Origin of the sequence: Micrococcus antarcticus (assembly GCF_044872765.1) — a bacterium.
GTDB lineage: Bacteria > Actinomycetota > Actinomycetes > Actinomycetales > Micrococcaceae > Micrococcus.
Window position 1 is genome coordinate 628,667 of record NZ_CP085253.1, and the last position, 57,671, is coordinate 686,337.

A 57,671-nucleotide genomic window follows, 5' to 3' on the forward strand; every position below is an offset into this window, starting at 1 on the left:
ACGCCGAGAGGATGTTCACGTGGTTCTCCGCGAGCACGCGCGTGACGTCCGAGAGCAGGGACGTGCGGTCGAGCGCCTCCACCTGGATCTCCACGAGGTAGACGGTGTCCCGCGAAGGCGCCCACTCCACGGGCACGCGGCGCTCGGGCTCCTGCCCCAGCATGGTCGCCAGGTTGCGGCAGTCGGCCCGGTGCACGGAGACACCAGAGCCGCGCGTGACGAATCCGTCCACCTCGTCCGGGGGAACGGGGTTGCAGCACCGCGCCAGCTTCGCCAGCACCCCGCCGTCGCCGGCCACGAGCACGCCGGCGTCGTTGGTGGCACGCTGCGGGGTGCGGCGCGTCTGCGCGGGGACGAGCGCTGCGAGGTCGACCTCGCCCACGGGGAGCTCCGCGGTCGGCTCCGCGGCGGGGGGCGCGGGCGGGGCCAGGCGCTCCTCGAGCCGCTCGCACACGGCCTGTGCGGAGACATGCCCGTCGCCCACCGCGGCGAAGAGGCCGTCCAGGTCGGCGTAGCCCATCTCCTCCGCGACCCCGACGATCTCCTCGCCGCCGAGCACCTTCTGCACGGCAAGGCCGGCCCGGCGCATGCGTCGGGTGAGGGCCTCGCGGCCGCGCTCGGCCTGCTCGTCGCGGCGCTGGGTGGCGAAGTGGTGGCGGATCTTGGACCTGGCCCGCGGCGAGACCACGAACCCCATCCAATCCCGGCTCGGGCCGGCGTCCTCGGCCTTGGAGGTGAACACCTCCACGGTGTCCCCGTGGCTGAGCGGGGTGGAGAGCGGCACGAGCTTGCCGTTCACGCGCGCGCCGATGGTGCGGTGGCCGACGTCGGTGTGGATGGCGTACGCGAAGTCCACCGGCGTGGACCCGGCCGGGAGGGAGCGGATCTCGCCCTTGGGCGTGAACACGTAGACCTCGTCGGCGCCGATCTGGGTGCGCAGCGCGGAGAGGAACTCGTCCGGGTCCCGCGTGTCCTTCTGCCAGTCCATGACGGAGCGCAGCCACGCGGGCGTGGCCTGCGCGGGGGCCTGGGCAGCCGCAGCCGCCCCGGCCTTGTACCGCCAGTGCGCGGCCACGCCGTACTCGGCCTGGCGATGCATCTCCAGCGTGCGGATCTGGATCTCCACGGGCTTGCCGTCGGGACCGATGACGGTGGTGTGGAGGGAGCGGTACATGTTGAGCTTCGGGACGGCGATGTAGTCCTTGAACCGACCCGGGATCGGGTTCCACCGCGCATGGATCACGCCCAGCACCGCGTAGCAGTCCCGCACGGTGTCCACGATGATGCGGATGCCCGTGAGGTCGTGGATCTGGTCGAAGTCCTTCCCGCGCGTGATCATCTTCTGGTAGATCGAGTAGTAGTGCTTGGGGCGCCCGGTGACGGTGGCCCGGATGCGCTGCTCGCGCAGCTGCTCCTCGATCACGCCGCGCAGGGACTGGAGATGCTTCTCCCGCTCCGGATTGCGGTCGCCCACGAGGCGCACGAGCTCCGCGTAGACCTTGGGCTTCAGAGCCGCGAACGCGAGGTCCTCGAGCTCCCACTTCACCGTGTTCATGCCGAGCCGGTGCGCGAGCGGGGCGTAGATGTCCAGGGTCTCCCGCGCCTTCTTGGCACTCGAGGCGGGTGAGACGTAGCGCCACGTGCGGGCGTTGTGCAGGCGGTCCGCGAGCTTGATGAGCAGCACGTTCACGTCCTGCGCCATGGCGATGACCATCTTGCGGACGGTCTCGGCCTGTGCGGCGGCCCCGTAGGTCACCTTGTCCAGCTTCGTGACGCCGTCCACGAGCAGCGCGACCTCGGGGCCGAAGTCTCGGCGCAGCTGCTCGAGCGAGTAGTCGGTGTCCTCCACGGTGTCGTGCAGCAGGGCCGCCAGGAGCGTGGGGCCGGTGACGCCGATCTCGGCGAGGATGGTGGCCACGGCCACGGGGTGCGTGATGTAGGGGTCCCCCGAACGGCGCATCTGCCCCGCATGGCAGCGCTGCGCGACCTCGAAGGCGCGCACGATCTCCATGAGCTCGGCGCGGGTGGCACGCTGGCGCACGGTGCGCATGAGCGGCTCGAGCAGCGGCGAGTACTCGGTGGCGTGGCGGCCGGTGAGGCGGGCCATGCGGCCGCGGGGCCGCGCCGCGGCGGGCGGTGTCTGCGGCGCCGGGGGCGGGCCGGCCGGGGCGGGGTGCTGGTGCTGCTCGCTCATGGCGGCGACTCCTTCGGATACCGGGCCCGGCCCGCGGATGATGGGCGAGTCTACCCCGGGCAGAGGGACGGGGGCGGGCGGGCACGTCGCCGTGCCCGCCCGCCCCCGCCCGGGTCGTCGTCAGCGGATCAGACCGCCGGGACGCGCCCCTCGCCGTCCTCGCCGTCCGCGCCGCGGGCGGCGGAGAGCTCGCCCACCCGCGCGTCGTGCGCCCGCACGTCCGCGTCGCCGCGGCGCAGGAGCGCGTACAGCGGGGCCTGGATGAAGAGCGTGGAGAGCGTGCCCACGATGATGCCCACGAACAGGGCCAGGGCGATGTCCCGCAACGTGCCGGCCCCGAGCAGTCCGGCGCCGATGAACAGGATGGAGCCCACGGGCAGGATGCCGACGATCGAGGTGGTGATCGAGCGGACGAGCGTCTGGTTCACGGCCAGGTTCACGTTCTGCGCGAACGTGCGGCGGGGGTCCTCGTGGTCCGTGGCCGTGTTCTCGCGGATCTTGTCGAAGACCACCACGGTGTCGTAGAGCGCGTAGGAGAGGATCGTGAGGAAGCCGATGATCGCCGAGGGCGTCACCTCGAACCCCGTCGCCCCGTAGATCCCGGCGGTCAGGGCCACCACGTACAGCATGCCCAGCACGGCGGCGAGCGACATCTTCCACGTGCGGAAGTACAGGGCCATGAACAGGGTCACCAGCACCACGAACACGATCAGGCCGATGAGCGCCTGCTGGGAGACCGCCTGGCCCCAAGTCGGGCCGACGAACGTGGAGGTGACCTGGTCCTGTCCCACCCCGTAGGCGCCCTGGAGGTTCTCGGCCACCTGGCGGGTCTGCGCGTCGTCGAGCTGTTCGGTCTGCACGCGCACGGTGCCGGGCGCGATGTCGGTGACCGTGGGGTCCGAGTCCGGCACCACGTCGGCGACGGCCTGCCGTCCCGGCTCCACGTCCGTGGACTGGGCGGAGGAGACGGTGAACTCCGAGCCGCCCTTGAACTCGATGCCGAGGTTGTACCCGCCGCGCAGCGCGGTCAGGCCCGCGGCGAGGGCCAGGAGGATCCCGGCGAGGGCGAACCAGCGTACCCAGCGCTGGACGAAGGGGTAGGAGGTCCGCCCCGAGTAGAGGTCGTTGCCCCAGGCTGCGAAGCGGTTCACGGCGTGTCCTCCTGTGCGGCGGCGCGCTCGGCGCGCCGGCGTTCGGCGATGGTCATGGGGGCCGCCCCGCGGCGCCCGCGGGACGGGCCGGCGAGGACGGACGCGGCGGCGTGCGCGCCCGAGGCGGGGGCGCCGTCCTCCTCGGCGGAGGTTCCCGGCGCGGCGACCCGGGGCTCCCGGAGGCGGCCCGCGCCCTGGTACAGCGCCGGCTCCTCCCCCAGCAGCGAGGGGTCCAGCCCGGACATGCGGTGCCCGCCGCCGACGAAGCGGGTCTGCGCGAGCAGCTGCATGATCGGGTGGGTGAACCAGAAGACCACGATGAGGTCGGCGATCGCGGTGAGGCCCAGGGTGAAGGCGAAGCCGCGGACGTTGCCCACGGCCACGAAGTAGAGCACGACGGCGGCGAGCAGGTTCACGGCCTTCGACGCGGCGATGGTGCGCTTCGCGCGCTTCCAGCCCTCGTGGACGGCGACGTCCACGGTGCGGCCCGCGCGCAGCTCGTCCTTGATGCGCTCGAAGTAGACGATGAACGAGTCGGCCGTGAGGCCGATCGCCACGATCAGGCCCGCGATGCCGGCCAGGGAGAGGCGGTAGTTGTCCGTCCAGCCGAGGATGGCGATGGCGAGGTAGGTCAGGAGTCCGGCCACCACGATCGAGGCGAACGTCAGCAGGCCGAGGGCGCGGTACTGGAAGAGCTGGTAGACGGCCACCAGGGCGAGGCCGATGAGGCCCGCGATCAGGCCCCAGAACAGCTGGTCCTGGCCGAGGGTGGCAGAGATCTGCTGTTCGGACTCGATGGAGAAGGAGATGGGCAGCGAGCCGTAGCTGAGCTGCTCGGCGAGCTGAGCGGTGGACTCCTCCGTCATGCTGCCGCCGCTGATCTGCGCGCTGCCGTTGGTGATGACGCCGTTGGACTGCGGCGCGGAGATGACCTCGCCGTCCAGGACCATGGCGAACTGCTTGCGCGGGTCGCCCTCCGGGTACGGGGTCAGGCGTTGCGTGACCTCGGCGAAGGTCTTGGCGCCCTCGGCGTCGAAGTCGATGTTCACGACCCACTGGTTCGTGGACACGCCGCCCGTCGCCTGGGCCATGCCGTTGGTGGCGCCGTCGATCTGGGTTCCGGGGATGACCACGGGGCCCAGGAGGTACTTCACGGACGGGGAGACGATGCCGCCGTCCGTCTCCTCCGCCGGCTGGCACGCCACGATCGCCTGGTCCGCGGGCTGGGCCGGGGCGGAGGGATCGCGGGGCACGGTGCAGTCCGCGCGCTGGAACTCGTCGGCGAGCTCGGGCGTCAGCCGGTTCGGGTCGTAGGCGTCCGTCGGCTCCGCGGTGGGCTTCGGGAACTGGTCGGCAGGAATGAGCTGGTCCTCGGGGGTGGCCTCGCCGGGGGCGGCCTGCAGCACGGGGCGGAACACCATGTCCGCAGAGGCCTGGATGAGGCGGCGCGTCTCGTCGTCGGGCACGCCGGGGAGGGAGACCACGACGTTCTCGGCGCCCTGGGTGGCCACCTCGGCCTCGGCCACGCCGGAGCCGTCCACGCGCTGGCGGATGATCTCCACTGCCTGCTGGAGCTGCTCGGGGGTGGCCTCCTCACCGGAGGCGGTCTGCGGGGCCAGCACCATCTGCGTGCCGCCCTCGAGGTCCAGGGCCAGCTTCGGGGCCCAGCTCGCCTGGCCGGAGGCCACGCCGAAGCCGAGGATCGCCGTGAGCGCCACGACCAGGGCGGCCAGCCAGGCCAGGGTGCGCGCGGCTGAGCCGGTGGGGGATGTCTTCGCCATGCTTCAGGTGCCTCCGTCCGCGTCGGGGGCGGCCCGTGACCGGGCCGCCGGGTGGGTCTCAGGGGCGGTCGGTCCGCGGGGCGGTGCCCTCGTGGCCGGGGTCCACGACGTCGGCCGCCGTGGAGCCGGACGCGGCACTCTCCGGAGCGACGCGCGGGTCGGTGGTCGGCGCGGCGGTCGGCTCGGCGAGGACGGGACCGTCGGCCGCGGCATCGACGCCGGTGGGCTCCACGACGCTGGCGATGCCCTGGAGGTGGAAGTCCATGCGGATCCCGGGAGCGACCTCGAGGGTCGCGCGCTGCTCGGACTCGTCGAGGCGCACCACGCGGCCGAAGATGCCGGAGGTGGTCATGACCTCCTGGCCCGGGGTGAGGCCGCGGCGCATCTCCGCCTGCTGCGTCTGCACCTTCTTCGCGCGGCGCATGGAGATGAACATGAGCACGGCCAGGGCCGCGAACATGAGCAGAATGAACATGCTGGAGCCGCCGCCGGCGGGCTGTGCGGCCGCCGCGGGGGCCAGGGCGGGGAGGGCGTGGTCGAGCGAGGACATGCGTCGGGCTCCGTCAGTCGAGGTCGGGGTCCGGGCCAGTCTAGGGGCCGTCCCCGCCCGGGCCGCTCAGGCGGAGCCGGGGGCTGCCGGCGCCGTCAGCCCCAGGTGCTCCCACGCTCCAGCCAGCGCGACGCGGCCACGCGGCGTGCGGGCCACCATCCCCTCGCGGATGAGGAAGGGCTCGGCCACCGTCTCCACGGTCTCCATCTCCTCGCCCACCGCGGTGGCCAGGGTGGACAGGCCCACCGGCCCCCCGCCGAACGTGGTGCACAGCGCGGTGAGCACCGCGCGGTCGAGGCGGTCCAGCCCGCGGGCGTCCACCTCGTACATGGTGAGGGCGGCCGAGGCGGCCTCGGCGTCCACGGACTCCAGGCCCTTCACGAGCGCCCAGTCCCGCACGCGGCGCAGCAGCCGGTTGGCGATGCGCGGGGTGCCGCGCGAGCGGGAGGCGATCTGCCGGTAGCCGTCCGTGTCCACGCGCATGTCCAGCAGCAGGGCGGAGCGGCGCAGCACGCGCTCCAGCTCCTCCTCCGCGTAGAACTCGAGGTGGCCGGTGAAGCCGAACCGGTCCCGCAGGGGGCTGGGCAGCAGGCCCGCGCGGGTGGTGGCGCCCACGAGCGTGAAGGGCGGCAGCTCGAGCGGGATCGAGGTGGCGCCGGCGCCCTTGCCCACCACGATGTCCACGCGGAAGTCCTCCATGGCCATGTAGAGCATCTCCTCGGCCGGCCGGGACATCCGATGGATCTCATCGAGAAAGAGCACCTCCCCCTCGGTGAGCGAGGAGAGGATGGCCGCGAGGTCGCCGGCGTGCTGGATGGCCGGGCCGGAGGACAGGCGCAGCGGGGCGTTCATCTCCGCCGCCACGATCATGGCCAGCGTGGTCTTGCCGAGGCCGGGCGGGCCGGAGAGGAGCACGTGGTCCGCCGCGCGGTCCCGCAGCCGGGCCGAGGCCAGCATGAGGTCCAGCTGCTCGCGCACGCGCATCTGCCCCACGAACTCGTCGAGGTGCTTCGGCCGCAGCGCCGCCTCGAGCCGGCGCTCCTCCGCGTCCGCCTCGGGGGCGGTCATGGGCCGCTCGGCCATGCTCACCGGCCCCCGCGTGCGGCGCCGGCGGTGCCGACGTCGCGCAGGGTGGCGCGCAGCAGCGCGGCGACGTCGCGGGAGTCCTCGAGCTCCGGCCGGGCGGCGACGGTGGCGGCCACGGCCTTCTCGGCCTCCTTCTCGGACCAGCCCAGGCCCGCCATGGCCGCGACGACGTCGGCGTGCCACGCGGTCGCGGCGGCCTCCTCGGCGACGGGGGCGTCCTCCTCCGGGACCTGCTCCCCCGTGGGGGCCAGCCGACCGGAGAGCTCCACGATGATCTTGCGCGCCATCTTCGGGCCGATGCCCGGCACGCGCGTGAGGGCCTTCTCGTCCTCCTCTGTGACGGCGCGACGCACGGCCTCCGGGTGGTGCACCGCGAGGATGGCCAGGGCCAGGCGCGGGCCCACCCCGTTGGCGCCGATCAGCACCTCGAACACCTCGCGCTCGTGGCGGTCGGCGAAGCCGTAGAGGGTCAGCGCGTCCTCCTTGACCACGAGGTGCGTCTGGACGTGGCCGGGGCGGCCCTCGTGCAGGGTGGCGAGGGTCTGCGGGGTGGAGTGGAAGAGCACGCCCACGCCGCCGGTCGCGATGACGGCGCGATCCAGCGCCACGTGCTCCACGGTGCCGCTCAGGGACGCGATCATGCTGGGCCTTCCGACGTCGAGGGGGACGCATTCGAACATATCATCGAACGTCCCGCGATCCCGGCATCCGCCCGGCCCCCGGCGAGGGCGCGGGGTCAGCGGCGCCTGCCGCCCGTCGAGCGCTCCGCGGCGAGCCACGCCCGCTGCGCCGCCGTCATCTCCCCGGCCCGCGTCGGCAGGGGGACCCGGGCCGCGGAGTGCGATCGTCCCGCCCGCGAGGCCATGTCGGCCGTGTCCATGCCGGTCTGCCCGGCCGCGTGGCCGAGGGCGGTGCCGCGCCAGCCGTGGGCGATGGCCAGCGCGAGGGCGTCGGCGGCGTCGGCCGGCCGCGGCGGGGCGTCGAGCCGGAGGATGCGGGTGACCATCGTGGTGACCTGCTCCTTGCCCGCGTCGCCGTGGCCGGTCACCGCCGCCTTCACCTCCGAGGGGGTGTGCAGCCCCACCGGGATCCCGGCGCGCGCCGCCGCCGCGATCGCCACGCCGGCCGCCTGGGCCGTGCCGAGCACGGTGGGCGTGTTGTTGTTGGCGAACATGCGCTCCACGGCGGCGCGGTCGGGCCGGTGGCACGCCAGGATGCGGGTCACGGCCTCGTCGATCCGCAGCAGCCGCTGGTCGAGGGAGGTCCCGGGCGGGGTGCCCACGACCTCCACGTGCACGAGCGCGGCCCGACGACGGGCGTCCACGTCCACGACGGCGATCCCGCAGCGGGTGAGCCCGGGGTCCACCCCCAGGATCCGGACGACGTCGGCGGGCCGCGTCACGGCGGTGCTGCTCAGTCCTCGTCCAGCTGGGCGAGGATCTCGGGGGCGATGTCCACGTTCGAGTAGACGTTCTGCACGTCGTCGAGCTCCTCGAGCGCGTCCACGAGCCGCAGGAAGGTGCCGGCGCCCTTGGCGTCCTCCAGCTGCACCTTCATGGTGGGGATGAACTCGACCTCGTCGGTCTCGTACTCGACCGAGGCGGCGTCGAGCGCCTCGGCCACCGCGCGCAGGTCAGAGGGCTCGGAGACGATCTCGAAGTCCTCCCCGGCCTCCACGACCTCCTCGGCGTCCGCGCCGCCCTCGAGGATGGCCTCGAGGAGCGAGTCCTCGGTGTTGCCCTCGGCCGGCAGGCGCACGACGCCCTTGCGCGTGAAGAGGAACGAGACGGAGCCGGAGTCGGCCATCGTGCCGCCATTGCGGGTCACGGCCACGCGCACCTCGGAGGCGGCGCGGTTCTTGTTGTCCGTGAGGCACTCCACGAGCAGGGCGGAGCCCTGGGGGCCGCGCACCTCGTACATGATCTCGACGTAGTCGATGACCTCGCCGGTCAGGCCCGCGCCGCGCTTGATGGCGCGGTCGATGTTGTCGTTGGGGACCGAGTTCTTCTTGGCCTTGCTGACGGCCAGGTCCAGGGCCGGGTTGCCGGACATGTCCGCGCCGCCGGCGCGGGCGGCGACCTCGATGCCCTTGATGTACTTGGCGAAGGCCTTGGCGCGACGCTGGTCGATCACGGCCTTCTTGTGCTTGGTGGTGGCCCACTTGGAATGTCCGGACATGCACGCCTCCTGGCTTCGACTGCTGGCTCGACGGCCCAGTCTAGCCAGCGGGCCCGCACCCGCCGACGTCGGCCGCCGTCGTAGGGTGCCCGTATGACCTCCCCCACCGACGCCCTCCCCGAGGGCCACCCCCTGCTGAGCCCCTCGGCCCTCCCCCACGAGCTGCCCGACTTCGCCGCGTGCTCCGACGCCGATCTCGCCGCCGGCATCCGCCAGGGCATGGCGGAGCAGCGCGCCGAGGTGGAGGCGATCCTCTCCTCCCCCGATGCCCCGACCTTCGAGAACACCGTGCGGGCGCTCGAGCTCTCCGGGGCCCTGCTGCGCCGCGTCGCCGCCGTGTTCTTCACGCTCGTCAGCGCGGACGGCACAGAGGCCCGCCAGGCCCTGGCCCAGGAGCTCTCCCCCGAGCTCGCCGCGCACGAGGACGCCCTGCTGCTGGATCCGCGGCTGGCCGAGCGGGTCGCCGCGATCGACGCCGGCTCCCTCTCGGGCGAGGACGCCCGCCTGCTCGAGGTGCTCCGCCAGCGGCTCGACGTCGCCGGCGCCCACCTGGGCGGCGCGGAGCGGGAGGAGCTGCAGCGCATCAACGGCGAGCTCGCCTCCACGTCCTCCGCCTTCACGCGCCGCCTCGTCGCGGACACCGCCGCCCGTGCCGTGCTCGTCACGGACCGCGAGCGCCTCGCGGGCCTCGGCCAGGACGACGTCGACGCCGCCGCGGCCGCCGCGGTGGAGGCCGGGCACCGCGCGGCGGACGCCCCCGCGGGCGAGGGCCCGTGGCTGCTGACCCTCTCCCTGTTCACCTCCCAGCCCTGGCTGGCGGACCTCGAGGACGAGGCGCTGCGCCGGGAGGTGTTCGAGGCCTCTGTGGGCCGCGGCGCGTCGGGGGAGAACGAGACCCTGACGCTGGCGATGGAGATCGTGCGGCTGCGGCTGCGCAAGGCCCGCCTGCTGGGCGCCTCGTGCTGGGCGGAGCAGGCCCTCAAGGACCGCTCGGCGCCGTCCGTGGCTGCGGTGGAGGAGCTGCTCTCCGCCATGGCTCCGCGGGCCATGGCCAACGCCCGCCGGGACGCCGCCGTCGTCGCGGGCACGGGTGACGGCGCGGCCGAGGTGGCCCCGTGGAACTGGCCGCACCTGTCCGCGCGGCACGCGCGGGAGGCGTTCGCGGTGGACACCGCGGCCCTGCGCCCGTACTTCGAGCTGGACCGCGTGCTCACGCAGGGCGTGTTCGCCGCGGCGGGGGCGCTGTACGGGCTCACGTTCACCGAGCGCCCGGAGCTGGCGCGGCACCTGTACCGCCCCGGCATGCGGGTCTGGGAGGTCGCCCGCGAGGGCGGCGAGTCCGTCGGCCTGTTCGTGGGCGACTTCTTCGCCCGGGCCACGAAGTCGGGCGGCGCGTGGATGCACACGGTGCGGGACAAGTCCGAGGCCCTCGGCGAGAAGCCGGTGGTGTTCACCACCATGAATGTGCCCGCCCCGGCGGAGGGCCGCCCGGCGCTGCTGACCCTGGACGAGACCACCACCCTGTTCCACGAGTTCGGCCACGCCCTGCACGGCCTGCTGGCTGAGGGCGAGTACCCCTCGCTGACCGGCACGGCCGTGCCGCGGGACGTCGTGGAGTTCCCGAGCCAGGTGAACGAGATGTGGATCCGCGAGCCGCAGATCCTGGCCGCGTACGCGCGCCACGTGGAGACCGGCGAGGAGCTGCCCGCCGGCACCCTGGAGAAGCTCGAGGCCGCGGACCTGTGGGGCGAGGGCTACCGCACGGTGGAGTACCTGGGCGCCACGCTGATCGACTGGGCGTGGCACACCCTCACGGAGGAGACCGTGGACGCGGCCACCGCGGATCCGGCGGCGTTCGAGCGCAGGGTCCTCACGGAGGCGGGCATCGACCCGGACCTCGTGCCCCCGCGCTACGGCACCGGCTACTTCAAGCACATCTTCGGCTCGGGCTACGCGGCGGGGTACTACTCGTACGTGTGGGCCGAGGTGCTGGACGCGGACGCCGTGGAGTGGTTCCGGGAGAACGGCGGCCTCACGCGGGAGAACGGCGAGCGCTTCGCAGCGGAGCTGCTCGCGCGCGGCAACACGCGGGACCTGCTCGAGTCCTACCGCGCCTTCCGCGGGCGGGACGCGGAGCTGGAACCGCTGCTGCGGCGCCGGGGGCTCACCGAGGGCTGAGCGCGACTCCGTGACCGGGGACGAGCAGTCATGAGGATGGCCGGAACCGGCCCGGTTCCGGCCCGGTCTCCGGCCATCTGCAGGACACCTCCGCCGTGACACGAACGCAGGTGGAGGGTGTCGCCTGGCGGGCCGGTCTCACCGGTAGGGCGCACACTCCCGGACATCGGCACGGCTCCTCCATCCTGGACGCGGAACCAGCCCGCCGTCGGGCAGCGACCACCCGCGGGACATGACAGTCGATCCGTCACGCAGTGTCAGCGTGGTCTCCGACCGCCCGGGCGCCTCCCTGATCCGCACCCGGCCGTCGACGACGGCGTCGATCACCTGCCGTGCGAAGTCCAGGTCGTCGTCGTCCACGCCGATCTCGAAGCGTGCACACCCGTCCACGGAGATCGTCAGTCCCATCACAGCGGCCCCCCGGCTCGGCGAGGTCACCGCAGACCTGCATCTCCGCCGCGTCCCTCCGGTGGGGCACAAGGTCCAGCACGATCATGTCCGCGCCGGCGAGTTCAGCGAGTGAGATCCGCGCCGACCCACGACACACCTCCCGAGCGTGGCCGTACAGCTCCTCCGTCCCCCCTCGTGACACCTCGAGCGGGACCTCGACTCGCTCCCGGCGCCTCCACCACGACGTCATACGCGGCGGGTGCCGGGCCGGCTCGCGCCGAGCACCGCGCGCAGCCAGCCGCGCACGGTGGTGTCCCACTTCTTGGGGTCCACGTTCTGCTCGCGCGTGTGGCGGGCGCGCTGGAACCGCACGAACCGCACGAGCTCGGGGTTGCGCTCGGCCAGGTCCATGGACGGGCCCACGGGCACGTACTCGTCGTCCTCGGAGTGCAGGATCAAGGTGGGCACCCGCACCTGCTCGGCGCGGGTCACCCAGTCCATCGCCTTCAGGTCCACGGGGGCCGCGAGGCCGGTGACGAACCGGCCGGCCCGATTGGAGAGCAGCCACTGGCCCAGCAGGCCGATCGCCTCCGGGATGCGGTTGAGCTTGGCCTGGTGCTCGAGCACGTCCATCCAGTCGACCACCGGGCCGGTGAGCACCACGGCCCGCACATGAGGGGCCAGCGCGGAGCGGTCCACACACTGCAGCGCCACCGCCCCGCCCATCGACCAGCCGAACAGCACGACGTCCTCGGCCCCCTGCTCCATCGCGTACCGGATGGCGGCCTCCACGTCCTCCCACTCCGTGGTGCCGAGCCCGTAGCGCGCGTCCGGGGCGTCGGGGGCGTCGCCGTCGTTGCGGTAGGAGATCAGCAGGGATGTCATGCCGAGTCGCTGCGCCGTGGGCACCGCGCGGATGCCCTCGTTGCGGCGGGCGCCCCGGCCGTGCACCATCACGGCCCACAGCCCCTCGCCGGACCGGGCGTCCTGATCCGCCTCCGGGTCCACGCGCCAGGCCGGGGCGCAGCCGTTCGGCACGGGGACGAGCACCTCTGCGGCCTCGAGTCCGGCGTCGGCCGGGGTGGGGTACACGAACGCGGTGAAGCGCCCCTTCACGGCGGCCGGCAGCTCGCCGGCGTAGACCTCCTCCACGACGCGCTGTACCGTGCCGTCGCGCGGGTCGAACGAGGTGATGGCACCGATCCGCGCGCAGCCGGCGCCGCCGTCGAAGGTCAGCGAGTAGGTGCCGGGGACGGTGGTGTACTCGTCGGCCGGCAGGATGACCTCGGGCCCGTCCTCCCCGTCCACGACGGCCAGGATCGCCGTCGACTCCGCGTGCTGGCGGACGGGCGTCACCACCGTGCGGGCGAAGACGCCCGCGAGCGCGGAGCTGGCCCCGGCCACGACGAACGCCCCGGAGAGGGCCACGCTGCCCACCACCGGGGACCAGCGCGCCATGGGCGCGGCGATCGCCACGGAGCCGCGCACGGTGCCCTTCACCCCTCGGCGCACCAGGCGCTGCGCGAGGGGCACGGCTCCGCGAGCGCGGGACCGGTGGCGGCGGGGGCGACGGCGGCAGGAGGAGGCCATGAGTGCATTCTCGACCACGCACGCGCGGGCGGGCCAATCCGCACCGACCGCGCCGATCCGGCCGGCCCGGCGGGGAACAGGGCGAGCGGCGCGGGCGTTGTGCGGACCATGAGCACCCACGAGACCGCATCCCCGGACACCCCTCCGCACGCCGCCCCCCACGCCGCCCCGCCCGCGACGCCGCACACCGCGGCCCTCACCGAGGAGGAGTGGGCGCGCCGCCTCACCCCGGAGGAGTTCCAGGTCCTGCGCCGCGCCGGCACGGAGCGCCCCTACACGGGCGAGTACTGGGACTCCCACGTGCAGGGCGTGTACGCGTGCCGCGCGTGCGGGGCGGAGCTGTTCCGCTCGGACGAGAAGTTCGACTCCCACTGCGGCTGGCCCTCCTTCTTCGCACCCCTGGCCGAGGACCGCGTGGAGTACATCAAGGACGAGACCCTCGGCATGCAGCGGATCGAGGTGCGCTGCGCCGGGTGCGGCTCCCACATGGGCCACGTGTTCCAGGGCGAGGGCTACGGCACGCCCACGGACCTGCGCTACTGCATCAACTCGATCTCGCTGCGCCTCAGCCCGTCCGACGTGCCCTCCGCCGACGCGTCCGACACGCCGGGCGGCGCGGCGTGAGTGCCCCGGGGGCGCCGACGTCGCCCGCCGACCTGCGCGCCTTCGCCTCCGACAACTACGCGGGCGTCCATCCGGACGTGTGGGCCGCCATGCTGGACGCGGACGCGGGCCACGCGCGGGCCTACGGCGAGGACCCCGTGACGGCGGCGCTGCAGGAGCGCGTCCGCGCGACCTTCGGCGAGCGGGCCTTCGCCCTGCCGGTGTTCAACGGCACGGGCGCGAACGTCGTCGCACTGCGGGCCCTGACGCCCCCGTGGGGAGCGGTGGTGTGCGCCGGCCACGCGCACATCGCCACGGACGAGGGCGGCGCCCCCGTGCAGGTCGGCGGGCTCTCCCTGCTCCCGGTCCCCACGGGCGACGACGGCAAGCTCACTCCCGCGCTCCTCACGCCCGTGCTGGGCTCCTTCGGATTCGTCCACGCGGTGCAGCCGGCCGTGGTGGAGATCGCCCAGGCCACCGAGGTCGGCACCGTGTACACGGCGCAGGAGGTGCGGGCGCTCGCCGACGCCGCCCACGCCGCCGGGCTGAGCGTCTACATGGACGGCGCCCGCCTGTGCAACGCGGCCGCCGCCCTGGGCGTGCCCCTGCGGGAGTTCACCACCGACGCCGGCGTGGACGCGGTCTCCTTCGGCGGCACGAAGAACGGTGCGCTGGGCGCGGAGGCCGTGGTCGTGCTGAACCCGGAGGCCGTGTCCACCGCGGCCATGGTCACCGACCGCGACGTGCCGGGCCGCGAGCGCGACGCGGACTCCGCGGCGCAGATGTCCCTGGGGTACCTGCGCAAGTCCTCGATGCAGCTGGCCTCGAAGCAGCGCTACCTCTCCGCGCAGCTGCTGGCCCTGCTCACCGACGACCTCGGCGTGCGCCTGGCGGACCACGCCAACGCCATGGCCCGCCTGCTGGCCGAGCGCGTGTCCGCGCTCGAGGGGGTGGAGCTCTCCCGTCAGCCCGAGGCCAACGCGGTGTTCGCCGTCCTGGACCCGGCCGCCGCCGACGCGGTGCGCGCCCGCTACCCGTTCTACGACTGGAACCCCGCCACCGGCGAGGTGCGCTGGATGACCTCGTGGGACACCTCCCGGGAGGACGTCGCCGGGTTCACGGACGCGCTCGGCCAGGCCCTGGCGGCCCGGCGCTGAGGGCCGCCGACGGCGCGCCCTGCGCCGCGACGCGCACCGGCCCGCCTACGCTGTCGGGCATGACCGTCACCAGGGCGCCCCACGCCGCGCGCGCCGAGGTGCCCGCGGAGTTCCGCCGGGCGCTCGCCGAACTGCGCGACGCCCGGCCCCGCCCCCCCGTGCGCCTGCGCGAGATCCCGGCCCCGCCCGGTCTCGCCCCGCACGCCGTGGCCCTGGCCGCGGACGTGTGCGAGGACGTCACCGCGGAGGACCCGGCCGGCCCCGTGCTGGCCACGGGCCGCTTCGTGCTCCTGCACGATCCGGCCGGCTCGCCGCAGTGGCGGGGCCGGTTCCGCGCGGTCACGTACATCCGGGCGAGCCTGGAGCCCGACGTCGCCACGGACCACCTCGCCGGCGCCGTCGCCTGGACCTGGCTCGTGGAGGCCCTGGAGACCCGGCACGCCGAGCACACCGAGGCCGGAGGCGTGGCCACGCGCCAGCTCGCGGAGAGCTTCGGCACCCTGGCCGGCGAGCCGGACGTGACGGACATCGAGCTGCGTGCCTCCTGGACCCCGAGCGGGCGAGACCTCGGGGCGCACCTGGAGGCGTGGTCGGACATGATCTGCGCCTTCGCCGGCCTGCCGCCCGAGTCCGCCGCTCTCCCCCACCCCACCCACTGACGACCCACCAGCAGGAGCACTCCATGACCCAGGCCGCGTCCGCACCGGGACAGCCGTCCCCCGACGAGGCCGCCGGGGAGGCCCCCGCGCCCCGGCTCATCACCGAGCCCGAGGGCGGGACCCCGCATGTGACCGACACCCCCGCCGGGCTCGAGGCCTGCGCCCGCGCCATCGCGGCGGGCACCGGGCCGGTGGCCGTGGACGCCGAGCGCGCCTCCGGCATCCGCTACGGCCAGCGCGCGATGCTCGTGCAGCTCAAGCGCGCGGGCGCGGGCATCTGGCTCGTGGACCCGGAGGCCTTCGACGGCCTGGGGGCGCTGGCCGAGGCCCTGAGCGGGGTCGAGTGGGTCCTCCACGCGGCCAGCCAGGACCTGCCCTGCCTGGCCGAGCAGGGGCTGCGCCCGGACGCCCTGTTCGACACGGAGCTGGCCGCCCGCCTGGCCGGGCTGCCCCGCGTGGGCCTGGCCGCCGTCCTGGAGGCGATGCTCGGGGTCACCCTGGCCAAGGAGCACTCGGCGGCGGACTGGTCCACCCGGCCGCTGCCCGAGGGCTGGCTGGCCTACGCGGCCCTCGACGTCGAGCTGCTCGTGCCGCTGAGGGACGCGCTCGCCGCGCTGCTGGAGGAGCAGGGCAAGACGGAGTGGGCGCGCCAGGAGTTCGAGGCCGCCCGGCTGGCGCCCCCGCCCGCCCCGCGCACGGACCCGTGGCGCCGCACTTCCGGCTCGCACAGCCTGCGCCGACCCGCACAGCTGGCCGTGCTGCGCCGCCTGTGGGAGGCCCGCGAGGAGCTGGCCCGACACCGGGACGTCGCCCCCGGCCGGCTCATCCCCGACCGCTCGCTCGTGGCCGCCGCCACCGCGCAGCCCCGCACGGTCCCCGCGCTGCGGGACACCTCCGGCTTCCATGGCCGCTCCGCGTCCCGGGAGGCGCCCCGCTGGATCGCCGCGATCCGCGCCGGGCTCGAGGACGCCGCCGACGGCGCAGCCCCGCCCCTGCACGTGCGCGGCGGGGACGCCCCGCCGCCGCCGCGGGCGTGGCGCGATCGCGACCCGCTCGCCGACCGGAGGCTCAAGACCGCGAAGGCGCGCGTGGCCCGCCGCGCGGAGCAGCTCGACATGCCCACCGAGAACCTGCTCACCCCGGACACGCTGCGCCGGATCTGCTGGGAGCCGCCCACGCCGCTCACCCCCGAGTCCGTGGAGGACGCCCTCCGCGAGCGCGGGGCGCGGCCGTGGCAGGTGGAGAACGTGGCCGCGGTCCTGACCGTGGCCCTGCTGGATCCGGACCCCGTGGAGGACTGAGCGGCGTTCCTGGGACGGCGCGTCACGGTTAGAGTGAGAGCCATGACACAACGCCCCGCTCCCCTGGACGCCTTCGGCCACCTGCCCGGAATCACCCCGGACGAGGTCGTCACCCACATCGAGGTCACCGACCACGCGCTGCCCGGCGGCGTGGGCACCCTCGCCCTCCTCACCCTGGACAACGGCCAGGGCCCGAAGCGGCCGGCGACGCTGGGCCCGGCCTCGCTGCTGGGGCTCGCCCGCGCCCTGGACGCCCAGGCTGCGCGGGCCGTGGCCGGCGAGATCCAGGCCCTGGCGGTCACCGGCACGGGGGGCACCTTCGCCGCCGGCGCCGACCTCTCGCTGATCGCGGGCATCGAGGACTCCGGGGACCCGCAGGCGGGCATCGGCCGCGACCTGGCCCGGCTCGGCCACGCCGCCTACGACCGGCTCGACGCGTTCCCCGCCCGGACCTTCGCCTTCGTCAACGGGACGGCGCTCGGCGGCGGGCTCGAGCTCGCCCTCGCGGCCGAGCACCGCGTGGTGGCCGCGGGCGCCAAGGGCTTCGGACTGCCCGAGGTCCGGCTGGGCCTCGTGCCCGGCTGGTCCGGCGTGTGGCGCATGCCGCACCTGATCGGCCCCGAGGCCGCCGTCGGCGTCCTGGTGAAGAACCCGCTGGACAACAACCGGACCCTGGACGCGAAGGCCGCGTACGAGCTGGGGCTCATGGACGCGGTGGCCGAGGGCGACCTGCTGGAGGCCGGTCTGGCGTTCGCCGCGCGCATCCTCACGGGCGAGGGCCAGACCGAGGAGGCGCAGTCCGAGCACCACGGCCGCGACGTCTCCGACGCAGCGTGGGAGCGCGCGCTCGCGGCGCTCGAGCAGCTCCAGGCCGCGCGCCCGGGGCGCCACCTCCCGGCGCGCCGCCACGTCGAGGAGCTGTTCGTCGGTGCCCGCACGCGCACGCGCGAGGAGTCGGCCGAGCACGAGGCCGAGGCGCTCCAGGAGCTCATCGGCTCCCCCGAGTTCCGCCGCACCGTGTACGCGTTCCTGGACGTCGTCCAGCGCCGTGCGAAGAGGCCGGCGGGCGATCCCGGGGCGGACCAGGCCCGCGAGGTCCGCAAGGTCGGCGTGGTCGGTGCGGGCCTGATGGCCGGTCAGCTGGCCCTGGTGTTCGCGCAGCAGCTCGGGGTGCCCGTCGTGATGACGGACATGGACGCCGAGCGTGTCGAGCGCGGCATCGCCGGCGTGCAGGGGCAGATCGAGAAGCAGGTGGCCAAGGGCCGGATGAGCGCGGAGCAGGGCGAGGCGCTCGCCGGGCTCATCACCGCGGACACGGACAAGTCCGTCTACGCGGACGCCGACGTCGTCATCGAGGCCGTGTTCGAAGAGCTCGAGGTCAAGCGCGCGGTGTTCCGCGAGCTGGAGGGCATCGTGCGCCCGGACGCGATCCTGGCGACCAACACCTCCAGCCTGTCCGTGGCCGCGATGGCCGAGGTGCTCCAGAACCCGGAGCGCCTCGTGGGCTTCCACTTCTTCAACCCGGTGGCCCAGATGCCGCTCATCGAGATCGTCCGCGTGGCCGAGACCTCGGACGAGGCCGTGGCCACCGCGTTCGAGCTGGCCCGCCGCCTCCGCAAGACCGGCGTGCTCGTCAACGACGCGGCGGCCTTCGTGGTCAACCGCGTGCTGCTGCGCATGATGGGCGAGGTGCAGAACTCCTTCGACGAGGGCACCGACGCGCACACCGCCGACCACGCCCTGGACGAGCTGGCCCTGCCGATGACCCCGTTCACGCTCCTGGCGATGGTGGGCATCCCCGTGGCGCAGCACGTCTCCGAATCGCTGCAGGCCGCCTTCGGGGCCGAGCGCTTCCCGGTGTCCGCGAACCTCCAGCGCCTCATCGACGCCGGCAAGACCGCGATCTGGGCCAAGGACGTGCGCGGCGGCGCCGAGAGCGAGGAGGCCGCCGGCGCGACGGGCGAGGAGATCCCGGCCGCGACCGCCGCGCTCCTCGAGCAGGGCGACGCCCCGCAGACGGCCGAGGAGCTGCTGCACCGCGTGGAGGACGCCCTGGCCGAGGAGATCGGCCTGCTGCTGGAGGAGAAGGTGGTGGCCGCCCCCGAGGACGTGGACCTGTGCATGATCCTGGGCGCCGGCTGGCCGCTGCACCTGGGCGGCATCACGCGGTACCTCGACGACTCGGGCGCGTCCGAGCGGGTCAACGGGACGCGCTTCCACGGCTGAGGCCGGCATCCCGGCACCGGCGGCCCCGTCACCGCGGAAGGGTGGCGGGGCCGCCGGCGTACCGCTCCCGCGGCAGCGGCGGCACGAGGGCGAGCACGTTCGGCGTCGGATGGGCGCTGGCCGGGTGGCAGGTCATGTCCCTGGCGGAGCTGGTGCCCGCCCCGCCTCACTCCACCGGCAGTCCGGCGAACGTCACCAGCTCCGCGCCCAGCCCGGCGAGCGCCTCGTCCCTGCCGGCCACCGGCGCGGACGCCGTCCCGCCACCCCAGTCCGAGGCCGTCACGGCGCCCTCGCGCACGTGATGCGAGCCGATCACCACGCCCTCGCTCACCACGTCCACCCGCACGCCGCCCTCGGCCCCCGCACCGGCATCGCCGCCGGCCGGCCGCAGCGTCGCCTCCGGCATGCGCACCGGCCCCTGCAGCGGGGATGCCTCCTCGAGCCGCACGAACGTGAGCGCCGCCTCGGCCGCGGGTCCCATCAGCAGGTGCTCCGCGTAGGAGGGCACGACGTCCTCCCCCAGCCCCGCGCGCTCGCGCTCGATCCGCACGCGCTGCTCCGTGGCCGAGTCCTCATAGGACGTCCAAACCCACGTCGCCCCGTCGTCGGTGAAGGCCACCTGGCTCTGCGCGAAGAACCGCTCCGGCAGGTCCGGGGTCGCCGCGCGCTGCACCGCGGTGGGGGCGAAGCCCATGCGGGAGGTGAGCACGCCCTCGGCGAGCCGCCGGAACAGGAAGCCCACGTGCTCCCCGCGCAGGGTCACGGCCTCCCAGCGCTCGAACGGGGTCAGGTCGAAGGCGGGGCGGGCGGTCTCGGCCACGGCGGGTCTCCTGGTCTCGGTCGGTCTCGCCGCGCTCTCACGCACGACGACGGCGGGTCGGCTCACGATCCTCTCACCCTCCCCCGCGCACCGCACGCGGGGAGGCGCCCGGTCCGCCGAGTGGAACAATGGGGGTATGACCACGCAGGACACCCGCTCTTCCCAGCCCGCCCCCGCCGCCGAGACCGGCTGCTGCGGCCACTGCGCCCCCCAGGACGCCCAGCCAGGCACCACCCGCCGCACCGTGCTCGGCCGCGGCGCCGCCGTCGCCGCCGTGGGTGCCGGCTCCCTCGTCCTCTCCGGCTGCACGGATGAGATCCGCGCGGAGGACACGGCGCAGGACCACTACGTCGGCGCCGCCAGGACGCCCGCCCTCGCCGTCTCGGAGCTGCCCGTGGGCGCCACGACGTCCGTGGAGGTGGAGGGCCGCACGCTGCTGATGCACCGCGTGGACGAGTCCACGGTGACCGCGTACTCGAACGTGTGCACGCACCAGGGCTGCCTGCTCCAGGTGGTGGACCGCCCCGAGGGGACGGCCTACGCGTGCCCGTGCCACGGCTCCCACTTCGACGTGGAGACCGGCAAGCCCTTCGGCGGCCCCGCGCGCCAGCCCCTCATGGACTACGAGGCCGCCATCGACGGCGACCAGGTGGTCGTCAAGCTCTGAGCACGCGCACGCCCGGAACCGAGCGGCGCGGCGAGTCCTGGGAGATCAGACGTCGTCGCCGCGCTCCCGCCCGGGGCCTGCCGGCGCGGCGAACTCCTCCATGCCGAAGCGTCGGCGCGGCAGCAGTCCCTCCGGGGCGGCGTGACCGGCGTACGGATCGGGCCGGCCCCGCCGGCTGGGCGCGGGCGTGCGGCTGCCCCGCGACGGCGGCAGCGCCGCGACCTCGCGCCGGTTGGGGTCCCAGCCGGGCTGCTCACGCCGCCGCGCCGGGTAGTAGCGGTGCCGCCACCAGAACCAGATGAGCGCCCCGAGCACCGGCAGGATCAGCATGGACACGACCCACGGCAGGCGGGCCCGGTGGTCGAGGGGGCCGCGCGCGAGCGAGACGAGCCCGCCCACCCAGATCGCCCCCGCGGTCAGGGACACGCTCCACCCCAGGGCCATCTCGGCCGGCGAGGGCACGAGGGGCATCAGAACAGCGCCACCTTCTCCGGGCCCGGGAAGAGCGCGTCGAGCTCCGCGAGGTCCTCGGCCGTGGGCTCCCAGTCGGAGGCCTTCGCGTTCTCGGCGACCTGCTCGGGACGCGTGGCCCCCGCGATCACGGACGCCACCGGCCCCTGCGCTGCGAGCCAGCCGACGGCCGCCTGCACCTCGGTGATGCCGCGCTCGCGCGCGAACGCCCCGAACGCGGCCAGCTGCTCCAGGTCCGCCTCGTCCACCATGTGCTGCCGCACGTGGGAGAGCCGTGAGCCCTCGGGCGCCGCACCCTGCGAGTACTTCCCCGTCAGCAGGCCGTTGGCCAGCGGGAAGTAGGGCAGCACGCCCAGGCCGAACTCCGCGGCCGCGGGGACGACCTCCAGCTCGGCGCGGCGGTCCAGGAGGTTGTAGTGGTTCTGCGCCGAGACGAACCGCTCGGTGCCGAGCTCGCGCGCCACGTACTCGGCCTGCGCGATCTGCCAGCCGGTGCGGTTCGAGTGCCCGACGTAGCGGACCTTGCCCGCCCGCACGAGGTCGTCGAGCGCCCGCAGCGTCTCGTCGATCGGCGTGCCGGGATCGGGCGTGTGGAACTGGTACAGGTCGATCCACTCGGTGCCGAGCCGGCGCAGCGACGCCTCTACCGCCCTGACGATGTACGCGCGCGAACCGCGGGCGCCGCCGTCGGGCCCGTTCGCCCCGCCCATCTCCATGCCGAACTTGGTGCCCAGCACCACCTCGTCGCGGCGGGAGCCCAGGGCGGTGCCGAGGCGCTCCTCGGAGAGGCCGGGCTCGGCGCCGTAGATGTCCGCGACGTCGAAGAAGGTGATGCCCGCATCCAGCGCGGCGCCGACGACGGCGTCGGTGCCCGCCTGCTCCATCGTGGCGGTGCCGGGACGGCCCAGGTTGTTGCAGCCCAGCCCGACCACGGAGACGGTGAGGCCGGAGCGGCCCAGTCGCACGGTGCGCATCGCTCAGGCCTCCCGGGTCTCGGCCGCAGCGTCCACGACGTCGGCGTCCGCCTCCGCGTCCGCCGCACCATGGGCCGAGGCGTCCGCCGGGCGCAGGTCCCCGCGGTGCACCTCCACCTTGTTCGGCTGGACGCCGTGCGCGCGCTTGGCGGCGGCCGGGATCTCCGCCTCGGCCTTGGCAGCGTGGGGCGTGCGGACGATGAGCACGAGCCGGCCCTCCTCCTCCGCGACGTCCTCGACGTCGCCGAGACCGCGCCACGCGAGCTGGTGGGTGATCTCCGAGCGCAGGGCGTCCGCGTGCTGAGCCTCGATCGGCGTGCTCGCCCGCCCCCGCAGGCGGTAGGTCACGGACAGCGTGGTCAGGGCGTCGTCGTCGAGCTCGGCGAAGCCCTCCTCGCGGCCCTGCGCCACGAAGGCGGCCAGCAGCTCCTCGCCCTCGGCGTCGTCGGCCACGGGCTGGTCCCCCACCGTGCCGACCGCGCCGACGCGGCCGTGGTGCACGGTGAACTGCCCGGAGCCGGGCTCGCACCACGCCTCGCGGTACTCGAAGCGGCGCGTGCCGTCCTCGGCGGTGACGTCGCGGTACAGGCGGACGATGCTCATGGGGTGCTCCTGGCGTCGGGGGTCAGTGGGTGGGGAGGGCGACGACGGCGGCCGGCGCTCAGCGATCGGACGTGCGCCGCGCGTCCTCGGGGCTGGACGGGGCCACGCCGGGCATGCCGGACTCCGGCACGGCGCCGGACACGGGCCGCGCGTACGGCACCTTGGCGCCCAGCACCTGGGCCACGGTGTCCTGCGCGATGCGCTGGGCGGTCAGGCCGACGCGGTCCAGCACCTCGGCGCGCGTGCCGTGGGCGAGGAACTCGACGGGCAGGCCGACCTCGTTCAGGGCGGTGTCCACGCCCGCGGCACGCATCTCCTGGCGGATGCGGGAGCCCACGCCGCCGGCGCGGACGCCGTCCTCGAGGCACACCACGATCCGGTGGCGCGCGGCCAGGCGGATCACGGACCCGGCCACCGGCAGGACCCACCGGGGATCCACGACGGTGGCGGTGATGCCCTGGCGGCTCAGGCGCTGCGCGACGTCGAGCCCGAGCTCGGCCATCGCGCCGACGGCCACGATCAGCACGTCGCGGTCGGCGTCGTCCTCGTGGGCGGCCGGGCCGATCCGGGAGAGCACGTCCGTGCCGTCCTCGAGGCGCTCGAGGGCGCGCACGGGCTCGCCCACCGAGCCCTTCGCGAAGCGCACCACGGTGGGCGCGTCGCTCACCGCCACGGCCTCGCGCAGCTCCTCGCGCAGGGTCTCGGCGTCGCGCGGGGCCGCGATCCGCAGCCCCGGCACGGTCTGGAGCAGGGCGAGGTCCCACATGCCGTGGTGGCTCGGGCCGTCCGGGCCGGTCACGCCGGCGCGGTCCAGCACGAACGTCACCCCGGCGCGGTGCAGGCCCACGTCCATGAGCACCTGGTCGAACGCGCGGTTGAGGAACGTGGCGTACACGGCCACCACGGGGTGCAGGCCGCCGAAGGCCATGCCCGCCGCGGAGGTGACGGCGTGCTGCTCCGCGATGCCGACGTCGAACACGCGGTCCGGGAACTCCAGGGCCATGGGCGCCAGGCCCACCGGGTTCATCATGGCGGCCGTGATGGCCACCACGTCCGGGCGCTCGCGGGCGATGTCCACCATCTCCTCGCCGAACACGTTGGTCCAGGACTGCGCCGTGTCGGAGGTGACGGGCTCGCCCGTGGACGGGTCGATCCGGCCGATCGCGTGGAACTGGTCCGCCTCGTTCGCCACGGCCGGTGCATAGCCGTGGCCCTTCTCGGTCATGGCGTGCACGATCACGGGTCCGCCGTAGGCGCGGGCGTCCTCGAGGGCCTCCTCCATGGCCTCCACGTCGTGCCCGTCGACGGGGCCGATGTACTTCATGCCCAGGTCCTCGAACAGGCCCTGCGGCGCCCAGAGGTCCTTGAGGCCCTTCTTCGCCGCGTGCAGCGGGCGGTAGAGGAGGTGGCCCGCCGTGCCGCCCTCCTGCAGGCGGCGCTTCATGTAGTCCAGGGTCTGCTCGTAGCGCCGGTGCGTGCGGACCTTGTCCAGCACTCCGCGGCGCAGCCCGCCGAGGTGGTCGGCCAGGCCGCCCACGGTGGGGGCGTACGAGCGGCCGTTGTCGTTCACCACGATCACCACGCGCCGGTTGCGATCGCCGGCGATGTTGTTGATCGCCTCCCAGGCCATGCCGCCGGTGAGGGCGCCGTCCCCGATCACCGCGACCACGGTGCGGTCCCGCTGGACCGTCTGCCACCACGCACGGGCGATCCCGTCCGCCCAGGAGAGGGAGGAGGAGGCGTGCGAGGACTCGACGACGTCGTGCTCAGACTCGGCGCGGTCGCCGTAGCCGGACAGGCCGCCCTGCTGCCGCAGCGTGGTGAAGTCCTGGCGCCCCGTGAGCAGCTTGTGCACGTAGGACTGGTGGCCCGTGTCGAAGATGACCGCGTCCCGCGGGGAGGAGAACACGCGGTGCACGGCGAGCGTCAGCTCCACCACGCCGAGGTTGGGGCCGAGGTGGCCGCCCGTCTGGGAGACGTGGGCGATGAGGAACGCGCGGATCTCCGCCGCCAGCCGCGTCAGCTCCTCCTTGGAGAGGCCCTCGAGGGCCTCCGGAGACGTGATCTGGGGCAGCAGGGGTGCACCGGTGTCCTGGGGGCGGCTGGCGCGGGACGGTTCGTTCATAGTCCGTCCAGGGTACTCCGCTCCCCGCGCGCGGGCGCGGAGGCCGAGGACGACGCCGGCCCGCCGCCTCCGCGTGGGAGGCGACGGGCCGGCGTCGGGCGGCCCCGCGAACGGGGCCCGTGCGCGGATCAGGCCTTGGCGACCATCTGGCGCAGCACGTACTGCAGGATGCCGCCGTTGCGGTAGTAGTCGGCCTCACCGGGGGTGTCGATGCGCAGGACCGCGTCGAACTCGGTGACCTTGCCGTCCTCGCCGGTGGCGGTGACCTTCAGGGTCTTCGGCGTGCGGCCCTCGTTGAGCTCCGTCACCCCGGCGATGTCGAAGGTCTCGGTGCCGGAGAGGCCCAGGGAGTCCGCGGACTCGCCGGACGGGAACTGCAGCGGGAGCACGCCCATGCCGATGAGGTTCGAGCGGTGGATGCGCTCGAAGGACTCCGCGATGACGGCCTTCACGCCCAGGAGCGCGGTGCCCTTCGCGGCCCAGTCACGGGACGAGCCGGAGCCGTACTCCTTGCCGCCCAGCACCACCAGCGGGGTGCCCGCGGCGGCGTAGTTCTGCGCCGCGTCGTACACGTAGGCCTGCGGGGCGCCGTCCTGGGAGAAGTCGCGGGTGAAGCCGCCCTCGATGCCGTCCAAGAGCTGGTTCTTGATGCGGATGTTCGCGAAGGTGCCGCGGATCATCACCTCGTGGTTGCCGCGGCGCGAGCCGTACGAGTTGAAGTCCTTGCGCTCCACGCCGTTCTCCAGCAGGTAGCGGCCCGCCGGGGTGTCCGACTTGAACGAGCCCGCCGGGGAGATGTGGTCGGTGGTGACCGAGTCGCCCAGCTTCAGCAGCACGCGGGCACCGGCGATGTCCGCCACCGGCTCCGGCTGCGCCTGCATGCCCTCGAAGTACGGGGGCTTGCGGACGTAGGTGGAGTCCGCGTCCCAGGCGAACGTGTCGCCGGTGGGGGTCTCGAGGGACTGCCAGCGCTCGTCGCCGTCGAAGATGGTGCCGTACTGGTTCGTGAACATCTCGGTGTCGATCGACTCGTCGATGATCTTCTGGACCTCGGTGGGGTCCGGCCAGATGTCCTTCAGGAACACGTCGTTGCCGTCCGCGTCCTGGCCCAGGGCCTCGTTCTCGAAGTCGAAGTCCATGGTGCCGGCCAGCGCGTAGGCCACCACGAGCGGCGGGGACGCGAGGTAGTTCATCTTCACGTCCGGGTTGATGCGGCCCTCGAAGTTGCGGTTGCCGGAGAGCACCGCGGTCACGGAGAGGTCGTTCTCCTGGATCGCCTCGGAGATCTCCTGCTCGAGCGGGCCCGAGTTGCCGATGCAGGTGGTGCAGCCGTAGCCGACCACGTTGAAGCCGAGGCCGTTGAGGGACTCGCGCAGGCCCGACTTCTCGTAGTAGTCGGTCACGACGCGGGAGCCCGGGGCCACGGAGGTCTTCACCCACGGCTTGGAGGTCAGGCCCTTGGCCAGCGCGTTGCGGGCCAGCACGCCCGCGGCCATCATCACGGAGGGGTTCGAGGTGTTGGTGCACGAGGTGATCGAGGCGATCGACACGGCGCCGTGGTCCAGCTGGAACCGGCGGCCGTCCTCCATGGACACGTCCACGAGCTTGGAGGGACGGCCCTCGCCGGCCTCGTCGTCCGTGGCGTAGTTGTGCAGGTCCTTGCGGAACGTCTCCTTGGAGTCGGAGAGGACGATGCGGTCCTGCGGGCGCTTGGGGCCGGAGATCGAGGGGACCACCGTGGAGAGGTCCAGCTCGAGGTACTCCGAGTAGGCGACCTCGGTGGAGGGGTCGTGCCACATCCCCTGCTCCTTGGTGTAGGCCCCCACGAGGGCGACCTGCTCCTCCGAGCGGCCGGTGAGGCGCAGGTACTCGAGCGTCACGTCGTCGATCGGGAAGATCGCGGCCGTGGAGCCGAACTCCGGGGACATGTTGCCGATGGTGGCGCGGTTGGCCAGCGGCACGGAGCCGACGCCCTCGCCGTAGAACTCCACGAACTTGCCCACCACGCCGTGCTGCCGCAGCATCTCGGTGATCGTCAGCACCACGTCGGTGGCGGTGGCGCCGGCCGGGATGGAGCCTGTCAGCTTGAAGCCCACGACGCGCGGGATGAGCATGGAGACCGGCTGGCCGAGCATCGCGGCCTCGGCCTCGATGCCGCCCACGCCCCAGCCCAGCACGCCCAGGCCGTTGACCATGGTGGTGTGCGAGTCGGTGCCGACGCAGGAGTCGGGGTAGGCGCGCAGCACGCCGTCGACTTCGCGGGTCATGACGGTGCGGGCCAGGTGCTCGATGTTGACCTGGTGGACGATGCCCATGCCCGGGGGGACGACCTTGAAGTCGTCGAACGCGGTCTGGCCCCAGCGCAGGAACTTGTAGCGCTCGCCGTTGCGCTCGTACTCGATCTCCATGTTGCGCTCGACCGCCTGGTCGTTGCCGAACACGTCGATCTGCACCGAGTGGTCGATGACCAGCTCGGCCGGGGAGAGCGGGTTCACGCGGGCGGGGTCGCCGCCGAGGTCCTTGATGGCCTCGCGCATGGTGGCCAGGTCCACGACGCAGGGCACGCCGGTGAAGTCCTGCATGATGACGCGGGCGGGGGTGAACTGGATCTCGGTGTCCGGCTGCGCGGAGGGGTCCCACGAGGCCAGGGCCCTGATCTGTTCGGCGGTGACGTTGGCACCGTCCTCGGTGCGCAGCAGGTTCTCCAGCAGCACCTTGAGGGAGTAGGGCAGCTTCTCAGCGCCCTCCACCGCGTTGAGGCGGAAGATCTCGTACTCGGCGCCGGCGACGTCGAGGACGCCCTTCGACCCGAAGCTGTCAACAGTGGTCACGGGAGGACTCCTATTCCCGCCCGGGTTCGTCCCGGGCACTCGTCCAGTGGGGGTCGGCGCCGGGTCCTCGTCCGTGACGGTCCTCACAGGGCCGTCACCTGAGTCGCAGGCGCCGCACTGCCGCCCAGCCTACCGCGTGCCCACCCCGCCCCGGGGCTCTCTTCCCCTGTGTGGCGACGCACTGCGGCCGCGGACGTGACGGGGGCGTGCGACGACGGCGTCCGTCGACGCACGCCCCCGTGGGGTCCGGCGGGTCACTCGGCGGCGGGGGTCTCCACGACGCCCGGCGCGGCCACGAGGTCCGCGGCCGGGCGCAGCACGGTCACGGACTCCAGGTGGTGGGTGTCCGGGTAGAGGTCGAACACGCGGGCGCGCTCCACCTCGTAGCCGCCCTCGCGCAGCCACGCGAGGTCGCGCGCGAAGGAGGCCGGGTCGCACGAGACGTACACGATGCGGCCCGGGCGGAGGGCGAGGATCCGCTCCACGGCCCTGCGCCCCGCGCCGGAGCGCGGCGGGTCGAGCACCACGGTGTCCACGGCCGTGTCGGCCAGGCCGCCGTCGGCCACCGCGCGCTCCGGGTGCTTGAGCCAGCTGCCCAGGACCTTGTCCGTGGGGCCGTTGAGCACGATCGCCTGCTCGGCGCCGAGCAGGTTCCGGCGGGCGTCCTTCGACGCGCCGCGCGAGGCCTCGACGGAGTAGACGCGGCCCTCGGGGCCCACCGCGTCGGCGAGGAAGGCGCTGAACAGCCCGGCCCCGGCGTAGAGGTCGGCCACGATCTGGCCGGGCTGCGCCTGCGCGTCCTCGAGCACGGCGTCCACGAGGGTGGCCGGGGCGTGCTGGTGGACCTGCCAGAAGCCGTCGCCCGTGACGCGGAAGCGGCGCTCGCCGCCGCGCTCCGTCCTCACGGTCTCCGAGACCCACGTGCGGCCCGTGATGCGCTCCACGGTGACGGGCGAGTGACGCTTGGGACCGGGCATGGCGAGGCCGGTGGACACCTCGACGGCGGAGGCGTTCGCGGTCTGCCGGATGCGGGTGCGCAGTCGGCCGAGCTTGGCCTCGTCCGCCGCGGTCTGCGGGGTGGGCGTCACGAGCACCAGCGGCTGCGAGCCGTTGGCCGGGGTGGCCACGTCCACGCGGGCCGCCCCCGTGAAGTCCCAGTCCCACAGGGCCAGGGCGTCCAGGGCCGGCACGCCCAGCGGCATGTTGCGCACGGGAAGGAGGGTGGTGGAGCGGTGCGCATGCATCGCGATGTGGCCCTGCGGGGTCACCGCGAACGCGGTGCGCGTGCGCCAGTGCTGGCCCGTGGGCTCGTCCTCCTCGCCCGCGAAGCAGACCTCGGGGTCGAGGGTCACGCCGGCGATCCGGGCGACCGTGTCGCGGAAGACCTGGGCCTTGAGGCGGCGCTGGTGCGGCACCACGATGTGGCCGAACTCGGCGCCGCCCACGGGGGGCCGGCCCGAGGCGTGGGCGCGCATGACGTCCGCGAGCTTCCACTGGTGGATGCGGCGGAACTCGGAGGGCCGAAGGACCTCGACGGCGTCCCCGCGCCAGAACCGCGCTCCCGGGTCGCACTCGGTCAGGGCGACCCTGACCTTCTCCCCCGGCATCGCGTGCCGGACGAACACGACACGTCCCTCGTGGCGCGCGACGCAGTGGCCGCCGTGCGCCATCTGCCCGGCCTCGACCTCGATGATCCTCCCGACCTCGGTGATGTCCGGGGTGGCGTCAGTGACGGCCATGATGACTCCTCTCGCGAAGCAGCGCGCCGCAGACCTTGCACCGGGCGTCGACTGGTCCCATCATTCTCGCAGATTCGCCGCGGAACGCGGTCTCGGCTCTTCGCCCTCGCGGATCTGCCACGGCACCGAGCCCACCATCACTCCCGCCTCCCGCTGCAGGCGGTTCTTCTGCCGCGTGGCCGTGCGGTTGTGCAGCAGCGTCCGCCATCCCGGCCGCACCACGTACTCGGGGATGAACACCATGGTCAGGTCCCGCGGGGAGAGGCGCCGGCGCTCGCGCAGGTGCCGCACGAGCGGCACCACCGTGTCGCGGTAGGGAGAGGCCACCACGGTGAGCGGCAGCGGCATGCGGGCGCGGTCCCAGTCGTCGATCACCCGCTCCGTCACCGCGCGGTCCGCGTCCACCACCACGGCCTCCAGGGACGAGGGGCGGGTCGCGCGGGCGTACGCGATGGCCCGCAGCGCCGGCCTGTTCAGGGTGGAGACCACGACGACGACGTGCACCCTCGAGGGCAGGGCACGGGCGTCGTCGTGGGCGTCCGGCGTGAGCTCGCGGCCCACCGCGGCGTAGTGCCGGTGAATCCGGCCCATGACCAGCGCACCCACGACGATCGTGAGCAGCGCCACCCACGCCCCCTGCGTGAAGCGCGTCACGAGCACGACGACGCCGGCGAGCGCGGTGACGCCCAGCGCGACGGCGGTGATGCCGAGGCGCAGGCGCACCGCGGCGCGGGCGCGCGTGCCCGGGGTGTGCGCGAGCCGGCGGCGCCACAGCCGCAGCATCCCCGTCTGGGCGAGGGTGAAAGCCAGCAGGACGCCGATCACGTACAGCTGGACGAGCAGGGCGGTCTGGGCGCGGAAGACGAGCAGCAGGATCGCCGCGGCGGCGCCGAGGGCCACGACGCCCCACGTGTGGACCAGGCGGTCGCCGCGCACGCGCATCTGCCGCGGGAGGTAGCCGTCGTCGGCGAGCCGGGAGGTCAGGGCCGGGAAGGAGCGGAACGCGGACTTCGCGGCGAAGAGCAGCAGGAGCGCGGTGGCCGCGATGGTGAGCACGGCCAGCGGGCTCCCGGGTCCGAAGACGGCGGCCGCGAGCTGGGCGATCACGGGCGGGGCCTCGGCGCCCTCGGGCAGCGGCGCGCCGTCCGGGCCGCGCAGGGAGGCCGGGTCCAGGGCCACCACGGTGCCCGTGCGGTGGGCCAGGTGCATGACGCCGACCGTGAGTGCCGCCACGGCGGCGGCCATCATCGTGAGGAGCCAGCGGACGGTGGGCACGGCCGGATGCGCCACCGTGCGGGCGGCCGAGACGGGGACCTCCACGCCCGTGAGCAGGACCGAGCCCGCGCTGAAGGCGCGCAGGGCCAGCAGGGCCGTGGCCACCGCGCCGACGGGCCCGGCGCCGGACCCGTCCACCGTGTGTCCCGCGGTCACGGCCTGGCCCAGGGTGCCCCCCGCGTCCTGCCACAGGCCCGCCCCCACCATGCCCGCCAGCAGGAGCACGAAGGCGGCCACCACGAGCGGCAGGATGCGCCGGCCCCGGCCACGGTTTGATCCGCGCAGGGCCAGGAGCAGCACGAGGCCCAGGGCCGTGCACGCCACCGCCATGCGGTGCTCCGCGAGCGAGGGCACGAGGGCGGCGGCGTAGTGGGCGAAGGCCGCGAGGGACACGGCGGCGGTGAAGACGAAGTCCAGCAGGAGGGCGGCCGAGGCGAGCACCCCGGCGCGCGGTCCCAGCTTGGTGCGCGCCATGCGGTAGATGCCCCCGTGCGGCACGGCCACCACGGCAGCCCGGAACGAGGCGACGATGAGCACCATGACCGCGACGACGGCCCAGCCCACGAGGGGCCCGAGCGCGAGGGCGGCGGTGCCCGAGGCCACGAGGGTCAGGATGATCTCGTCCGGGGCGTAGGCCAGGGAGGAGAGCGCGTTGGCGGAGGTCACGGGGAGGGCGCGCCACCGGGGCATGCGCGGGGCGGCGGCGTCCGTGGAGGCCACGGGTCGTCCCAGCAGTGCCCGGCGGAGGGTCGCTGACAGCGTCGTCACCGCACCACGGTACCCCCGCCCCGCACCGCCATGCCCCGCCCGTTCCCGCGGGCGCCCGGGGCGGTGCGAGGATGGTCCCCGGGCGGGCGCCGCCCGCACCGATCCGGAAGGGGACGAACAGGCCATGGCTCACTACGTCATCGTCGGCGGCGGCCGCGTGGGTTCACGCCTCGCGGCCACCCTGGACGCCGCGGGCCACTCCGTGGCCGTGGTAGACCGGGACGCCCGCGCGGAGGACGGCCTCCCCGCGGACTTCTCGGGCGAGTTCGTGGCGGGCATCGGCTTCGACCGCGACGTGCTGCGCCGCGCCGGGACCGAGAAGGCCCAGGGCCTGGCGGCCGTGACGGCGGACGACGGCACCAACATCATCGCCGCGCGCGTGGCCCGCGAGACCTTCCACGTGGACCACGTGGTGGCGCGCATCTACGATGCCGAGCGCGCGCGGGTGTACCAGCGCCTCGGCGTGCCCACGGTGGCCTCCATCCAGTGGACCGCGGAGCAGGTGCTGCACCGCCTCCTGCCCGCCGGCGCCGCGGACGCGGAGCAGCGCGACCCCTCCGGCCGCCTGATCATCACGGAGCTCGTCCCCCACCCCTCGTGGTGGGGGCGGCGCCTGGCCGAGGTCGAGTCGATGACCGGGATCCGCGTGGCCTACCTGACCCGCTTCGGCGAGGGGATGCTCCCGGCGGGCGTCGAGCGCCTGCAGGAGGGCGACGTCGTGCACGGCGTGTACCCCGTGGACCGGCGGGACGCGGTCGAGGCCGCGCTGCAGGGCGAGGCCCGTGAGCCGGACGAGGACGAGGAGGAGCGGTCATGAGGGTCGTCATCGCAGGGGCCGGCGCCGTGGGCGCCTCGGTCGCACGGGAGCTGTGCGCCCACGGGCACGCCGTGACCGTGGTGGACCTGCGCCCGGAGGTCGTCCGGCGCGCCGACGTCGGCCGTGCCCGCTCCCTCGTGGGGGACGCGACCGACCTCGTCATGCTCGGCGAGGCCGGGGCGCTCGAGGCGGACGTCCTCGTGGCCGCCACGGGCGACGACCGCGCCAACCTCGTGGTCTCCCTGCTCGGCCGCAGCGAGTTCGGGGTGCAGCGCACCGTCGCCCGCGTGAACAACCCCCGCAACGACTGGCTCTTCGACGAGTCCTGGGGCGTGGACGTGGCCGTGTCCACCCCGTCCATCATGACGGCGCTCGTGGAGGAGGCCGTGGAGACCGGCGACCTCGTGCGCCTGCTGCGCCTCGAGGCGGGCGGCACGGCGCTCACCGAGTTCCGCGTCCCGGCGGCGCACTGGCTCGTCGGCCGTCGCGTCGGGACGGTGTCCTGGCCGGCGGAGGCCCCGCTCGTGGCCGTCGTGCGGGACGGGACGCCGCGCGCCGCCACCCCGGATGAGGTCCTCGAGGCCGGAGACGAGCTGTTCCTGCTCGTCTCCGCCGCGGCCGAGACGGCCCTGCGGCGTCTCCTGGTCGGGGAGGCCGCGGCGCCTCAGCGTGAGGATGCCGGGTCGACGGCGGCGGCGCCGGCCGGACCGGGCTCCTCCTCGGGCGAGCCCGGCGAGGGCGCGCTCACGGACCAGGCCAGCCAGAGTCCCAGCGCGTAGAGCGGCAGACCCATCACGAGACGGGCCACGCCCAGGGCCGTCGCCGCGTCCGCGAGGTAGAGCGGCACCTGCACGCCCAGCCGCAGCGCGAAGACGGCCACCATCACCCACGTGGCCGCCGCGTAGGCGCGCCGGCGGCGGGGGTCCGCACGCCATGCGGTCCCCTCCCCGCGCACGAGGCCGAGGATCAGGCCCACCACGGGCCAGCCCGCGAGGATCGAGACGAGGAACGCGAGGCCGTAGCCGGCGTTCGTGATGAAGCCCCAGAGGTAGTAGTCCCGGGCCTGCCCCGTGGTCAGGGCCACCGCCACCGAGAGCACGACGACGACAAGCCCGGCCAGGACCTGCGCGGGCGACTGGCGCTGCGCGAGCCGGACCACGCCCATGAGGACGGCCACGCCCGCGGCGGCCACGCCCGAGGGCCACACCTGCTGGGTGAGCACGTACCCGACCATGAAGACGACCGTGGGCAGAGACGCCTCCACGATCCCCCGCCAGCCGCCGACGCTGGCCAGGGGGTCCAGGCGGCCGTGCTCGTCGAGCCTCGCGCCGCGGCCGAGGGCGGCGGCGGGGTCCGGCGCGCCGGGGTCGCGGCGGGTCGCGGGCCGGTTCATGGGTGCCTCCTGCGTCATCGGACGGCCGTCGGGCCGTCCACGAGGTCGAACTCGGGATTGTGCAGCGTGGGGACGCCGTCGATCTCCACGACGCGGCCGCGGATGCGCAGCCACTCCCCCGGCATCACGCCGGGCACGCGACGCCGCCCGTGCCACACCAGCCGGATGACGGCGAGCGGCTCGGCCCGTCCGGGCTCCGGGAGCCGCGTGGCGAGCTCCGCGCGGAACACGGTGGCGTCGTCGGCGCCCGGAATGGTCACGGCGACCACCACGCCGAGGCGGTCCACCATCCCGGCGGGAGGCGGCAGGACCGCCACCGGCGCGGTCGCGGGGCTCACCGGGTCTCCGTGATCTCCGGGCCGCGCTCCGGCAGGGGCGCGTCCCCGGCCGGCTGCTCGCCGGACGACGCCGTCGGTGTGGTCTCGGCGCCCTCGGCTGGACGGTGGCGGCGCTGCACGGGCTGGGCGTTGGCCGGGGCGTGCAGGGGCAGCAGCTCCCGGGGAGGCAGGGGCCCCTCGCCGCGGACCACGACGAGGTCGGAGAAGACCTGCTCGAGCGGTCCGGCGGCGTCGGGCCGGAAGGCGGCCTCGCCGTGGAACACGCCGCGCACGAACCAGCGGGGGCCGTCCACGCCCACGAAGCGGGCCACGTTCCAGCCCGGCGAGCCGTCCGGCATCTCGGCGGGGATGCGGGTGAGCAGCTCGGGGCCGAAGGCGCCGGCCTGCTCCTGCACGTGGGCGCCCGGGGAGGAGCCCAGGGCGTCCATGAGCTCCGCGCGCAGGTCGTCCCACAGTCCGGCGGCGCGCGGCGCGGAGAAGGCCTGGATCTGCAGCGCGGAGCCGCCCACGGTCACGGTGACGGCCACGATGCGCCGGGTGGCGTCCTCGAGGTCGAGCCGCAGCTTCATGCCCTGGACGGCGCGCACGCGCAGCGCGCCCAGGTCGATGTACCCGGTGGCGGACGGGCGGGCCGTCACGTCGTGGGGGCCGCGCTCGGCCTCCCGGGCGGCGTCGCCGGCGGCCGCGGCCACGGCGAGGTCGCGCTCCTCGAGCAGATGCTCGGGCAGGGTCACCTGCTCGTGGCGCGCGGTGCGGTTGCGTCCGAAGATCACGAGGTCCTCCCGGGAGTGTCGACGTCGACGGCCGGCGCGGTGGTGCCCGCGCCGAATCCGCCCGTGGATCCGAAGCCGGCCGTGCCGCGCACGGAGTCCGGCAGGGCGTCCACCGGCTCGAAGCGTGCCTGGACCACCGCCTGGACCACGAGCTGGGCCACCCGGTCCCCGCGGTGCAGGGTGAGGGGCTCCGCCGGATCGTGGTTGATGAGCGGCACCATGATCTCGCCGCGGTACCCGGCGTCGATGGTGCCGGGGGCGTTCACGACGCCCAGGCCGTGGCGGACCGCCAGGCCGGAGCGGGGGTGCACGAAGCCGGCGTACCCCTGGGGCAGCGCGATCGCCACGCCGGTGGGGACGAGGACCCGCTCCCCCGGGGCGAGCGTCACGTCCACCGTGGTGCGCAGGTCCGCGCCCGCGTCGCCGTCCTGGGCGTACGCGGGGGGCGGGAGGTCAGGATCGAGGACGCGCAGGGGCACGGGAAGCTCGGCGGGGTCACTCACGTGGCAGGACTCTACCCGAGCCGCGTCGGGGCCCCCGGGCGGCCGGATGTGGGAAGCTGGAGGACATGCAGGAGCCCCACGACGACGACGCCCGCCCCCTCTCCGCCGAGCCCGCCCCCGCGGTCGCCGGCGACCCGGACCCGGTGGTCTACGAGGAGCGGCTCTCCCCGTCACCGGGTGTGTGGATCGTGGCCCTCATGCTCGCGGGTCTGGCCATCCTGGTGTTCGCGCCGATCGACATCGTCGTGGGGCTGATCGCCGCGGCCGTCTTCTTCGGGATCGAGGCACTCCTGCTGATCACCGGAACCCCCCGGATCACGGTGCGCGAGCGGACGCTGCAGGTGGGCCGCGCGAGCATCGAGCGGCGTCACATCGGCGCGGTGACGGGACATCGCGGCGAGTCGGCGCGGCAGCAGCGCGGGCCGCACCTGCACGGACTGGCCTACGTGACGGTGCGCGGGTGGATCTCCCCCGTCGTGCGCGTCCAGATCACGGACGAGCGGGACCGGACGCCGTACTGGCTCATGAGCACCCGCCGGCCGGAGGAGCTCGTGGCGGTCCTCGGCGGCCACATGGCCGCCGAGGACGGGTGAGGGCTCAGCCCTCGCAGTCGGTGCAGTAGAGCTCGCCGTTCTTCTCGCGCGCGGCCTGCGAGCGGTGGCGCACCAGGAAGCACGAGGCGCACGTGAACTCGTCGGACTGCGCGGGCAGGACCCGCACCATGAGCTCCTCGCCGGAGAGGTCCGCCCCCGGCAGCTCGAATCCCTCCGCCGCCTCGGTCTCGTCCTCGTCCACGACGGCCGACTGCGTGTCGGTGCGACGCGCCTTCAGCTCCTCGATGGAATTCTGGCCGAGCTCTTCCTCGTTCTTGCGAGGGGCATCGTAGTCCGTGGCCATGGTGTGGTTCTCACGCTCCGCTGGTGGTGGTACGGCATCGGGACCGATGCCGGTGCGGGCAGCGGATCGGGACCCCCGAGGGGAGCACCCGCCGTCATCCTGCGCCGTTGCGCGTAGATTGTGCACCACGGGCCGCCGGGAACCAAATGGCCGCGGGGAGCCGCGCTCGCACCGCGGCTCCCCGCGGCCGGACCGCTAGGATCAGCAGAGGCCCGACGCCGGCCGCGCCGTCCTCGTCCGCGCCCGCGGATACGCCGCGGACCGGTCGAGAACGATGTGGGAGGGACCACCGCCATGGCAGAGCTGCGACTGACCGGACCCACCGAGGACGGCCGGGCACTGCGCCTGGCCGACGCGGACGGGCAGGAGCACTCCCTGCCCCTCTCCGTCTACCTGCGCCGCCTCGTGCTCGAGGGCACGGAGCAGGAGGACGCCGAGCCTCAGGAGCAGCCCGCGCAGGACGCCCCGCGGGGGGACGAGCAGGACACCGACGAGCAGAGCCCCGACGACGCGTCCGGCGATGAGGTCACCGGCGGCGTCGATCCCGAGGAGGAGCAGCTGCCCCGCCGCACCGGCCCCAGCCCCCTGGCGCCGCGCATCACGCCTCCCCTCCAGCCGGAGGCGGCCTCCCACGCGCCCCTGCCGCCGGCCGCCGGCGCCCCGTCTGCGGCCCCTCTCACCGCCACGTCCGCCCTCACGGGCTCCCCTGAGCCCGCCGCGTCCCCCGTGGAAGCGCGTCTGACGCCGGGCGAGCCCGCCGCGCCGCGCCCCTCCATGACCCGCTCTTCCGCGTACCGCCCCGCCGCGCAGGGCGAGCGCCGCACCGCGTCCGGCACGCCCACCGCTCCCCTGGCCGACCAGGAGGACGTGCGCGCCGCGGCCACCCAGGAGGCCCCGCCGCTCTCGCCGCGGGAGATCCAGCAGCGCATCCGTGCGGGCGCCTCGGTGGAGCAGGTGGCCCGCGAGAGCGGCAACCCCTTCGCCCGCATCCGCAGCTACGGCTTCCCCGTCCTCGCGGAGCGCGGCTACGTGGCGCAGCAGGCGCGCGGCACGGAGATCTGGGTCGGCGGCCCCGATCTGTACACCGATGCGATCGAGGACGGCGGGCCCAGCACCCTGGGCGAGCTCGCCGAGCATCGGCTGCGCGAGCTGGGTGCCCCCGCGGGCGGACTCGAGTGGGACGCATGGCGCGAGCCCTCCGGCGAGTGGACCGTGACCGCGCAGTTCGCGGCGACCGGCCTGCGCAACCGGCCCACCACGGAGGAGCCGCCCGCGCGGTGGACGTTCCGCCCGGTGGGGCGGCACCTGGACCCGCAGAACGCGTGGGCCCGGATGCTCTCCGATGCTGAGGCGTGGGACGTGTTCCCCGAGCCGCCGGCTCCGCGGACCCCGTCCTCCGAGACCGACGCCGAGGCCGCCGATGCGGGCGCCCCCGCGGCGGCGGGCCGCCGTCCTGACGCTGCGGTGGACGACGCGGAGGCGGCGGTGACCCCGCTGGGCGCCCACACCCCCGCGGCCGACCCCGACGCCGACCTCCTGGAGATCCTCCGGGCCCGCCGCGGACAGCGCGTGGGTGCGGACTCCGCCTCGGACGACGCCCTGGCCCACCTGATCGCCCGCGACGCGGCCCAGCGCCGGACCCCGGCCCCGACGCCCCTGCGCCCGTCCCTCCCGGATCCGGCGGCGGAGGCGGCGGACGCCCGCCGCGCACCGGGGGCACACGACGCCGCGTCGTCCGAGGTGACCTCGGCCGAGGTGGACCGCGAAGTCAGCCGCGCCCAGGACGAGGTCGCCCAGGTCCGCGCCGCCACGGCCGACGTCGCCGACGACCGGGATGACGCGGAGGTCGCCGAGCCTGAGACCGCCGAGATCGAGGCCGAGGCGAGCGCCGGAACGCCGGAGTCGACCCCTGCCCCGGGCCGCCCCGCGATGCCCACCCCCACGCCGCGGCCCCGCTCCCGCTCGGCCTCGCGCCGCGCGTCGGTGCCCAGCTGGGACGACATCGTCTTCGGCCGCAAGGGCGACTGAGCCGCGCCTCGCCGAGGCGGGTCCGCTCAGCGCACCCAGGTGAGCAGCGGGACCTCGCGCTCGGCGCGTGTGGGCGCCCCGTGCTGCCCGACCATCGCGAAGGCGGTCGGCTCCACGCGGCGACCGTCGTAGAGCGCGAGGTCCCCGTGGACGGCGATCAGCAGGTCCCCGATGCGGCCGCGGACGCGCTCCTCCACGCGCTCCCCGAACCATCCGGCCGCCACCGCCTCCTCCCGGGTGAGCACCCAGGCGTGCGCCCCGTACCGCTCGAGCCAGGCGGCACGGGTGCTTTCGCGCACCGCTTCGTCCGCGTCGGGGCGGAAGTGCAGCTGCACGAGACGCGGCTCCCCCGCGGTGTGCGCCACCCCGGCCAGCAGCGCGGGATCGAGCAGCGCGCCCCCGTCGTCGAGCGCGGCGTAGTCCACGCGCCGGGAGGCGGGCACGTCCACCATGCCGTGGTCGCCCGTGGCGAGGACCACGGTGCCCGCGGGGACGCGCGCGAGGAGGCGGCGCAGGGCGGAGTCGACCTCCTCGAGGGCGTGCAGCCACTGCGGCGATCCCACGCCGTGGCGGTGGCCGGCCTTGTCCAGCTCGTTCGCGTAGACGTACACGAGGGTGGGCTCGCGGGCGTCCTTCAGGACGCGCTCGGCGTGCTGGGCACGCGCGAGCAGTCCCCTCCCCGCCACGAAGCGGCCGCCGCGCAGGCCCGCGCGGGTCAGTGCCGAGTGCTCGAAGGCCGGCAGGGAGACCGTGACCGTGTCCACGCCGGCCGCGGCCGCGCGCTCGAGAACGGTGGCGTGCGGCTGCCAGGCCAGCGGGTCCGTGGCCTCGTCCCAGCCGCCGAGCTGGTTGACCACCACGCCGCGCTCCGGGTCCAGGACGTCGTAGCCGGCGATCCCGTGCTCACCGACCTCCAGGCCCGTGCCGAGGCTCGTGAGCGAGGCGGCGGTGGTGGTGGGCACGGCCGCCTGGAGCACGCGGCCGCCGTCCGCCATCGCCGCGCGGAGCGTGGGCGCGTGTCCGCCGAAGCGCCGGAGATGGGCACGTCCCAGCCCGTCCACGAGGGCCACGACGACGCGCCGCGTGGACGGCAGGCCGAGCGCGTTGGTCATCCCCTCCACCCCGAGGGCGGCCGCCGCGGAGACCAGCACGGAGCGCAGGGCACGCTCGGGCGGGACGACGCCGGCGGGGACGGCCGGGCCGCCCGGCGCCTGCGGGGAGGTGGGGGCCGACTCCCCCGTCACGCGGCCGCCCGGAGGTGGGCGCGGCGCAGGGCGCGGGCGAAGACGACGGCGCCGTCCACAGCGGCCTGGCCCTCGGCGTCGGCCGCCACGCGGATCACGAGGTCCTCCCGTGCGGCGGTCCCGGTGTAGCCGTGGTCCTCCTCGCACTGCGGATCGGCGCAGCCGGCCGGCTGCAGGTCCAGGCGCTGGCCTCCGGCCCACTGCACGCCCAGCGTCACCTCGGCCACCGGGTCCGAAGGGTGGAAGCGGGCCGGATCGGCGTGGCCCGTGGTGAGCAGGACGGAGGCGATCGCCGTCAGCGGGACCAGCTCGGTGGACACCTGGGCCAGCACGGCCTGGCCCTCCGGGTCGGCGGCATGGTCGTCGAGGTGGACGGCGAGCAGCACGTCCGCGGCGAGGACCAGCACGGTGATGTGCCGGTGGATCTCGTCGTAGTCGAAGTGCGTGTCCACGTGCACCAGGTGCGCCAGCACGGCGCGCCCCTCGAGCTCCTGGGCGATCGCGTGGGCCACGAGCTCCGGGTAGAAGCCGGCGCGCACGAGGGAGCCGCCCAGGGTGGCGGCCGCGTCCACGGTGCGGTGCCCGGTGCGGGCGTCAGGTCCCTCGGGACGGCCCCCGTGGCGGGGGTCCTGGTGGCCGGAGTCGTGATTCCTGCGCAGCGGGGTCATGGGGTCCATGCTACGGCGAGGCCCGCGGGAGCCGCCGTCCGCAGGGCCGCGCTCAGTCACCCCGCAGCGCGCGGCGCGCGGAGTCCGTGCGCCGTGTGGCGTTGGCCACGTCCACCTCCGCCTGGAGCACGGTGACGCCCTCGGGCGAGGCCAGCACGGGAGCGAAGCGCAGGCGAGCGACCTGCGGGAGGTCGTCCTTGAGCACGCTGACTCGCCCCACGAGGTCCTCGAGGGCGGCCAGGTCCACGGCGGGCACCCCGCCCGTGGCCTCCAGCTTGGCGGCCGCGCGGGGAGCGCGCACCATGCGGGCCACGTCCCGGTCCGTCAGGGGCGGCACGCGGTGCACCCAGTCCCCCAGCAGGTCCGTGGCGTCTCCGGCGATCCCGAACGAGACGACCGGGCCCAGGAGCGGGTCCTCAAGCGCCGTGACCATGCACGCCTGCCCGGCCGGGGCCATGGACTGCACCTCCAGCTCGGTGACGCCGAAGGGCTCGAGGACGCGGCGCATCTGCTGGACGTTGCGGCGCAGGGAGTCCGCGTCCACCACGTTCAGGCGCACGCCGCCGAGGTCCAGGCGGTGGCGCAGGTGCGGGTCCACGGCCTTCACCGCCACGGGGAAGCCCAGCTCCTCGGCCGCGGCCACGGCCTCCTCCGCAGTGGAGAAGCGCACGGAGGGCAGGACGTCGATCCCGTAGTGGCCCAGCAGCTCCTGCGTCTCCTCCGGGGTGAGGCGCACGAGCTCCGTGCCCGCCGCGCGGGCCGCCGCGGCCTCCACGAGCGACTCGGCCGCGTGCAGGTCCGTGCCGGCGGGCTCGAGGGGCTCCCCCGCCTCCTCACGCCGCCAGTCCACGTAGTCGGCCAGCCGGCCGAGCACGGCCATGGCCTTCTGCGGCGAGGGGTAGAACGGCACGCCGGCCTGGAGGGAGCCCGGCTCGGCGTCGTCGGGCAGCGGCCCGGACGCACCGAGGGTGGCGGCGGAGTAGCGCGGGGAGACCACGTCCGTGAGGCACACCGCCACCGGCACGGCCGCGCCCGCGGTCATCTCCGCGAGGGCGCGGGCCAGCTCCTCGGGCTCGTCCTCACCCTGGTGCAGCCCGAGGCGGCCGACGACCACGACGGCGTCCGCCTCCGGGTGGGCGACGGCCGCGCGCACCGAGGCGACGAGCTGCTCCTCGAGCGGGGCGATGCCGTTCTCGCGGTCGCCCAGGCCCAGGGTCTCGATCACGTCGAGCCCGGCCTCGGCGGCCGCGTCGCGGGTGAGGCGGTCCAGGGCCAGGGAGTCGGCCACGAGCACCACCCTGCGGCCCGTCGGCAGCGGCTGCGAGGCCACGGCCATGAGCACGTCCAGCATGTCGTCGTGTGTGGAGGCCTCGAGGACGCCGGTCTGGTCCAGCATCGAGTCCACGGCGCCCGCGGGCGCCTGCGTGGTGCGCGTCTCGTGGCCCGGGGGCAGGAATCGGCCGGTCACGTCCGAGCGGACCACCACCACGGGCTTGGTGCGTGAGAGCCGCCGCGCGATCCGCGAGAACTTGCGCGGGTTGCCGAAGGACTCCAGGTAGACGCCCACGGCGGCGGTGTGCGGGTCGTCCTCGAAGAACTGCATGGCGTCATTGCCGGAGACGTCCGCCCGATTGCCCGCGCTCAGGGAGGTGGACACGCCGATCCCGCGCCGCTTGACGCCCGCCGAGACCATGGCCCCCACGGCGCCGGACTGGCTGAACAGGCCCACCGGGCCACGGCTCGCCAGCCCCGGCGACGGCGAGGCGTTGAGGCGCACGGCCGGATCGGTGCAGACGAGCCCGGCGGAGGCGGGGCCGATCACGCGCATGCCCTCGGCGCGAGCGCGGGAGACGAGGCGGCGCTGCGCCTCCAGGCCGGCCGCGCCGGCGTCGGCGTACCCGGAGGTGAGCACGAGCAGGCCCTTCGCGCCGATCGCGGCGGCGTCGGCGACGACGTCGTCCACCGCGTCCGCGGGCACGGCCACGACCACGAGCTCGACGGGCTCGCCGACGTCCGCGAGCGCGGCGTGCGCCTCGATGCCCTGCACCTGCTCCGCCGCGTGGTTCACCGCGTGCACCGTGCCCGTGTAGCCGGCCTCGAGGATGTGGCGCAGCACGATCGAGCCCACGGACTGCGGGTCGCGGGAGGCCCCGACGACGGCCACGGACTCGGGCGCGACGAGCTCGGCGAGGCTGCGGGCCTCGGCACGGTGCTCCCGGGACTCCACCACGGCGCGCCACCGGGCGGTCGGGTTGATGGGGAACTCGACGGCCACCACGCCGTCCTCGAAGTGGCGGGCCACCTCGAAGCCGGACTCCTGGAAGACGGAGAGCATCTTGCGGTTCTCCGGCAGGACCTCCGCCGTGAAGCGGCGGATGCCGAACTCGCGGGCCGCGACGGCCAGGTGCTCCATGAGGATGGAGCCGAGGCCGCGGCCCTGGGCGGCGTCGGAGATGTTGAACGCCACCTCGGCGGCGTCCGTGCCCGGGAAGCGGTCGTAGCGGCCGATGCCCAGGATCTGCCCTCCGCGCGTGATCACGAAGGCCACGCGGTCTCGGTGGTCCACCGTCGTGAAGCGCTCGAGGTCCTTGCGGGACAGCTCGGACTTGTACGTGAAGTACCGCAGGTAGATCGAGGCCTCGGACTGGTGGGCGTGCATGTCCTGCAGCCCGGCGGCGTCGTCGGGCGTGATGGGGCGCAGTCGCGCCGTGGCGCCGTCGCGCAGCACGACGTCGGCCTCCCAGTGGCTCGGGTATCCGCGGACGGACTCGGTGTCACCCATAGGATCAGGGTAGACAATCACCGACCCCGTGAGGATCCCCCCACCGCCATGGCCCGTTCGTCCCGCTCCCGTCCCGCCGACCCGGACGCCGCGCGTCCCCTCCCGCTGGAGCAGGAGAACATCGTCGACGTCGACGTGGCGCAGGAGATGGAGAGCTCGTTCCTCGAGTACGCGTACTCCGTGATCTACTCGCGCGCGCTCCCCGACGCCCGCGACGGCCTCAAGCCGGTGCAGCGGCGCATCCTCTTCATGATGTCCCAGATGGGCCTGCGCCCGGAGAAGGGGCACGTGAAGTCCGCGCGCGTGGTGGGCGAGGTGATGGGCAAGCTCCACCCCCACGGCGACACCGCCATCTACGACGCGATGGTTCGCCTGGCGCAGCCGTTCTCCCTGCGCCTGCCCGTGGTGGACGGGCACGGCAACTTCGGCTCCCTCGACGACGGCCCCGCGGCGCCGCGCTACACGGAGGCCCGCATGGCCCCGGCGGCGCTCGCGCTCACCGCGGACCTCGACGAGGACACCGTGGACTTCGTCCCCAACTACGACAACCAGTTCCAGCAGCCCGCGGTGCTGCCCGCGGCCTACCCGAACCTGCTGGTCAACGGCGCGGCCGGCATCGCCGTGGGCATGGCCACCAACATGGCCCCGCACAACCTGCGCGAGGTGGTGGCCGGAGCCCGGCACCTGCTGGCCCACCCGGACGCGGACCTCGACGCGCTCATGGCGCACATCCCCGGCCCGGACCTGCCCTCGGGCGGACGGATCGTGGGGCTCGAGGGCGTGCGGGACGCCTACGCCACGGGCCGCGGCTCGTTCCGCATACGGGCCGCCGTCGCCGTGGAGCAGGTCTCCCCGCGCCGCACGGGCCTCGTGGTCACGGAGCTGCCGTACGGGGTGGGCCCGGAGAAGGTCATCGAGCGCATCAAGGACGGCGTCAACGCCAAGAAGCTCGCGGGCATCGCCGACGTCGTGGACCTCACCGACCGCAAGAACGGGCTGAAGCTGGTGATCGAGCTGAAGTCCGGCTTCAACCCCCAGGCCGTGCTCGCCGCCCTCTACAGGCACACGCCGCTGGAGGAGTCCTTCGGCATCAACAACGTGGCCCTCGTGGAGGGGCAGCCGCAGACCCTGGGGCTCAAGCCGCTGCTGCAGGTGTATGTGGACCACCGCCTGGACGTGGTGCGTCGGCGCACGGCGCACCGCCTGGGGCGACGGCGGGACCGCCTCCACCTCGTGGAGGGCCTGCTGCTGGCCCTGGTGGACATCGACGAGGTCATCCAGATCATCCGCACCTCGGACGACACGGCCTCGGCCCGCGCCCGCCTCGAGCAGGTCTTCGACCTCTCGGAGGCGCAGGCCACGCACATCCTCGAGCTGCGGCTGCGCCAGCTGACCCGATTCTCCCGCATCGAGCTGGAGGCCGAGCGGGACGAGCTGGCCGACGCGATCGCCGAGCTCGAGGCCATCCTGGGCTCCGAGGCCCGGCTGCGGGACGCGGTCTCCTCCGAGCTGCAGGCCGTCGCCGACGAGTTCGGGGACGAGCGGCGCACCCAGCTCCTGGCGGCCGAGACGCTCGCCGCCCCGGCCGGCTCCCGCCGGGAGCCTTCGGCGGCCGGCGCCGCGCAGGCCGGAGCAGACCTCATGGTCCCGGACACCGCCTGCTGGGTGCTCCTGAGCACGGCGGGCAAGGTGCTGCGCACCGCGGACCGCACCCCGATCACGGCGCAGGGCCGCCGCCGCAAGCACGACGCCTTCGTCTCCGTGGTCCCGGCCACGGCCCGCGGCGAGGTGGGCGCGCTGACCTCCGCGGGGCGCGTGCACCGGCTGCAGGTGGTGGACCTCCCGGCCGCGCCCGAGTCCTCGGAGGCGCCGGCCATGGCCGCCGCGGCGGACGCGAAGACGCTCATCCCCCTCGAGCGTGGAGAGTCCCTCGTCGCCCTCGTCCCGCTCGACGCCGTCCTCGCGCTCGGCACCGCCCGCGGCGTGGTGAAGCGGGTGCGCCCTGAGTGGCCCCTGAACCGGGACGCGATGGAGGCGATCGCCCTCAAGGACGCCGACGCCGTGGTGGGCGCGGCGCCGGCCGCCGACGACGAGGACCACCTCGTGTTCCTCACGCGCTCCGGGCAGCTGCTGCGCTACCCGGCCTCGGCCGTGCGGCCCCAGGGGCCGGCGGGGGGCGGCGTGGCCGGCATGCGCGTGGCCGACGAGGACGCGGTGATCGGCTTCGGCGTCGCCCCCGCCTCGTCCGTGGCCGAGGGTGCGGGCGAGGGCGACGCCGCCGCGGCGCGGGCCGCCGTCGTGGTGACCGTGGCCGACGGCGAGGGCGACCTGCTGGGCTCGGCCCCGGGCTCCGTGAAGGTCACGCCGCTGGCCGAGTACCCGGCCAAGGGCCGCGGCACCGCGGGCGTGCGGGCCCATCGCCTGCTGCGCGGGGAGTCCGGGCTCGCGCTCGCCTGGGTCGGCCCCGCCCCCGCCCTGGCGGCCTCCCGGGCCGGCGTGGCCCGCTCGCTGCCCGTGGAGTTCGGGCGCCGGGACGGCTCGGGCGTGCCGGTGGACCAGCGGATCGAGGCGCTCGGCGCCGGGGCCTCCCCCACGCTCGTCGCCGCGGCGCCGCCCGAGGACGACGCCGTGACGGTGTCCGCTGAGTGAGAACCCCTCCCCCCGGACGCCGTGATCCCGTCAGGGCCTCCGGGGGGCTCGGCTAGAGTGACAGCCCGGCCCGTGCCAGCCACGGGCCGGATCCCCACCGCCAACAAGAACGGTCCAGGTGCCCCACGTGTCCGGCAACGCCAGCTTCGAATACTCCCGCGCCGCCCTCCTGGCGGTGACCGAGGTGGAGGCACCCCTCGAGGTGACCTCGGATGACCTCGACGAGAAGCTGAAGGACGTGCTCGCCCGGCTGAAGCTGCCCGCCTCCCTGCTGCAGCGCGTCGCCGGGGTGCGGGCCCGCCGCTTCTGGGACGAGACGCGCGACTTCCAGGAGGCCGCCGCGGACGCCGGCACCGCCGCGCTCTCGGCCGCGGGCGTCGACGCCTCGCGCGTGGGCCTGCTGATCAACACCTCCGTCACGCGCGCCACCCTCGAGCCCTCCGTGGCCGTGCGCATCCACGACCTCATGGGCCTGCCGACCTCCGCCACGAACTTCGACATCACGAACGCGTGCCTCGGGTTCGTCAACGGCCTGATGATCGCCTCCACCCTCGTGGACGCCGGACAGATCGACTACGCCGTGGTGGTGGCCGGCGAGGACTCCGGCAGGGTGCAGGAGGCCACCGTGCGGAACCTGCACGCGCAGACCACCAATCGCGGCAACTTCATGGAGCAGTTCGCCTCCCTCACCCTGGGCTGCGGAGCAGCCGCCGCCGTCGTGGGGAGCATCGAGGACCACCCGGACGCGCACCGCATCCTGCGCGGGGTCACCCGCGCCGGCACGGACCACCACGGCCTGTGCGTGGGCGACCACAACGGCATGTTCACGGACTCCACGGCGCTGCTGACCGACGGCCTCGAGCTCGTCATGGACGCGTGGAACGACACGCCGCAGGAGTGGGGCTGGCGGGACATGGACCGCTACATCACCCACCAGGTCTCCCAGCTGCACACGAACGCCATCTCCGAGGCCGCCGGCCTCGACCCCGAGCGCATCCCCCGCACGTTCCCCACCCTGGGCAACGTGGGGCCGGCCTCGCTGCCCATCACGCTGGTGCGCGAGCAGGAGCGACTCTCCGCCGGGGACCATGTCCTGTGCCTGGGCGTCGGCTCGGGCCTGAACACCGCCATGCTCGAGATCCAGTGGTGAGCTGAAGGAGCCCCCATGCCGCAGATCCCCTCCGCCCCCGCCGTCCTGCCCCCCGCCGACCGGCTCCCCGGATGGGACGCCGCATGGTCCCGCCTGGTGGAGATCCGCTCCGCCGCCGACCCCGAGGGCACCGTCCGCACCCTGCACGTGGCGGACACCGGGCCCGTCCTGGCCTCGCTCGGCGTGGAGATCGCCGGCACCGTCGTGGCCGTGCACGGCAACCCCACGTGGTCCTACCTGTGGCGCTCGCTGATGGAGGCCACGGTGCGCCGCGCACGTCAGGGCCAGCCGGCCTGGAGGGTGGTCGCCCCGGACCAGCTGGACATGGGCTTCTCCGAGCGCCTCGCCCATCCCCGGCTGCCCAGGCCCGACGATCTCGGGGCCCCGGGCGGCACGTACCGCACGCTCGGCGCGCGGATCGACGACCTCGACGCCCTCGTGCAGGCCCTCGGCCTGACGGACCTGGCCCGCACCGGCCACCCGCTGATCACGCTCGGCCACGACTGGGGCGGCGTCGTCTCGCTGGGCTGGGCGGGCCGCCACCGGGACGTGGTCTCGGGCGTGGCCACGCTGAACACCGCCGTGCACCAGCCGCCGGAGGCGGCGATCCCCGCCCCGCTGCAGGCCGCGCTGGCCGGCCCGCTGCTCCCCGGCTCCACGGTGACCACCGACGCCTTCCTGGCCGTCACCACCTCGCTCGCGAACCCGTCCCTGCCGGACGACGTCCGCGCCGCGTACCACCTGCCCTACGAGGGCGCGAACCGCCGCGGCGGCATCGGCGGCTTCGTCGCCGACATCCCCGTGGACGAGGAGCACGCCAGCCACGCCGCCCTGGCCGCGGTGTCCGACGGCGTCAGCGCCCTGGGCGCGGCGGGCACGCCCGCCCTCATCCTGTGGGGCGCCGAGGACCCGGTGTTCCTGGACCGCTACCTCGACGACCTGCGCGAGCGCCTCCCGCAGGCCCGCGTCCACCGCTACGAGGAGGCCGGCCACCTGCTCGTCGACGACCGGGACCTCACCCTCCCGATCCTCGCGTGGGCGCAGCTGCTGCACACCGGGCTCCTGGAGGATCCGGCCTCCGGCCTGCCGGGACCGGACCCGCGCGCCGCCCTCGCCGGACCCGAGCCGGGGGTCGCCCTGCTGTGGGACCACCTGCGCGACTGGGGCGCTCCGGACTCCGCGTACCGCGACTACACCGCGCTCGTGGACATGGCCGGCGCCGACACCGGCCGTTCGATCCTCGGCGGCTCGCGCCGCCCCGTGGCCGTGAGCTGGGGCGAGCTGCAGGAGATGGTGTCCGCGATCGCCTCCGGCCTGTGGGCCGCGGGCATGCGGCCGGGCGACCGCGTGGCCATGCTCGTCCCGCCCGGCCGCGACCTCTCCGCCGCGCTCTACGCCGTGCTGCGCGTCGGCGGGGTCGCCGTGGTGGCGGACCAGGGCCTGGGGATCTCCGGCATGACCCGCGCCATGAAGTCCGCGCGGCCGCGCTGGGTGATCGGGAAGACCCCGGGCCTCACGCTCGCCCGTGCACAGTCCTGGCCGGGCACCCGCCTCTCCGTCGCGCCGCTCGGCGCGGGCCAGCGGGCGCTGCTGGGAGTGGAGGGCTCGCTCTACGAGATGGTCGACCGCCATCGGGACGCCGAGGCCGGGGACGCCCGGGACGCCGCCGGCGCCGTGCTCCCGGAGCCGGAGACGTCCGCCGACGCCGCCATCCTCTTCACCTCCGGCTCCACCGGTCCAGCCAAGGGCGTGGTCTACACCCACGAGCGGCTCGGCCGCCTGGTCGCCCTGGTCCGGGACACCCTGGAGGTGCGCCCGGGATCCTCGCTGCTGGCGGCCTTCGCCCCCTTCGCCCTCCTGGGCCCCGCCCTCGGGGCCGCCTCCGTCTCCCCGGAGATGGACGTCACCAAGCCGGCCACCCTGACCGCGACGGCGCTGGCGGACGCGGCGATCGCCGGCCAGTCCACCGTGCTCTTCGCCTCCCCCGCGGCGCTGGAGAACATCGTGGCGACCGCGGGGAAGCTGAACCGGGAGCAGCGGCGGGCGCTCGGGCAGGTGCGGCTCGCGCTCTCCGCGGGCGCGCCCGTGCACCCGAACCTCCTGCGCCAGGTGGGCGCCCTTCTGCCCAACGCCCGCGTGCACACGCCCTACGGCATGACCGAGGGGCTGCTGCTCACCGACGTGGACGGGGAGACCGTGCAGGACCTGCGCCGCGCTGCGGACGAGGGCGTGTGCGTGGGCACCGCCGTCCCCACCGTGACGCTGGGCATCGCGCCCCTGCTCGAGGACGGGACCGCGGACGACGTCGTGCTCGACGCGCAGACCGGGCACGGGGTGCTCGGCGAGATCGTGGTCACCGCGCCGCACCTGAAGGAGCGCTATGACGCGCTCTGGTACACCGACCACCAGTCCAAGCGGGACGGGCTCTGGTTCCAGGACGGCCGCGTGTGGCACCGCACCGCGGACATCGGGCACTTCGACGCCGAGGGCCGCCTGTGGATCGAGGGGCGCCTGCAGCACGTGCTGACGCTCCCCGAGGGGCCGATCGGTCCGGGCGGCCCCGAGAAGGTCGTCGACGCGCTCGGCCCCGTGAAGCGCTCCGCCGTGGTGGGCGTCGGCCCGCGGGGCACGCAGGCCGTCGTCGTGGTGGTGGAGGCCGCCGTGCCCGCCACGCGCCCCGCCCGCCGCGCCGGCCACCACCGGGACGGCCGCCCCCACCAGGGCCTCGCCCCCACGTCCGTGGCCTCGGCCGTGCGCTCCGCGCTCGAGCCGCTCCCCGTGGCGGCGGTCCTCGTCGCGGATCAGATCCCCACGGACATCCGGCACAACTCCAAGATCGACCGGCCCCGGGTGGCGCGCTGGGCCGAGCGGGTGCTGGCGGGCGGCAAGGTGGGGTCGCTGTGAACCGGTTCGGCTACGACGTCGAGATCGACCCGCAGGGCATGCCCGTGCTCATGGAGCGTCTCGAGTCGCGCCGCGTGCTCGTGACCGGGGCGTCCGGCCTGCTCGGCTCCGGGGTGGCCCGCGTGCTGTCCGAGGCCGGCAACGCGGTGACCACCCTGCAGCGCCGCCCCTCGGGCGTGCCGGGGGCCGTGGACGTGTGCGGCTCGGTGACCGATCCCGCCGCCGTCGAGGAGGCCGTGACCGGTGCGGACACCGTGGTCCACGTGGCCGCCAAGGTGTCCGTCTCCGGCCCCGAGCGCGAGTTCGAGGCCGTGAACGTGGAGGGCACGCGGATCACGCTGGAGGCCGCCCGGCGGCACGGCGTGCGGCGGTTCATCCACGTCTCCTCCCCGTCCGTGGCCCACGCCGGCTCCTCCATCGTGGGCGAGGGCGCCGGGCCCGCCAGCCCCGAGCACGCTCGCGGCCCGTACGCGCGCACCAAGGCCAAGGGCGAGCTGCTGGCCCTGGCCGCGGACCGTGACGACTTCCGCGTCCTCGTGCTGCGCCCGCACCTCATGTGGGGACCCGGGGACCGGCAGCTCACGGACCGGATCGTCCAGCGCTCCCGCGCCGGCCGCATGCCGGTGCTGGGCACCGGGGCACCGCTGATCGACACGCTCTACACCGGCAACGCCGTGGAGGCCACGGTGGCCGCCGTGAGCGCCGCGGACCACACCCACGGCGAGGCGCTCGTGGTCACCAACGGGGAGCCGCGCCCCGTGGGCGAGCTCGTGCGCGGGATCGCCCTGGCCGGTGGCGCGGCGGAGCCGGCGCGCACGGTGCCCGCGGGGCTCGCGCGCCGCGCGGGGGCGCTCATCGAGAAGGCCTGGGAGCGGAACCTGTTCGGCGTGCGCTCGGCGGGCCTCGGCTCCGACGACGGCGAGCCGCCGCTCACCGAGTTCCTCGCCGAGCAGCTCTCCACGGCCCACTGGTTCGACCAGCGCCGCACGCGCGAGGTGCTCGAATGGACGCCGTCCGTCAGCATCGACGAGGGGCTCCACCGGCTCGCGCAGTACTACCGGGAGCACTGACCCCGCCCCGGCGTGGCGGCTCACCTGGCCGGACTCCCCCGGGGGACGGGGTCGGGCACCGGCTGCGGCTCGGGCGTGGTGGTGGCCGAGGCCACCCCGATGCGCCACCGCCAGGACCGCTCGCTCATCGTCGCGTTCATGTGTCCAGGCCCTCACAGGCCTGTGCGGCGATCGAGGGGAACCCGACTCCTCCCCGGAGGTGCCGGGCTCAGGCGTCGATGCGGGCGCGGTCCAGGTCGTCCGCGCCGGAGACGATGAACTCCTTGCGAGGGGCGACGGAGGAGCCCATGAGCAGGTCGAACACGCGCTCGGCGGCCTCCAGCTCGGAGATGTTCACGCGGCGCAGCATGCGGTGGCGGGGGTCCATGGTGGTCTCCGCCAACTGGTCCGCGTCCATCTCGCCGAGGCCCTTGTAGCGCTGGATGGGCTCGCGGTAGGAGCGCCCCTCCTTCTCCAGGCGGGCGAGGACCTCGCGGAGCTCCTGCTCGGAGTAGGTGTAGATGACCTCGCGCTCCTTCTGCCCGCGGGTGACCGCCTCGATCCGGTGCAGGGGCGGGACGGCGGCGAACACGCGGCCCGCCTCCACCATGGGACGCATGTACCGGAAGAAGAGGGTGAGCAGGAGGGTGCGGATGTGGGCACCGTCCACGTCCGCGTCCGTCATGAGGATGACCTTGCCGTAGCGCGCCGCGTCGATGTCGAAGCTGCGCCCGGCGCCGCCGCCCACCACCTGGATCAGGGCTGCGCACTCGGCGTTGGAGAGGATGTCCGAGACCGAGGCCTTCTGCACGTTGAGGATCTTGCCGCGGATGGGCAGCAGCGCCTGGAAGTCGGAGGACCGGGCGAGCTTGGCGGTGCCGAGGGCGGAGTCGCCCTCCACGATGAACAGCTCCGAGGAGGCGACGTCCGAGCTGCGGCAGTCCGCGAGCTTGGCCGGCATGGTGGAGGTCTCCAGCGCGTTCTTCCGCCGTTGGTTCTCCTTGTGGGTGCGCGCCGAGATGCGGGACTTCATCTCCGCCACGACCTTCTCCAGCAGCACCGCCGTCTGCTGCTTCTGCGCCCGGGCCGACGACGCCAGGCGCGCGGTGAGCTCCTTCTCCACCACCTGTGCGACGATGCGCCGCACGGCCGAGGTGCCGAGGATCTCCTTGGTCTGCCCCTCGAACTGCGGCTCGGCGAGGCGCACGGTGAGCACGGCGGTCATGCCCGCCAGCACGTCGTCCTTCTCCACCTTGTCCGTGCCGGCCTTCAGGCGGCGCGCGTTGGCCTCCACCTGGGCGCGGAGCACCTTGAGCAGCGAGGCCTCGAAGCCGGACTGGTGGGTGCCGCCCTTGGGCGTGGCGATGATGTTCACGAAGGAGCGGAACACGGTCTCGTAGCCGACGTCCCACCGCAGGGCGAGGTCCACCTCGCACGTGCGCTGGACGTCCTGCATCGCCGTCCGGCCGTCCTCGCCGAGCACCGGCACGCGCTCCTTGAACGTGCCCGAGCCCTGGATGCGCCACACGTCGGTGACGGGGGACGCGGGGGTCAGGTGCTCGACGAACTCCGAGATGCCGCCGTCGTACTGGAAGACCTCCTCCGCGGGGGCCTCCTCCCCCGCGGCGCGGCGCAGGTCCCGCACCGTGATCCGGAGCCCGGGGATCAGGTAGGCGGTCTGCCGGGCCCGAGCGCGCAGGTCCTCCGCCGAGAACTTCGCGTCCTTGATGAAGATCTGGTCGTCCGCCCAGTAGCGGACCCGCGTGCCGGTGCGGCCGCGCTTGGCCTTGCCGACGACGTCCAGCGGCGAGGCGTCCTTCGCCGGCTCGAACGGGGCCTCCGGGGAGGGCCTCGAAGCGTCCGCGAACCGGCCGGGCTCGCCCCGGCGGAAGGACATCTGGTGGACCTTCCCGCCGCGGAACACCTGCACGTCCAGACGGGAGGACAGGGCGTTCACCACGGAGGCGCCCACCCCGTGCAGGCCGCCCGAGGCGGCGTAGGAGCCGCCGCCGAACTTGCCTCCCGCGTGGAGCTTGGTGAACACCACCTCGACGCCGGTCAGGCCCGTCCTGGGCTCGACGTCCACGGGGATGCCGCGGCCTGAGTCCTCCACCTCCACGGAGCCGTCCGGATGCAGCGTGACGTCGATCGACTGGCCGAAGCCGCCGAGGGCCTCGTCCACCGAGTTGTCGATGATCTCCCACAGGCAGTGCATGAGGCCGCGGGAGTCCGTGGAGCCGATGTACATGCCTGGCCGCTTGCGCACGGCCTCAAGCCCCTCCAGCACGGAGAGGTGGCGCGCGGTGTACTCGGAGGACGCTGGCACGGGAGGCGGGCCTTTCGACGGGGATGACGCGGGGGCCGAGGCGGCGCGGCGACGGCCCGTCCAGCCTACTCGGGGGGCCGGACACGGCAGGGCGCCCTACGGGAGGCCCGCAGCGTCCGGAGACCGACGTCGACGTCGCCGATACGCGCCCAGCGAAACGGGGCGGGTCCGCGCCCCGCGCCGCGAATAACCCTGCCATCCTGGCTGTTCCATCGGACGAGTGGGGCAGCCGGCGCATCCGCCGGCTGTCAGCCCCCAGACCCGAACTCGAGGAGGACACCGTGTCCATCACCGCCCTGGCCGAGCCGGCCGCCCTCACCCGTGCCGACCGCTGCGACCGCTGCGGCGCCCAGGCCTACGTCCGCGCTGTGCTCGAGGCCGGCGGCGAGCTGCTCTTCTGCGCTCACCACGCACGTGACGTGGAGGCCGCCCTGCGCCCGAAGACCGCCGTGTGGCAGGACGAGACGTCCAGCCTGAGCTGAGCCGACCCCCGGCTGCGCTGCAGCCGAACCGAACGGCAGAGGGCCGGGGCACCATGACGGTGTCCCGGCCCTCCGCCGCGTAGGGGGACGGGCCGCGTCGGACCCGCCCTCCCCGCGATCAGTCCAGGTAGTCCCGCAGCACCTGCGAGCGGGACGGGTGGCGCAGCTTCGACATGGTCTTGGACTCGATCTGGCGGATGCGCTCGCGCGTCACGCCGTAGACCTTGCCGATCTCGTCCAGGGTCTTGGGCTGGCCGTCGGTGAGGCCGAAGCGCATGGCGACCACGCCGGCCTCACGCTCGGAGAGCGTGTCCAGCACGGAGTGCAGCTGTTCCTGGAGCAGGGTGAAGGAGACGGCGTCCGCGGGCACGACGGCCTCGGAGTCCTCGATGAGGTCGCCGAACTCGGAGTCGCCGTCCTCGCCGAGGGGGGTGTGCAGGGAGATGGGCTCGCGGCCGTACTTCTGGACCTCCACGACCTTCTCCGGGGTCATGTCCAGCTCCTTGGCGAGCTCCTCCGGGGTGGGCTCGCGGCCCAGGTCCTGGAGCATCTGGCGCTGCACGCGGGCCAGCTTGTTGATGACCTCCACCATGTGCACGGGGATGCGGATGGTGCGGGCCTGGTCTGCCATGGCGCGGGTGATGGCCTGGCGGATCCACCACGTGGCGTACGTGGAGAACTTGAAGCCCTTGGTGTAGTCGAACTTCTCCACGGCGCGGATGAGGCCGAGGTTGCCCTCCTGGATCAGGTCCAGGAAGAGCATGCCGCGCCCGGTGTAGCGCTTGGCCAGCGAGACGACGAGGCGCAGGTTCGCCTCGAGCAGGTGGTTCTTGGCGCGGCGGCCGTCGGCGATGATCAGCTCGTAGTCGCGGCGCACCCGGTAGTCGTCCACCGGGTTCTCCTTGAGCCAGTGCTCGGCGTACAGGCCGGCCTCGATGCGCATGGCGAGGTCCACCTCCTGCTCGGCGTTCAGCAGGGCCACCTTGCCGATCTGCTTCAGGTAGTCCTTCACCGGGTCGGCGGTGGCGCCGGCCACGACGACCTGCTGCACCGGGGCGTCGTCCTCGGAGTTGTCCACCACGAAGGCGCCCCGGACGACGGCGGGGCCGCTCGCCTTGGTGCCGGTGACGGACTCGGGGGCCATGGCCGGCGCCTGGTTCGCGTCCGAGCCGTCGGCGTCCTCATCGTCCGAGTCCTCGTCGGCGGTGGTGTCGCCCTTGGCGGCCAGCGCCTCGTCCTCCGGGCCCACCGCGTCGGCCTTGGCGGTCTCCTCGCGGGCGTCGACGGCCGCCTCGTCCGTCTCCGCCTCGGCGTCCGCGTCGGCGGCCTTCGCGGCGGCGGCCTTGGCGGCCGTCGCCTTCGTGGAGGCGGCCTTCGCAGCCGCCGTGGGGGCCGTGGCCTTGGACGCACCGGCGGTCTTCGCCGCGGTGGACCGGGTCGTCGACTTCTTGGCGGCGGTGCTCTTGGCGGTGCCGGTCGCGGACTTCGCGCCTGCCGCCGACTTCGTGCCGGCAGCGGACTTCGCCGCGGTCGTCTTGGCCGCGGTCGTCTTCGTCGCGGCGGCCTTCGTGGCTGCCGTGCTCGTTCGGGCCGTGGCCGTCTTCTTCGCCGTGGCGGTGGTCTTCTTCGCGGCGGTCCCGCTCGCCCGGGTGCGGGTGGCGGCCTTCTTGGCCGCACCGGTGCCGGTCGTCTCCGGGCCGTCCTGCGCTCCGCTGGTCGTCGAAGTGGTCACTCGTGGCCTTTCCGTCGGTCCGCGCCTGCGCGCGGATCCCCTGCAGTCCATATACGCGTGACCCTGTCAAGTCCCGGCCGCGGGCGACGACGTCGCCCGGGCCCGCAGACTGCAGGGTCCTGGAGTGCTCAACACCGAGGCGGCCGGGTCTATTCCACGCGGATCGCACCGAGGCGGACCGCGCGGCTCGACCGGCGCTGAACCGATCCATTGTCGCACGGTGCGGCAGGCCCCCACCCCGGCCACGCCCCGCGGGGCGTCACCGCCGCGGACCGGCCCGCCATGCGGTCTCCGGGGACGTCGCCCACCCCGCGACCAGGCCCGCTCCCGTGACGGCCCGCAGCACCGAGCCGAAGCGGTCCCTCGGGTCCAGCGCCTCGGCGGCCTCCAGGTGCGCGCTCGCCGCGGAGCCGTGGCCCCGTGCCCAGGAGACCCATGCCGCCACCGCGAGCGCCTGGGCCGCGTGGCGTGCCGGGGCGGTGCTCGCGATGCCCCGGCACGCCTCCCACAGGCGGTCGAGGGAGCGCCAGTCCGGCGGCTCCGGCGTCGAGGCCGTGAGGATCGGCTCCCGCGCGGCGCCGTCGGCCGCGGCGGCGTCCGGGCCGCACGCCGCCAGGACCACGAGGGCGTCGCGCCAGGCAGGGAGGACGAGCGGCCCGGCGAGGAGCTCGTGGTCCTGCGCGCACCCGCCGCGCAGCACGGTGCGCCACGCGTCCTGCCAGGCGGCCCGGCCGGCGGCGTCCTGTGGGTCCGGCGCCGGCCACCGCCGAGCGTCGGCGGGCGCCGCCCGTCGCGGCGGCGGCACGAGGACGTCGCGGTCCCGCAGGCCCCACACGGAACCCTGGGCGAGCAGGTGAAGGGAGAGGACGCTGGACTCAGGGCTGACCGCGCGCGCCTGCGACGCCGTGCCCCGCCCGGGAGGCCACGGCCAGGCCCGCTCACCCGCGCTGCACCACGCCTCGGCCACCGGGATGTCCGCACGGCACAGGGCGTCCTCGAGGGCCGGCCACCATGGAGGCGCGGCGGCCGCGCCGGGCTCGGCCGAGGCGTCGAGCACCAGGGCCAGGACGGCGGTCGCCCGGGCGTCCCGCCGGCAGACGCCGGCCACCGTGCGCGCCCAGCGCCCCTGCGCGTCGGCATGCCCCGGCAGGTCCACCCGCACGACGGCGCGCAGGAGGCGGTGCTCGAGGGTCACGAGGACGAGGCTCTGCCGGGGAAGGGTGCCGAGGGCGTGACCGACGTAGCCGAGGAGGTCGTCCACCCCGCGGGCGGAGAGGGTGCCGGGGGCGAGGGTGGGGGTGGGGGTGGGGGTGCAAGGGTCCATGGCCCGATCCTGGGTCGGGCGCCCCCGCCGCCGGGGGTCAGTCGGTCGGATCGGTGGAGGGCGGACCGGGCCGGTCCTCCTGTGCAGGATCCGTCCGCGTCCAGGGGTGCACCGCCCCGTCCCGCTCCGCGAGGTAGGCCTCGACGGCGGAGGCGAGCGCGTCGCCGTCGGGCAGTCCCCCGTCGGTCTCCAGGAGGGAGCGCTCCTGGTCCTCGGCGTTCTGGTCGAAGTTCTTCTCGAGCCCCGTGATCATGGACCGGACCTCCTCCGAGCCCGCCACCTGCCGCTCGATCTCCGCCTCGATCTCCCGGGAGGCGTCCCGCAGCTCGTCCGTGGGGAGCATGAGGCCCAGCGCGGCGCCCGCGTACTCGAGTGCGGCCACCGCCGCCTGGGGGAAGGCCGCCTCGCCGAGGTAGTGCGGCACGTGCAGGGTGTACCCGGCCGTGGGGATGCCGGCCTCCTGCGCGCGGACCTCCAGCATCTGCAGCGCCCCGGAGACGATGTCCGCCTCAGGGCTCCACGTGGAGAGCCCGCCGACGGCGTCCTGGCGGGAGCCGTGGGTGGTCACCCCGAGACGGCGGGTGTGCGGGACCGGCATGGGGGCGGCGTCGAGGAAGGTGAGGGAGTCCACCTGCCACTCCTCGGCGAGCCCGAGCAGCGCAGCGGTGAAGCGCTCCCACTGGAAGTCCGGCTCGGGGCCGGCCACCAGCAGGAACGGGTGGCCGATCAGGTCCTCCACCACCTCGACCCGCAGCGAGGGCATGCGCAGGTCTCTGTATCGGTCCCGCTCGAACCGCAGCCGCGGGCGGCGGGCCCGGTAGTCGAACATCTGGTCCAGGTCGAAGTCGGCGACGAGCCGGTGCGTGAGGTGCTCGCGCAGCGCCGAGCGCACCTGGAGGGCAACCCGACCCGCGTCCATGTGGCCCGTGAGCACGACCAGCATGCCCAGCCCCGGGGGGACGGCCAGGTCTGCGGCGCCCTCAGGCCCGCCGTCGTGACGTGTGTACAGCTGCGTGGGATCCTGCACCGCGCGCCCTCCCGGTTCGTCCTGCTCGATCTCGTCCTGCTGATGGTCTGCGGCGGACGCCCGTGGTCCCGGGCCCCGCCTCCGCCAGGGTCAACCTCCCCGACGGCCTCCCCTATTCCACCGCGGCGGGGCCAGGGGGCCGCCGGGGCCGTGACTAGGATGGCCGATGAGGGCCGCGTCACACGGGTGTCGCCGGCCCACCCGTCCCGCAGTCCCCGCCGAGAAGAGAAAGAGGCACCACCGTGATCACACAGGACCGCCCGTCCCT

The 57,671-nt window shown here is 74.6% G+C and carries 47 protein-coding genes (2 of these 47 running past the window's edge); 17 read left to right on the plus strand and 30 right to left on the minus strand.

What is annotated here, in order from left to right:
• The 8 genes from LG274_RS03000 to LG274_RS03035 all read right to left on the minus strand — a co-directional run.
• On the minus strand, positions 1-2,194 hold the 5' portion of the coding sequence (locus LG274_RS03000; protein ID WP_404465324.1) for a RelA/SpoT family protein. Its footprint begins 131 nt before the window's first position; 2,194 of the gene's 2,325 nt are visible here — the first part of the coding sequence; its start codon is at positions 2,192-2,194; its stop codon lies beyond the left edge, outside the window.
• Positions 2,195-2,322: 128 nt separating this feature from the next.
• Positions 2,323-3,345, minus strand: a complete 1,023-nt coding sequence (secF, locus tag LG274_RS03005) for a protein translocase subunit SecF (protein WP_404465326.1) — start codon at positions 3,343-3,345, stop codon at positions 2,323-2,325.
• Positions 3,342-5,126: a protein translocase subunit SecD gene (gene secD, locus LG274_RS03010; RefSeq protein ID WP_404465328.1), complete on the minus strand. Its 1,785-nt coding sequence runs from the start codon at positions 5,124-5,126 to the stop codon at positions 3,342-3,344. Before secD ends, secF begins: the two co-directional genes overlap by 4 nt.
• Positions 5,127-5,184: 58 nt before the next feature.
• The gene (yajC, locus tag LG274_RS03015) at positions 5,185-5,676 is read right to left on the minus strand and encodes a preprotein translocase subunit YajC (protein WP_404465330.1); all 492 of its coding nucleotides are present in this window, start codon (positions 5,674-5,676) and stop codon (positions 5,185-5,187) included.
• 66 nt (positions 5,677-5,742) lie between these two features.
• On the minus strand, positions 5,743-6,744 hold the full coding sequence (gene ruvB / locus LG274_RS03020) for a Holliday junction branch migration DNA helicase RuvB (RefSeq protein ID WP_404465332.1): 1,002 nt from the start codon (positions 6,742-6,744) through the stop codon (positions 5,743-5,745).
• A 17-nt stretch (positions 6,745-6,761) separates the two neighbouring features.
• Positions 6,762-7,403 carry a Holliday junction branch migration protein RuvA gene (gene ruvA / locus LG274_RS03025; protein WP_298711150.1) on the minus strand — a complete coding sequence of 214 codons (642 nt, stop codon included), beginning with the start codon at positions 7,401-7,403 and terminating at the stop codon, positions 6,762-6,764.
• A gap of 95 nt (positions 7,404-7,498) precedes the next feature.
• Entirely contained in the window at positions 7,499-8,164 is a 666-nt protein-coding gene (gene ruvC / locus LG274_RS03030) for a crossover junction endodeoxyribonuclease RuvC (protein ID WP_298711153.1), read from the minus strand.
• A gap of 11 nt (positions 8,165-8,175) precedes the next feature.
• On the minus strand, positions 8,176-8,940 hold the full coding sequence (locus LG274_RS03035; protein WP_366370376.1) for a YebC/PmpR family DNA-binding transcriptional regulator: 765 nt from the start codon (positions 8,938-8,940) through the stop codon (positions 8,176-8,178).
• 93 nt (positions 8,941-9,033) lie between these two features.
• On the opposite strand from LG274_RS03035, the gene LG274_RS03040 reads away from it, so the two are divergent.
• Entirely contained in the window at positions 9,034-11,118 is a 2,085-nt protein-coding gene (locus LG274_RS03040) for a M3 family metallopeptidase (RefSeq protein WP_404465335.1), read from the plus strand.
• 138 nt (positions 11,119-11,256) lie between these two features.
• Here the strand turns inward: LG274_RS03040 and LG274_RS03045 are convergent, their stop codons facing one another.
• Positions 11,257-11,478, minus strand: a complete 222-nt coding sequence (locus LG274_RS03045) for a hypothetical protein (protein WP_404465337.1) — start codon at positions 11,476-11,478, stop codon at positions 11,257-11,259.
• A 276-nt stretch (positions 11,479-11,754) separates the two neighbouring features.
• On the minus strand, positions 11,755-13,098 hold the full coding sequence (locus tag LG274_RS03050; RefSeq protein WP_404465339.1) for an alpha/beta hydrolase family protein: 1,344 nt from the start codon (positions 13,096-13,098) through the stop codon (positions 11,755-11,757).
• Between the two features lie 108 nt (positions 13,099-13,206).
• Between LG274_RS03050 and msrB the strand changes: the two genes are divergently transcribed.
• Genes msrB through LG274_RS03075 form a run of 5 tightly spaced genes read left to right on the plus strand, consistent with a single transcriptional unit; the run spans position 13,207 to position 19,044 of the window.
• Entirely contained in the window at positions 13,207-13,722 is a 516-nt protein-coding gene (gene msrB / locus LG274_RS03055) for a peptide-methionine (R)-S-oxide reductase MsrB (protein WP_404465341.1), read from the plus strand.
• A complete protein-coding gene (locus tag LG274_RS03060; RefSeq protein WP_404465343.1) occupies positions 13,719-14,858 on the plus strand; it encodes a threonine aldolase family protein in 1,140 nt (379 codons plus the stop codon). Before msrB ends, LG274_RS03060 begins: the two co-directional genes overlap by 4 nt.
• Positions 14,859-14,917: 59 nt before the next feature.
• Entirely contained in the window at positions 14,918-15,517 is a 600-nt protein-coding gene (locus LG274_RS03065; protein ID WP_404465345.1) for a DUF3000 domain-containing protein, read from the plus strand.
• Between the two features lie 23 nt (positions 15,518-15,540).
• The gene (locus tag LG274_RS03070) at positions 15,541-16,818 is read left to right on the plus strand and encodes a ribonuclease D (RefSeq protein ID WP_404465347.1); all 1,278 of its coding nucleotides are present in this window, start codon (positions 15,541-15,543) and stop codon (positions 16,816-16,818) included.
• 42 nt (positions 16,819-16,860) lie between these two features.
• A complete protein-coding gene (locus LG274_RS03075) occupies positions 16,861-19,044 on the plus strand; it encodes a 3-hydroxyacyl-CoA dehydrogenase NAD-binding domain-containing protein (protein ID WP_404465349.1) in 2,184 nt (727 codons plus the stop codon).
• A gap of 166 nt (positions 19,045-19,210) precedes the next feature.
• On the opposite strand, the gene LG274_RS03080 is transcribed toward LG274_RS03075, so the two are convergent.
• Positions 19,211-19,864: a hypothetical protein gene (locus LG274_RS03080; protein ID WP_404465351.1), complete on the minus strand. Its 654-nt coding sequence runs from the start codon at positions 19,862-19,864 to the stop codon at positions 19,211-19,213.
• Between the two features lie 136 nt (positions 19,865-20,000).
• On the opposite strand from LG274_RS03080, the gene LG274_RS03085 reads away from it, so the two are divergent.
• The gene (locus LG274_RS03085) at positions 20,001-20,531 is read left to right on the plus strand and encodes a Rieske (2Fe-2S) protein (protein WP_248115638.1); all 531 of its coding nucleotides are present in this window, start codon (positions 20,001-20,003) and stop codon (positions 20,529-20,531) included.
• Between the two features lie 45 nt (positions 20,532-20,576).
• Here LG274_RS03085 and LG274_RS03090 read toward each other — a convergent pair whose 3' ends face one another.
• The 7 genes from LG274_RS03090 to LG274_RS03120 all read right to left on the minus strand — a co-directional run bounded on the left by LG274_RS03090 (position 20,577) and on the right by LG274_RS03120 (position 31,317).
• Positions 20,577-21,002 carry a PLD nuclease N-terminal domain-containing protein gene (locus tag LG274_RS03090; RefSeq protein ID WP_248115639.1) on the minus strand — a complete coding sequence of 142 codons (426 nt, stop codon included), beginning with the start codon at positions 21,000-21,002 and terminating at the stop codon, positions 20,577-20,579.
• A complete protein-coding gene (locus tag LG274_RS03095; protein WP_248115640.1) occupies positions 21,002-21,976 on the minus strand; it encodes an aldo/keto reductase in 975 nt (324 codons plus the stop codon). Before LG274_RS03095 ends, LG274_RS03090 begins: the two co-directional genes overlap by 1 nt.
• 3 nt (positions 21,977-21,979) lie before the next feature.
• The gene (locus LG274_RS03100; protein WP_404465354.1) at positions 21,980-22,579 is read right to left on the minus strand and encodes a hypothetical protein; all 600 of its coding nucleotides are present in this window, start codon (positions 22,577-22,579) and stop codon (positions 21,980-21,982) included.
• Positions 22,580-22,637: 58 nt separating this feature from the next.
• Positions 22,638-24,704 (minus strand): 1-deoxy-D-xylulose-5-phosphate synthase, encoded by a 2,067-nt coding sequence (gene dxs / locus LG274_RS03105; RefSeq protein ID WP_404465356.1) that lies wholly within the window; start codon positions 24,702-24,704, stop codon positions 22,638-22,640.
• Between the two features lie 128 nt (positions 24,705-24,832).
• On the minus strand, positions 24,833-27,535 hold the full coding sequence (acnA, locus tag LG274_RS03110) for an aconitate hydratase AcnA (RefSeq protein WP_404465358.1): 2,703 nt from the start codon (positions 27,533-27,535) through the stop codon (positions 24,833-24,835).
• 254 nt (positions 27,536-27,789) lie between these two features.
• Positions 27,790-29,274 (minus strand): class I SAM-dependent RNA methyltransferase, encoded by a 1,485-nt coding sequence (locus LG274_RS03115; RefSeq protein WP_404465360.1) that lies wholly within the window; start codon positions 29,272-29,274, stop codon positions 27,790-27,792.
• Between the two features lie 60 nt (positions 29,275-29,334).
• Complete coding sequence (locus tag LG274_RS03120) at positions 29,335-31,317, minus strand: amino acid permease (protein ID WP_404465362.1); 1,983 nt, start codon at positions 31,315-31,317, stop codon at positions 29,335-29,337.
• Between the two features lie 124 nt (positions 31,318-31,441).
• Here LG274_RS03120 and LG274_RS03125 point away from each other — a divergent pair, with 124 nt between their 5' ends.
• Both LG274_RS03125 and LG274_RS03130 read left to right on the plus strand, forming a co-directional pair.
• The gene (locus LG274_RS03125) at positions 31,442-32,134 is read left to right on the plus strand and encodes a TrkA family potassium uptake protein (protein WP_248115646.1); all 693 of its coding nucleotides are present in this window, start codon (positions 31,442-31,444) and stop codon (positions 32,132-32,134) included.
• Entirely contained in the window at positions 32,131-32,913 is a 783-nt protein-coding gene (locus tag LG274_RS03130) for a potassium channel family protein (protein ID WP_404465364.1), read from the plus strand. The genes LG274_RS03125 and LG274_RS03130 overlap by 4 nt, the downstream gene beginning before the upstream one ends.
• Here LG274_RS03130 and LG274_RS03135 read toward each other — a convergent pair.
• Genes LG274_RS03135 through dut form a run of 4 tightly spaced genes read right to left on the minus strand, consistent with a single transcriptional unit; the run spans position 32,799 to position 35,141 of the window.
• The gene (locus tag LG274_RS03135) at positions 32,799-33,527 is read right to left on the minus strand and encodes a DUF3159 domain-containing protein (protein ID WP_404465366.1); all 729 of its coding nucleotides are present in this window, start codon (positions 33,525-33,527) and stop codon (positions 32,799-32,801) included. The two genes, LG274_RS03130 and LG274_RS03135, sit on opposite strands and share 115 nt — an antisense overlap.
• 14 nt (positions 33,528-33,541) lie before the next feature.
• A complete protein-coding gene (locus LG274_RS03140) occupies positions 33,542-33,865 on the minus strand; it encodes a hypothetical protein (RefSeq protein WP_248115649.1) in 324 nt (107 codons plus the stop codon).
• Positions 33,862-34,638: a DUF3710 domain-containing protein gene (locus LG274_RS03145; RefSeq protein WP_404465368.1), complete on the minus strand. Its 777-nt coding sequence runs from the start codon at positions 34,636-34,638 to the stop codon at positions 33,862-33,864. The genes LG274_RS03140 and LG274_RS03145 overlap by 4 nt, the downstream gene beginning before the upstream one ends.
• A complete protein-coding gene (dut, locus tag LG274_RS03150; protein WP_404465370.1) occupies positions 34,635-35,141 on the minus strand; it encodes a dUTP diphosphatase in 507 nt (168 codons plus the stop codon). Before dut ends, LG274_RS03145 begins: the two co-directional genes overlap by 4 nt.
• Positions 35,142-35,206: 65 nt before the next feature.
• On the opposite strand from dut, the gene LG274_RS03155 reads away from it, so the two are divergent.
• On the plus strand, positions 35,207-35,734 hold the full coding sequence (locus LG274_RS03155; RefSeq protein WP_404465372.1) for a DUF3093 domain-containing protein: 528 nt from the start codon (positions 35,207-35,209) through the stop codon (positions 35,732-35,734).
• A 4-nt stretch (positions 35,735-35,738) separates the two neighbouring features.
• On the opposite strand, the gene LG274_RS03160 is transcribed toward LG274_RS03155, so the two are convergent.
• Positions 35,739-36,038 (minus strand): DUF4193 domain-containing protein, encoded by a 300-nt coding sequence (locus LG274_RS03160; RefSeq protein ID WP_248115653.1) that lies wholly within the window; start codon positions 36,036-36,038, stop codon positions 35,739-35,741.
• Positions 36,039-36,332: 294 nt separating this feature from the next.
• Here LG274_RS03160 and sepH point away from each other — a divergent pair, with 294 nt between their 5' ends.
• Positions 36,333-38,066, plus strand: a complete 1,734-nt coding sequence (gene sepH, locus LG274_RS03165) for a septation protein SepH (RefSeq protein WP_404465374.1) — start codon at positions 36,333-36,335, stop codon at positions 38,064-38,066.
• A gap of 26 nt (positions 38,067-38,092) precedes the next feature.
• On the opposite strand, the gene LG274_RS03170 is transcribed toward sepH, so the two are convergent.
• From LG274_RS03170 to LG274_RS03180, 3 genes are read right to left on the minus strand one after another with little or no spacing between them, the layout of a single operon-like run.
• Positions 38,093-39,310, minus strand: coding sequence for an alkaline phosphatase family protein (locus tag LG274_RS03170; RefSeq protein ID WP_248115655.1), 1,218 nt, complete (start codon positions 39,308-39,310; stop codon positions 38,093-38,095).
• Positions 39,307-39,978, minus strand: a complete 672-nt coding sequence (locus LG274_RS03175; RefSeq protein ID WP_248115656.1) for a DUF5998 family protein — start codon at positions 39,976-39,978, stop codon at positions 39,307-39,309. Before LG274_RS03175 ends, LG274_RS03170 begins: the two co-directional genes overlap by 4 nt.
• 52 nt (positions 39,979-40,030) lie before the next feature.
• Positions 40,031-42,760, minus strand: coding sequence for a GNAT family N-acetyltransferase (locus LG274_RS03180; protein ID WP_404465377.1), 2,730 nt, complete (start codon positions 42,758-42,760; stop codon positions 40,031-40,033).
• A gap of 48 nt (positions 42,761-42,808) precedes the next feature.
• On the opposite strand from LG274_RS03180, the gene LG274_RS03185 reads away from it, so the two are divergent.
• From LG274_RS03185 to LG274_RS03200, 4 genes are all read left to right on the plus strand, one after another.
• Positions 42,809-45,409 carry a DNA topoisomerase (ATP-hydrolyzing) subunit A gene (locus LG274_RS03185; RefSeq protein ID WP_404465379.1) on the plus strand — a complete coding sequence of 867 codons (2,601 nt, stop codon included), beginning with the start codon at positions 42,809-42,811 and terminating at the stop codon, positions 45,407-45,409.
• Positions 45,410-45,527: 118 nt separating this feature from the next.
• Positions 45,528-46,559: a 3-oxoacyl-ACP synthase III gene (locus LG274_RS03190; RefSeq protein ID WP_248115659.1), complete on the plus strand. Its 1,032-nt coding sequence runs from the start codon at positions 45,528-45,530 to the stop codon at positions 46,557-46,559.
• 15 nt (positions 46,560-46,574) lie between these two features.
• Positions 46,575-49,463, plus strand: a complete 2,889-nt coding sequence (locus LG274_RS03195; RefSeq protein ID WP_404465381.1) for an alpha/beta fold hydrolase — start codon at positions 46,575-46,577, stop codon at positions 49,461-49,463.
• Positions 49,460-50,533, plus strand: a complete 1,074-nt coding sequence (locus LG274_RS03200; RefSeq protein ID WP_298711208.1) for an NAD(P)-dependent oxidoreductase — start codon at positions 49,460-49,462, stop codon at positions 50,531-50,533. Before LG274_RS03195 ends, LG274_RS03200 begins: the two co-directional genes overlap by 4 nt.
• A 208-nt stretch (positions 50,534-50,741) precedes the next feature.
• Here LG274_RS03200 and LG274_RS03205 read toward each other — a convergent pair whose 3' ends face one another.
• Entirely contained in the window at positions 50,742-52,838 is a 2,097-nt protein-coding gene (locus LG274_RS03205; protein WP_248115662.1) for a DNA topoisomerase IV subunit B, read from the minus strand.
• Between the two features lie 281 nt (positions 52,839-53,119).
• On the opposite strand from LG274_RS03205, the gene LG274_RS03210 reads away from it, so the two are divergent.
• Positions 53,120-53,320: a hypothetical protein gene (locus tag LG274_RS03210; protein WP_248115663.1), complete on the plus strand. Its 201-nt coding sequence runs from the start codon at positions 53,120-53,122 to the stop codon at positions 53,318-53,320.
• A gap of 118 nt (positions 53,321-53,438) precedes the next feature.
• Here the strand turns inward: LG274_RS03210 and LG274_RS03215 are convergent, their stop codons facing one another.
• The 3 genes from LG274_RS03215 to LG274_RS03225 form a co-directional block, all read right to left on the minus strand.
• Positions 53,439-55,103: an RNA polymerase sigma factor gene (locus LG274_RS03215; protein ID WP_298711210.1), complete on the minus strand. Its 1,665-nt coding sequence runs from the start codon at positions 55,101-55,103 to the stop codon at positions 53,439-53,441.
• Between the two features lie 208 nt (positions 55,104-55,311).
• Complete coding sequence (locus LG274_RS03220; RefSeq protein WP_298711213.1) at positions 55,312-56,376, minus strand: DUF4192 family protein; 1,065 nt, start codon at positions 56,374-56,376, stop codon at positions 55,312-55,314.
• A gap of 37 nt (positions 56,377-56,413) precedes the next feature.
• On the minus strand, positions 56,414-57,403 hold the full coding sequence (locus LG274_RS03225) for a PAC2 family protein (protein ID WP_298711216.1): 990 nt from the start codon (positions 57,401-57,403) through the stop codon (positions 56,414-56,416).
• Between the two features lie 242 nt (positions 57,404-57,645).
• Here LG274_RS03225 and LG274_RS03230 point away from each other — a divergent pair, with 242 nt between their 5' ends.
• Positions 57,646-57,671 carry the 5' portion of a leucyl aminopeptidase gene (locus LG274_RS03230; protein WP_298985504.1) on the plus strand. Its footprint extends 1,510 nt past the window's final position, so 26 of the gene's 1,536 nt are visible here — the first part of the coding sequence; its start codon is at positions 57,646-57,648; its stop codon lies off the right edge, out of view.

Bases quoted from the DNA above. Each gene is read 5' to 3' on its own strand.
- secD (WP_404465328.1), bottom strand. From the start codon at position 5,126: ATGGCGAAGACATCCCCCACCGGCTCAGCCGCGCGCACCCTGGCCTGG.
- yajC (WP_404465330.1), bottom strand. From the start codon at position 5,676: ATGTCCTCGCTCGACCACGCCCTCCCCGCCCTGGCCCCCGCGGCGGCC.
- ruvB (WP_404465332.1), bottom strand. From the start codon at position 6,744: ATGACCGCCCCCGAGGCGGACGCGGAGGAGCGCCGGCTCGAGGCGGCG.
- ruvA (WP_298711150.1), bottom strand. From the start codon at position 7,403: ATGATCGCGTCCCTGAGCGGCACCGTGGAGCACGTGGCGCTGGATCGC.
- LG274_RS03035 (WP_366370376.1), bottom strand. From the start codon at position 8,940: ATGTCCGGACATTCCAAGTGGGCCACCACCAAGCACAAGAAGGCCGTG.
- LG274_RS03040 (WP_404465335.1), top strand. From the start codon at position 9,034: ATGACCTCCCCCACCGACGCCCTCCCCGAGGGCCACCCCCTGCTGAGC.
- LG274_RS03050 (WP_404465339.1), bottom strand. From the start codon at position 13,098: ATGGCCTCCTCCTGCCGCCGTCGCCCCCGCCGCCACCGGTCCCGCGCT.
- msrB (WP_404465341.1), top strand. From the start codon at position 13,207: ATGAGCACCCACGAGACCGCATCCCCGGACACCCCTCCGCACGCCGCC.
- LG274_RS03065 (WP_404465345.1), top strand. From the start codon at position 14,918: ATGACCGTCACCAGGGCGCCCCACGCCGCGCGCGCCGAGGTGCCCGCG.
- LG274_RS03070 (WP_404465347.1), top strand. From the start codon at position 15,541: ATGACCCAGGCCGCGTCCGCACCGGGACAGCCGTCCCCCGACGAGGCC.
- LG274_RS03075 (WP_404465349.1), top strand. From the start codon at position 16,861: ATGACACAACGCCCCGCTCCCCTGGACGCCTTCGGCCACCTGCCCGGA.
- LG274_RS03085 (WP_248115638.1), top strand. From the start codon at position 20,001: ATGACCACGCAGGACACCCGCTCTTCCCAGCCCGCCCCCGCCGCCGAG.
- LG274_RS03090 (WP_248115639.1), bottom strand. From the start codon at position 21,002: ATGCCCCTCGTGCCCTCGCCGGCCGAGATGGCCCTGGGGTGGAGCGTG.
- LG274_RS03095 (WP_248115640.1), bottom strand. From the start codon at position 21,976: ATGCGCACCGTGCGACTGGGCCGCTCCGGCCTCACCGTCTCCGTGGTC.
- LG274_RS03100 (WP_404465354.1), bottom strand. From the start codon at position 22,579: ATGAGCATCGTCCGCCTGTACCGCGACGTCACCGCCGAGGACGGCACG.
- dxs (WP_404465356.1), bottom strand. From the start codon at position 24,704: ATGAACGAACCGTCCCGCGCCAGCCGCCCCCAGGACACCGGTGCACCC.
- LG274_RS03115 (WP_404465360.1), bottom strand. From the start codon at position 29,274: ATGGCCGTCACTGACGCCACCCCGGACATCACCGAGGTCGGGAGGATC.
- LG274_RS03125 (WP_248115646.1), top strand. From the start codon at position 31,442: ATGGCTCACTACGTCATCGTCGGCGGCGGCCGCGTGGGTTCACGCCTC.
- LG274_RS03130 (WP_404465364.1), top strand. From the start codon at position 32,131: ATGAGGGTCGTCATCGCAGGGGCCGGCGCCGTGGGCGCCTCGGTCGCA.
- LG274_RS03135 (WP_404465366.1), bottom strand. From the start codon at position 33,527: ATGAACCGGCCCGCGACCCGCCGCGACCCCGGCGCGCCGGACCCCGCC.
- LG274_RS03155 (WP_404465372.1), top strand. From the start codon at position 35,207: ATGCAGGAGCCCCACGACGACGACGCCCGCCCCCTCTCCGCCGAGCCC.
- LG274_RS03160 (WP_248115653.1), bottom strand. From the start codon at position 36,038: ATGGCCACGGACTACGATGCCCCTCGCAAGAACGAGGAAGAGCTCGGC.
- sepH (WP_404465374.1), top strand. From the start codon at position 36,333: ATGGCAGAGCTGCGACTGACCGGACCCACCGAGGACGGCCGGGCACTG.
- LG274_RS03175 (WP_248115656.1), bottom strand. From the start codon at position 39,978: ATGACCCCGCTGCGCAGGAATCACGACTCCGGCCACCAGGACCCCCGC.
- LG274_RS03180 (WP_404465377.1), bottom strand. From the start codon at position 42,760: ATGGGTGACACCGAGTCCGTCCGCGGATACCCGAGCCACTGGGAGGCC.
- LG274_RS03185 (WP_404465379.1), top strand. From the start codon at position 42,809: ATGGCCCGTTCGTCCCGCTCCCGTCCCGCCGACCCGGACGCCGCGCGT.
- LG274_RS03195 (WP_404465381.1), top strand. From the start codon at position 46,575: ATGCCGCAGATCCCCTCCGCCCCCGCCGTCCTGCCCCCCGCCGACCGG.
- LG274_RS03215 (WP_298711210.1), bottom strand. From the start codon at position 55,103: ATGGACTGCAGGGGATCCGCGCGCAGGCGCGGACCGACGGAAAGGCCA.
- LG274_RS03220 (WP_298711213.1), bottom strand. From the start codon at position 56,376: ATGGACCCTTGCACCCCCACCCCCACCCCCACCCTCGCCCCCGGCACC.